Source organism: Actinocorallia aurea, from assembly GCF_054783995.1.
Map to the genome: position 1 here is coordinate 113,346 of NZ_BAAGPQ010000023.1, position 55,709 is coordinate 169,054.

At 71.6% G+C, this 55,709-nt stretch carries 52 protein-coding genes (1 of these 52 only partly in view); 21 read left to right on the plus strand and 31 right to left on the minus strand.

What is annotated here, in order from left to right:
• Positions 1–60: 60 nt before the first annotated feature.
• The 4 genes from ACYVOM_RS26785 to ACYVOM_RS26800 all read left to right on the plus strand — a co-directional run bounded on the left by ACYVOM_RS26785 (position 61) and on the right by ACYVOM_RS26800 (position 2,696).
• A complete protein-coding gene (locus ACYVOM_RS26785; RefSeq protein WP_460306275.1) occupies positions 61–279 on the plus strand; it encodes a hypothetical protein in 219 nt (72 codons plus the stop codon).
• Positions 273–425 (plus strand): hypothetical protein, encoded by a 153-nt coding sequence (locus tag ACYVOM_RS26790; protein WP_460306276.1) that lies wholly within the window; start codon positions 273–275, stop codon positions 423–425. Before ACYVOM_RS26785 ends, ACYVOM_RS26790 begins: the two co-directional genes overlap by 7 nt.
• Positions 426–528: 103 nt before the next feature.
• Entirely contained in the window at positions 529–1,302 is a 774-nt protein-coding gene (locus ACYVOM_RS26795) for an SDR family oxidoreductase (protein WP_460306277.1), read from the plus strand.
• A gap of 14 nt (positions 1,303–1,316) precedes the next feature.
• The gene (locus ACYVOM_RS26800) at positions 1,317–2,696 is read left to right on the plus strand and encodes a sugar porter family MFS transporter (protein ID WP_460306278.1); all 1,380 of its coding nucleotides are present in this window, start codon (positions 1,317–1,319) and stop codon (positions 2,694–2,696) included.
• Here the strand turns inward: ACYVOM_RS26800 and ACYVOM_RS26805 are convergent.
• From ACYVOM_RS26805 to ACYVOM_RS26820, 4 genes are all read right to left on the minus strand, one after another.
• Positions 2,693–3,253: a type 1 glutamine amidotransferase domain-containing protein gene (locus ACYVOM_RS26805; RefSeq protein ID WP_460306279.1), complete on the minus strand. Its 561-nt coding sequence runs from the start codon at positions 3,251–3,253 to the stop codon at positions 2,693–2,695. The genes ACYVOM_RS26800 and ACYVOM_RS26805 overlap by 4 nt on opposite strands.
• A gap of 187 nt (positions 3,254–3,440) precedes the next feature.
• A complete protein-coding gene (locus ACYVOM_RS26810; RefSeq protein WP_460306280.1) occupies positions 3,441–4,430 on the minus strand; it encodes a malate dehydrogenase in 990 nt (329 codons plus the stop codon).
• A gap of 212 nt (positions 4,431–4,642) precedes the next feature.
• A complete protein-coding gene (locus ACYVOM_RS26815; protein ID WP_460306281.1) occupies positions 4,643–5,860 on the minus strand; it encodes an NADP-dependent isocitrate dehydrogenase in 1,218 nt (405 codons plus the stop codon).
• Positions 5,861–5,983: 123 nt separating this feature from the next.
• Complete coding sequence (locus ACYVOM_RS26820; protein ID WP_460306333.1) at positions 5,984–6,343, minus strand: DUF3017 domain-containing protein; 360 nt, start codon at positions 6,341–6,343, stop codon at positions 5,984–5,986.
• Positions 6,344–6,564: 221 nt separating this feature from the next.
• On the opposite strand from ACYVOM_RS26820, the gene ACYVOM_RS26825 reads away from it, so the two are divergent.
• Complete coding sequence (locus tag ACYVOM_RS26825; protein WP_460306282.1) at positions 6,565–7,155, plus strand: FHA domain-containing protein; 591 nt, start codon at positions 6,565–6,567, stop codon at positions 7,153–7,155.
• 113 nt (positions 7,156–7,268) lie between these two features.
• Here the strand turns inward: ACYVOM_RS26825 and ACYVOM_RS26830 are convergent, their stop codons facing one another.
• From ACYVOM_RS26830 to ACYVOM_RS26840, 3 genes are all read right to left on the minus strand, one after another.
• Positions 7,269–8,138, minus strand: coding sequence for a bifunctional methylenetetrahydrofolate dehydrogenase/methenyltetrahydrofolate cyclohydrolase (locus ACYVOM_RS26830; RefSeq protein WP_460306283.1), 870 nt, complete (start codon positions 8,136–8,138; stop codon positions 7,269–7,271).
• A 70-nt stretch (positions 8,139–8,208) separates the two neighbouring features.
• Complete coding sequence (locus ACYVOM_RS26835) at positions 8,209–9,285, minus strand: DNA glycosylase AlkZ-like family protein (RefSeq protein WP_460306284.1); 1,077 nt, start codon at positions 9,283–9,285, stop codon at positions 8,209–8,211.
• 67 nt (positions 9,286–9,352) lie between these two features.
• Positions 9,353–9,511: a hypothetical protein gene (locus ACYVOM_RS26840; RefSeq protein WP_460306285.1), complete on the minus strand. Its 159-nt coding sequence runs from the start codon at positions 9,509–9,511 to the stop codon at positions 9,353–9,355.
• 315 nt (positions 9,512–9,826) lie between these two features.
• On the opposite strand from ACYVOM_RS26840, the gene ACYVOM_RS26845 reads away from it, so the two are divergent.
• Positions 9,827–10,684 carry a sulfurtransferase gene (locus tag ACYVOM_RS26845; protein WP_460306286.1) on the plus strand — a complete coding sequence of 286 codons (858 nt, stop codon included), beginning with the start codon at positions 9,827–9,829 and terminating at the stop codon, positions 10,682–10,684.
• Positions 10,685–10,814: 130 nt separating this feature from the next.
• On the opposite strand, the gene ACYVOM_RS26850 is transcribed toward ACYVOM_RS26845, so the two are convergent.
• From ACYVOM_RS26850 to purN, 5 genes are all read right to left on the minus strand, one after another.
• The gene (locus ACYVOM_RS26850; RefSeq protein ID WP_460306287.1) at positions 10,815–11,054 is read right to left on the minus strand and encodes a hypothetical protein; all 240 of its coding nucleotides are present in this window, start codon (positions 11,052–11,054) and stop codon (positions 10,815–10,817) included.
• Between the two features lie 90 nt (positions 11,055–11,144).
• Complete coding sequence (locus ACYVOM_RS26855) at positions 11,145–11,366, minus strand: hypothetical protein (protein WP_460306288.1); 222 nt, start codon at positions 11,364–11,366, stop codon at positions 11,145–11,147.
• Positions 11,366–11,824 (minus strand): helix-turn-helix domain-containing protein, encoded by a 459-nt coding sequence (locus tag ACYVOM_RS26860; protein ID WP_460306289.1) that lies wholly within the window; start codon positions 11,822–11,824, stop codon positions 11,366–11,368. Before ACYVOM_RS26860 ends, ACYVOM_RS26855 begins: the two co-directional genes overlap by 1 nt.
• Positions 11,825–12,021: 197 nt before the next feature.
• The gene (gene purH, locus ACYVOM_RS26865; protein WP_460306290.1) at positions 12,022–13,581 is read right to left on the minus strand and encodes a bifunctional phosphoribosylaminoimidazolecarboxamide formyltransferase/IMP cyclohydrolase; all 1,560 of its coding nucleotides are present in this window, start codon (positions 13,579–13,581) and stop codon (positions 12,022–12,024) included.
• Complete coding sequence (purN, locus tag ACYVOM_RS26870; RefSeq protein WP_460306291.1) at positions 13,578–14,249, minus strand: phosphoribosylglycinamide formyltransferase; 672 nt, start codon at positions 14,247–14,249, stop codon at positions 13,578–13,580. Before purN ends, purH begins: the two co-directional genes overlap by 4 nt.
• 145 nt (positions 14,250–14,394) lie before the next feature.
• On the opposite strand from purN, the gene ACYVOM_RS26875 reads away from it, so the two are divergent.
• Positions 14,395–14,811 carry a hypothetical protein gene (locus ACYVOM_RS26875; RefSeq protein WP_460306292.1) on the plus strand — a complete coding sequence of 139 codons (417 nt, stop codon included), beginning with the start codon at positions 14,395–14,397 and terminating at the stop codon, positions 14,809–14,811.
• A 26-nt stretch (positions 14,812–14,837) separates the two neighbouring features.
• On the opposite strand, the gene ACYVOM_RS26880 is transcribed toward ACYVOM_RS26875, so the two are convergent.
• From ACYVOM_RS26880 to sucC, 3 genes are all read right to left on the minus strand, one after another.
• Positions 14,838–16,433: a cell division protein PerM gene (locus ACYVOM_RS26880; RefSeq protein WP_460306293.1), complete on the minus strand. Its 1,596-nt coding sequence runs from the start codon at positions 16,431–16,433 to the stop codon at positions 14,838–14,840.
• A gap of 139 nt (positions 16,434–16,572) precedes the next feature.
• Positions 16,573–17,460, minus strand: a complete 888-nt coding sequence (gene sucD, locus ACYVOM_RS26885) for a succinate--CoA ligase subunit alpha (protein ID WP_460306294.1) — start codon at positions 17,458–17,460, stop codon at positions 16,573–16,575.
• On the minus strand, positions 17,460–18,644 hold the full coding sequence (sucC, locus tag ACYVOM_RS26890; protein ID WP_460306295.1) for an ADP-forming succinate--CoA ligase subunit beta: 1,185 nt from the start codon (positions 18,642–18,644) through the stop codon (positions 17,460–17,462). Before sucC ends, sucD begins: the two co-directional genes overlap by 1 nt.
• Positions 18,645–18,903: 259 nt before the next feature.
• Here sucC and ACYVOM_RS26895 point away from each other — a divergent pair, with 259 nt between their 5' ends.
• Positions 18,904–20,268: a glycoside hydrolase family 15 protein gene (locus tag ACYVOM_RS26895; RefSeq protein WP_460306296.1), complete on the plus strand. Its 1,365-nt coding sequence runs from the start codon at positions 18,904–18,906 to the stop codon at positions 20,266–20,268.
• A gap of 20 nt (positions 20,269–20,288) precedes the next feature.
• Here ACYVOM_RS26895 and ACYVOM_RS26900 read toward each other — a convergent pair whose 3' ends face one another.
• Together ACYVOM_RS26900 and ACYVOM_RS26905 are read right to left on the minus strand one after the other, a co-directional pair.
• Positions 20,289–22,037 carry a tetratricopeptide repeat protein gene (locus ACYVOM_RS26900; protein WP_460306297.1) on the minus strand — a complete coding sequence of 583 codons (1,749 nt, stop codon included), beginning with the start codon at positions 22,035–22,037 and terminating at the stop codon, positions 20,289–20,291.
• A gap of 431 nt (positions 22,038–22,468) precedes the next feature.
• Positions 22,469–22,915, minus strand: a complete 447-nt coding sequence (locus tag ACYVOM_RS26905) for an SRPBCC family protein (protein ID WP_460306298.1) — start codon at positions 22,913–22,915, stop codon at positions 22,469–22,471.
• A 73-nt stretch (positions 22,916–22,988) separates the two neighbouring features.
• On the opposite strand from ACYVOM_RS26905, the gene pcrA reads away from it, so the two are divergent.
• Positions 22,989–25,232 carry a DNA helicase PcrA gene (gene pcrA / locus ACYVOM_RS26910; RefSeq protein ID WP_460306299.1) on the plus strand — a complete coding sequence of 748 codons (2,244 nt, stop codon included), beginning with the start codon at positions 22,989–22,991 and terminating at the stop codon, positions 25,230–25,232.
• On the opposite strand, the gene ACYVOM_RS26915 is transcribed toward pcrA, so the two are convergent.
• A complete protein-coding gene (locus tag ACYVOM_RS26915; RefSeq protein WP_460306300.1) occupies positions 25,229–26,590 on the minus strand; it encodes an LCP family protein in 1,362 nt (453 codons plus the stop codon). The genes pcrA and ACYVOM_RS26915 overlap by 4 nt on opposite strands.
• Before the next feature lie 265 nt (positions 26,591–26,855).
• Here ACYVOM_RS26915 and ACYVOM_RS26920 point away from each other — a divergent pair, with 265 nt between their 5' ends.
• Both ACYVOM_RS26920 and ACYVOM_RS26925 read left to right on the plus strand, forming a co-directional pair.
• On the plus strand, positions 26,856–27,398 hold the full coding sequence (locus tag ACYVOM_RS26920; protein WP_460306301.1) for an RNA polymerase sigma factor: 543 nt from the start codon (positions 26,856–26,858) through the stop codon (positions 27,396–27,398).
• A 5-nt stretch (positions 27,399–27,403) separates the two neighbouring features.
• The gene (locus ACYVOM_RS26925) at positions 27,404–28,273 is read left to right on the plus strand and encodes a hypothetical protein (RefSeq protein WP_460306302.1); all 870 of its coding nucleotides are present in this window, start codon (positions 27,404–27,406) and stop codon (positions 28,271–28,273) included.
• 3 nt (positions 28,274–28,276) lie between these two features.
• On the opposite strand, the gene ACYVOM_RS26930 is transcribed toward ACYVOM_RS26925, so the two are convergent.
• Together ACYVOM_RS26930 and ACYVOM_RS26935 are read right to left on the minus strand one after the other, a co-directional pair.
• A complete protein-coding gene (locus ACYVOM_RS26930; RefSeq protein ID WP_460306303.1) occupies positions 28,277–28,906 on the minus strand; it encodes a LuxR C-terminal-related transcriptional regulator in 630 nt (209 codons plus the stop codon).
• A complete protein-coding gene (locus ACYVOM_RS26935; RefSeq protein ID WP_460306304.1) occupies positions 28,903–30,042 on the minus strand; it encodes a PspC domain-containing protein in 1,140 nt (379 codons plus the stop codon). Before ACYVOM_RS26935 ends, ACYVOM_RS26930 begins: the two co-directional genes overlap by 4 nt.
• A 242-nt stretch (positions 30,043–30,284) precedes the next feature.
• Between ACYVOM_RS26935 and ACYVOM_RS26940 the strand changes: the two genes are divergently transcribed.
• Positions 30,285–31,562 carry a PspC domain-containing protein gene (locus ACYVOM_RS26940; protein WP_460306305.1) on the plus strand — a complete coding sequence of 426 codons (1,278 nt, stop codon included), beginning with the start codon at positions 30,285–30,287 and terminating at the stop codon, positions 31,560–31,562.
• Positions 31,552–31,746: a hypothetical protein gene (locus ACYVOM_RS26945; RefSeq protein ID WP_460306306.1), complete on the plus strand. Its 195-nt coding sequence runs from the start codon at positions 31,552–31,554 to the stop codon at positions 31,744–31,746. The genes ACYVOM_RS26940 and ACYVOM_RS26945 overlap by 11 nt, the downstream gene beginning before the upstream one ends.
• On the opposite strand, the gene ACYVOM_RS26950 is transcribed toward ACYVOM_RS26945, so the two are convergent.
• Positions 31,737–32,153 (minus strand): cupin domain-containing protein, encoded by a 417-nt coding sequence (locus tag ACYVOM_RS26950; protein ID WP_460306307.1) that lies wholly within the window; start codon positions 32,151–32,153, stop codon positions 31,737–31,739. The genes ACYVOM_RS26945 and ACYVOM_RS26950 overlap by 10 nt on opposite strands.
• Before the next feature lie 224 nt (positions 32,154–32,377).
• On the opposite strand from ACYVOM_RS26950, the gene ACYVOM_RS26955 reads away from it, so the two are divergent.
• A complete protein-coding gene (locus ACYVOM_RS26955; RefSeq protein ID WP_460306308.1) occupies positions 32,378–33,199 on the plus strand; it encodes an SRPBCC domain-containing protein in 822 nt (273 codons plus the stop codon).
• On the opposite strand, the gene ACYVOM_RS26960 is transcribed toward ACYVOM_RS26955, so the two are convergent.
• The 4 genes from ACYVOM_RS26960 to ACYVOM_RS26975 form a co-directional block, all read right to left on the minus strand.
• The gene (locus tag ACYVOM_RS26960) at positions 33,200–36,556 is read right to left on the minus strand and encodes a bifunctional glycosyltransferase/CDP-glycerol:glycerophosphate glycerophosphotransferase (RefSeq protein WP_460306309.1); all 3,357 of its coding nucleotides are present in this window, start codon (positions 36,554–36,556) and stop codon (positions 33,200–33,202) included.
• Positions 36,553–39,702, minus strand: coding sequence for a bifunctional glycosyltransferase/CDP-glycerol:glycerophosphate glycerophosphotransferase (locus ACYVOM_RS26965; protein ID WP_460306310.1), 3,150 nt, complete (start codon positions 39,700–39,702; stop codon positions 36,553–36,555). The genes ACYVOM_RS26960 and ACYVOM_RS26965 overlap by 4 nt, the downstream gene beginning before the upstream one ends.
• 1 nt (position 39,703) lies before the next feature.
• Positions 39,704–41,284 carry a CDP-glycerol glycerophosphotransferase family protein gene (locus tag ACYVOM_RS26970; RefSeq protein WP_460306311.1) on the minus strand — a complete coding sequence of 527 codons (1,581 nt, stop codon included), beginning with the start codon at positions 41,282–41,284 and terminating at the stop codon, positions 39,704–39,706.
• A gap of 178 nt (positions 41,285–41,462) precedes the next feature.
• Complete coding sequence (locus tag ACYVOM_RS26975; protein ID WP_460306312.1) at positions 41,463–42,356, minus strand: LysR substrate-binding domain-containing protein; 894 nt, start codon at positions 42,354–42,356, stop codon at positions 41,463–41,465.
• Between the two features lie 127 nt (positions 42,357–42,483).
• On the opposite strand from ACYVOM_RS26975, the gene ACYVOM_RS26980 reads away from it, so the two are divergent.
• Together ACYVOM_RS26980 and ACYVOM_RS26985 are read left to right on the plus strand one after the other, a co-directional pair.
• Complete coding sequence (locus tag ACYVOM_RS26980; RefSeq protein ID WP_460306313.1) at positions 42,484–43,038, plus strand: peroxiredoxin; 555 nt, start codon at positions 42,484–42,486, stop codon at positions 43,036–43,038.
• A 2-nt stretch (positions 43,039–43,040) separates the two neighbouring features.
• A complete protein-coding gene (locus ACYVOM_RS26985) occupies positions 43,041–43,577 on the plus strand; it encodes a carboxymuconolactone decarboxylase family protein (protein WP_460306314.1) in 537 nt (178 codons plus the stop codon).
• Positions 43,578–43,679: 102 nt separating this feature from the next.
• Here ACYVOM_RS26985 and ACYVOM_RS26990 read toward each other — a convergent pair whose 3' ends face one another.
• Complete coding sequence (locus ACYVOM_RS26990; protein WP_460306315.1) at positions 43,680–44,207, minus strand: hypothetical protein; 528 nt, start codon at positions 44,205–44,207, stop codon at positions 43,680–43,682.
• On the opposite strand from ACYVOM_RS26990, the gene ACYVOM_RS26995 reads away from it, so the two are divergent.
• Positions 44,206–44,472 (plus strand): hypothetical protein, encoded by a 267-nt coding sequence (locus ACYVOM_RS26995; protein WP_460306316.1) that lies wholly within the window; start codon positions 44,206–44,208, stop codon positions 44,470–44,472. The two genes, ACYVOM_RS26990 and ACYVOM_RS26995, sit on opposite strands and share 2 nt — an antisense overlap.
• A 63-nt stretch (positions 44,473–44,535) precedes the next feature.
• Positions 44,536–45,222, plus strand: coding sequence for a DedA family protein (locus tag ACYVOM_RS27000; RefSeq protein ID WP_460306317.1), 687 nt, complete (start codon positions 44,536–44,538; stop codon positions 45,220–45,222).
• A 93-nt stretch (positions 45,223–45,315) separates the two neighbouring features.
• Here ACYVOM_RS27000 and ACYVOM_RS27005 read toward each other — a convergent pair whose 3' ends face one another.
• Positions 45,316–46,314 (minus strand): zinc metalloprotease, encoded by a 999-nt coding sequence (locus tag ACYVOM_RS27005; RefSeq protein ID WP_460306318.1) that lies wholly within the window; start codon positions 46,312–46,314, stop codon positions 45,316–45,318.
• 205 nt (positions 46,315–46,519) lie between these two features.
• Here ACYVOM_RS27005 and guaA point away from each other — a divergent pair, with 205 nt between their 5' ends.
• A complete protein-coding gene (guaA, locus tag ACYVOM_RS27010; protein WP_460306319.1) occupies positions 46,520–48,079 on the plus strand; it encodes a glutamine-hydrolyzing GMP synthase in 1,560 nt (519 codons plus the stop codon).
• On the opposite strand, the gene ACYVOM_RS27015 is transcribed toward guaA, so the two are convergent.
• Positions 48,063–48,656, minus strand: coding sequence for a TetR/AcrR family transcriptional regulator (locus ACYVOM_RS27015; protein ID WP_460306320.1), 594 nt, complete (start codon positions 48,654–48,656; stop codon positions 48,063–48,065). The two genes, guaA and ACYVOM_RS27015, sit on opposite strands and share 17 nt — an antisense overlap.
• A 184-nt stretch (positions 48,657–48,840) precedes the next feature.
• Between ACYVOM_RS27015 and ACYVOM_RS27020 the strand changes: the two genes are divergently transcribed.
• A complete protein-coding gene (locus tag ACYVOM_RS27020) occupies positions 48,841–50,403 on the plus strand; it encodes a succinic semialdehyde dehydrogenase (RefSeq protein WP_460306321.1) in 1,563 nt (520 codons plus the stop codon).
• A 13-nt stretch (positions 50,404–50,416) separates the two neighbouring features.
• The gene (locus ACYVOM_RS27025) at positions 50,417–52,147 is read left to right on the plus strand and encodes a GMC oxidoreductase (protein WP_460306322.1); all 1,731 of its coding nucleotides are present in this window, start codon (positions 50,417–50,419) and stop codon (positions 52,145–52,147) included.
• On the opposite strand, the gene glpD is transcribed toward ACYVOM_RS27025, so the two are convergent.
• The 3 genes from glpD to guaB all read right to left on the minus strand — a co-directional run.
• A complete protein-coding gene (gene glpD, locus ACYVOM_RS27030; protein WP_460306323.1) occupies positions 52,144–53,868 on the minus strand; it encodes a glycerol-3-phosphate dehydrogenase in 1,725 nt (574 codons plus the stop codon). The two genes, ACYVOM_RS27025 and glpD, sit on opposite strands and share 4 nt — an antisense overlap.
• Before the next feature lie 255 nt (positions 53,869–54,123).
• The gene (locus tag ACYVOM_RS27035) at positions 54,124–55,242 is read right to left on the minus strand and encodes a GuaB3 family IMP dehydrogenase-related protein (protein WP_460306324.1); all 1,119 of its coding nucleotides are present in this window, start codon (positions 55,240–55,242) and stop codon (positions 54,124–54,126) included.
• A gap of 60 nt (positions 55,243–55,302) precedes the next feature.
• Positions 55,303–55,709, minus strand: the final stretch of a protein-coding gene (gene guaB / locus ACYVOM_RS27040; RefSeq protein ID WP_460306325.1) for an IMP dehydrogenase. Its footprint extends 1,108 nt past the window's final position; the window shows 407 of its 1,515 coding nt (coding positions 1,109–1,515); its start codon lies beyond the right edge, outside the window; the stop codon is at positions 55,303–55,305.

Sequence of the window (55,709 nt, forward strand, 5' to 3'; positions counted from 1 at the left end):
AGTAACCCCGCTGTGTCAGCCTCGTCACCGCAATCGCCCGCAAAGCGCAAAGGACCAGGCATGGCACCCGATCTCACGGCTCTCCGCGAAAGCCACCCCGAATGGCTGATCCGGCCCACCGCCGGAGGCAGGCTCTTCATGGCGACCCGCAGGAACCGCCTCCACCTCACCGCCGAGGAACTCGGCGCGGGCCTCGCCATGACGCTCATCGAGGACACCTTCGAGGCGTTCGCCGAAGCCCTCACCGCCCAGGCCCGCATCGAGGCCCCCCAATGCTGACCGCCCTCTTCGACTCCCTCACCGCCACCCCTTGGGCGCTCGCCGGCACCACCGCGCTCACCACCACCGCTCTGGGCGTCCTCGCCGCCCTCGGCACCATCGTCTACGAGGACCTCCAGCCCAAAGGCCGCCACCACCGGACCTGACCCCGAGGTCCGCGCCGCTTGATCGTTTGCCGGGGATTGGGCGGGGTGCGCGTTTTCCCGGCCCGGGCCCCGGTGACGAGTTCGGAGAGCGGAAGGGGGACGGGTGCGGGGGAATCGGGGGGTGCTCGACGGGCGGGCCGGGCTCATCACGGGGGCGGCGCGGGGGATCGGGCGGGCGATGGCGCTGGCGTTCGCGGCCGAAGGGGGGCGCGTGGTCGTCGGGGACGTCGACGACGTCGAGGGGCGCCGGACGGTGTCGCTCATCCAGGAGGCGGGCGGGACCGCGGTGTTCGTGGCCGCGGACGCCTCGGTCGACGAGGATCTGAAGCTGCTGGTCGCGTCCGTCGTCGACCACTACGGGCGGCTCGACTGGGCGGTGAACAACGCGGGGCTCGGGTCGCCGGCCCAACCCGGCGGCGCGGGCGGGCCCGCGGAGTGGGCGAAGGTCATGGGCGTCGGGCTCGAAGGGGTCAGGTTCGCGCTCGCGCACGAGGCCGAGCAGATGCGCAAGCAGGGCGGCGGGGGCGCGATCGTCAACACGGCGGCCTCGCCAAGGCTCAACGTGCTGGGCGGCCTCTCCCCGTGGGTCGCCGCCAAGTCCGGCGTACTCGGCCTCACCGACGCTGCCGCCCTCCACTACGCGCGCGACGGCATCCGCGTCAACGCGCTCAGCCCCGGCCGCACCCTCACCGCCGCCGTCGAACGCCAGATGGCCGAAGACCCCGAAGGCACCCGCGCGCTCATCTCCCGCATCCCCATGGGCCGCCTCGCCACCCCCGAGGAACAGGCCCAGGCCGCCCTCTGGCTCTGCTCCCCCCTGTCGTCCTACGTCACCGGCATCTCCCTCAACGTCGACGGCGGCGCCTCCATCGCCTGACAAGGAGCCGACCGATGCCCGACCTCCGACTGCGCCGCGTCACCGCGTACGCTGCCGCCGCCGCCATGGGCGGCTTCCTCTTCGGCTACGACAGCGCGGTCATCAACGGCGCCATCGACGGCATCCAGAACAGGTTCCCCTCGAACCCTGGCGTCACCGGCTTCGTCGTCGCCGCCGACCTGCCCGGAGCCGCCGTCGGCGCCGCGATCGGCGGCCAGATCGCCGACCGGATCGGCAGGCTCGGCGCCCAGCGGGTCGCGGGCGTCCTGTTCGCGGTCACCGCGGTCGGGTCGGCGCTGCCGCTCACCGTGTGGGACCTCGCGCTCTGGCGGATGGCCGGCGGCGTCGCCATCGGCATGGCGTCGGTCATCGCGCCCACCTACATCGCCGAAGTGTCGCCCGCGGCCTACCGGGGCCGCCTGGCCTCCTTCCAGCAGCTCGCGATCGTGCTCGGGATCGTGGTGTCCCAGCTCATCAACTACCTGCTCGCCGAGCTCGGCGGCGGCTCCGCAGGACGGCTCGGCCCGCTCCAGACCTGGCAGTGGATGTTCGCGGTCAACCTGCTTCCCGCGGGCGTCTACCTGCTGCTCAGCGCCGTCATCCCCGAATCCCCCCGCTATCTCGTGCGGGCCGGGCGCGACGACGAGGCCCGCCGGGTCCTGGCGAAGATCGAGGGCGGGGACACCGCCGCCCACGTCGCCGAGATCAGGGACGCGCTCGGCAGTGAGAGCAGACCGCGCCTTTCAGACCTGCGCGGACCGCGGCTCCTGCTCCCCGTCGTCTGGACGGGCATCGGGCTGAGCGCGTTCCAGCAGCTCTGCGGGATCAACGTGATCTTCTACTACTCCTCGACGCTCTGGCAGTCCGTCGGCGTCGAGGAGAGCAGTTCCCTGCTGCTCAGCCTCTTCACGTCGGTCATCAACCTCATCGGCACGTTCGTCGCCATCTCCCTGGTCGACCGCCTCGGCCGACGGCCCCTGCTGCTGACGGGATCGGCGGGCATGGCCGTCGCGCTCGCGGTGACCGCCTTCTCCTTCGCCCACGCCTCGGACGGCGTCCTCCCCTTCGGCTGGGGCCTCACCGCCCTCGTCGGGGCAAGCGTCTTCGTGCTCTTCTTCGCGCTGTCCTGGGGCGCGATCGTGTGGGTGCTGCTCGGCGAGATGTTCCCGCTGCGCATCCGGGCCGCCGCGATGGGCGTCGCGACCGCCGTCCAGTGGCTGGCGAACTGGCTCGTCACCCTGACGTTCCCCTCGCTCAGCGCGTGGAGCCTCCCGACGACGTACCTCCTGTACGCGGCCTTCGCCGCGCTCTCGTTCGCCTTCGTCCACCGCCGGGTCGCCGAGACCAAGGGCCGCACCTTGGAGTCCATCTCCGCGGACGCCCGAGCGCGCTAGGCCGGGGTCAGCTCGCGTTCGACGGCTTCGAGGAAGGCGTCGAGGTCGTCCGGGGTGCGGGAGGTGATCAGGGTGTAGCCGGTGGTGTCGGTGACCTCCTCGGCGTCCTGCCAGGTGGCGCCCGCGTTGCGGAGGTCGGTCTGGAGCGACGCGTACGACGTGAGCTTCTTGCCGCGGACGACGTCGGCCTCCGCGAGGGTCCAGGGGGCGTGGCAGATGGCGGCGACGGGCCGGCCGGATGACGTGAAGTCCTTGATGATCTGCAGCGCGTCGTCGTCGGTCCTCAGGTGGTCGGCGTTGAGTGCGCCTCCGGGGATCAGGAGGAGGTCGTACCCGGCCGCGTCGACCTCGGCGAGGGTCTCGGTGGGGTCCACGACCTCGCCGGGCTTCTCGTCGCCCACAAGGGTCCGGATCGGCTCCCGGGACGGGGCCGCGATCTCCACTTCCGCGCCGTCCTCGCGCAGCCGCTCCACCGGCACGGTCAGCTCGTCCTGCTCGACCCCGTAGTTGGTGACGATCGCGAGCACCTTCGTGCCGTCCAGCTTTCCGCCTGCCATCGGTCTCTCCTCGTCTCGCGTGTCCTCATCTGTCGTGCCATCTGTCGTGCCATCTGTCGTGCCTACGTGCCTCCCCTGCCCCAGAGCCAAAGCGACAAACAACTACAAATCACCGCAACAAACCCCACTGAACGGCAAAAAGCCCCGGAGCGCGGACGCTCCAGGGCTTCTCGGGTGACGCGCGGGCTCAGATGAGGCCGAGCTCCTTGACCGCGTCGCGCTCCTCGACGAGTTCGGCGACCGAGGCGTCGATGCGGGCGCGGGAGAACTCGTTGACGTCCAGGCCCTGGACGATCTTCCACTCGCCGTTCACCGAGGTGACCGGGAAGGAGGAGATGATGCCCTCGGCGACGCCGTAGGAGCCGTCCGACGGGATCGCGGCCGACGTCCAGTCGCCCTCGGGGGTGCCGTTGACCCAGTCGAAGACGTGGTCGATGGCGGCGTTGGCGGCGGAGGCCGCCGAGGACGCGCCACGGGCCTCGATGATCGCCGCGCCGCGCTTGGCGACGGTCGGGATGAAGTCGTCGGCCAGCCACTTCTCGTCGTTCACGAGTTCGGCGGCGTTCTTGCCCGCGACCTCGGCGTGGAAGATGTCCGGGTACTGGGTGGCGGAGTGGTTGCCCCAGATCGTCAGCTTCTTGATCTCGCTGACCGCGACGCCGGTCTTGGCCGCCAGCTGGGAGATCGCCCGGTTGTGGTCGAGGCGGGTCATCGCGGTGAACCGCTCCTTCGGCACGTCCGGGGCCGAGGCGGAGGCGATGAGGGCGTTGGTGTTCGCCGGGTTGCCGACGACCAGGACGCGGATGTCGTCGGCCGCGCCGTCGTTGATCGCCTTGCCCTGCGGGCCGAAGATGCCGCCGTTGGCCGCGAGGAGGTCGCCGCGCTCCATGCCCTTGGTGCGGGGGCGCGCGCCGACGAGCAGGGCCACGTTGGCGCCCGCGAAGCCGTCGGTCGGGTTGTCGAAGATGTCGATCCCGGCCAGGAGCGGGAACGCGCAGTCGTCCAGCTCCATCGCGGTGCCCTCGGCGGCCTTGACGGCCTGCGGGATCTCCAGCAGGCGCAGCTTGACCGGCACGTCCGCGCCGAGGAGCTGGCCGGAGGCAATGCGGAACAGCAGCGCGTAGCCGATCTGGCCTGCGGCGCCGGTCACCGTCACGTTGACAGGGGTGCGAGTCATGTCGCGATCACTCCAAGATGGGCGGGATCTCTCGGTATCGAGATACTGCGACTGCCAGGCTATCGCGCCGCTTCATGCCAAAAGCCGCGCACCCCCGGTGAGGTGCGCGGCTCTCGACGGGCCGCGGGCTCCTGTCCGGCAACGGTCCGGACAGGGGCCGCAAGGCGGGGCGGAGCCGTCCTCCCGTGCCGAGGACGGTCCTGTGAGCCGCCCTACAGGGCGATCTTCTTCTGGAGGTTGACGTCCAGGGCGTGCAGGAACTCCTCCGTGGTCAGCCACGGGGTGTCGCCGCCGACGAGGAGCGCGAGGTCCTTGGTCATCTGGCCGGCCTCGACGGTCTCGATGCAGACCTGCTCGAGCTTGTTGGCGAAGTCGGTGACCGCGGGGGTGCCGTCCAGCTTGCCGCGGTGGGCCAGGCCCCGGGTCCACGCGAAGATCGAGGCGATCGGGTTCGTGGAGGTCGGCTTGCCCTGCTGGTGCTGGCGGAAGTGCCGGGTGACGGTGCCGTGCGCGGCCTCGGCCTCGACGGTCTTGCCGTCGGGGGTCATCAGGACCGAGGTCATCAGGCCGAGCGAGCCGAAGCCCTGCGCGACGATGTCGGACTGGACGTCGCCGTCGTAGTTCTTGGTCGCCCAGACGAAGCCGCCCTCCCACTTGAGCGCGGCGGCGACCATGTCGTCGATCAGCCGGTGCTCGTAGGTGAGGCCCGCCGCGTCGAACTCGGCCTTGAACTCAGTCTCGAAGATCTCCTGGAACAGGTCCTTGAAGCGGCCGTCGTAGGCCTTCAGGATCGTGTTCTTGGTCGACATGTAGAGCGGGAACTTGCGGTCCAGCGCGTAGCGCATGGTCGCGCGGGCGAAGTCCCGGATCGAGTCGTCGAAGTTGTACATGCCCATGGCGACGCCGCCGCCCGGGAACTTCGCGACCTCGAGCTCCATCGGCTGGGAGCCGTCCTCGGGCACGTAGGAGATCGTCACGGTGCCGGGGCCGGGGACGACGAAGTCGGTGGCCCGGTACTGGTCGCCGTGGGCGTGGCGGCCGATGATGATCGGCTGGGTCCAGCCGGGGACGAGCCGCGGGATCGTCTGCATGACGATCGGCTCGCGGAACACGACACCGCCGAGAATGTTGCGGATCGTTCCATTGGGGGAACGCCACATCTTCTTCAGGCCGAACTCCTCGACCCGCGCCTCATCCGGGGTGATGGTGGCGCACTTGACGCCGACGCCGTACTGCTTGATGGCGTTGGCGGCGTCGATGGTGACCTGGTCGTCCGTGGCGTCGCGGTGCTCGATGCCGAGGTCGTAGTACTTCAGGTCGACGTCGAGGTAAGGCAGGATCAGGCTGTCCTTGATGAACTGCCAGATGATCCGGGTCATCTCGTCGCCGTCGAGTTCGACGACGGGACCCTCTACTTTGATCTTGGGCATGGCTGGTGGCTTCCCTTTCCTCGCCCCTGCGGTCCCTTGTAAGGCTCACTGGGGAGGGTATCCGAGGGCGTTCACAGGTCTAGACCGTCGCCCCCGGTTTACGTTGCTTGACAAAACCCTCACTCATCCACCACGTGGCGCGAGGAAGGCGAGGATAGCCAGGCCTGCCCCGAGAACGGCCATGGTGACCACGTCCGTCCATTTCTTACGTGTGACGAGAAACCCGAGCCGGGACTCGGGGAGGGTGGCGCGCAGACCCGCGCCGAGCAGCATCGACGCGGCCATCACATAGGCGCCGATGCGGAAGTTCTGCCAGGCGGTGAGCAGCCCGAGGAGGACGCCTCCGGCGACCACGGCGAAATACACCTGGGCCTTCAGCCCGGAGGCCTGCCGGGCGGATTCGCGGCGACGGCGCCGCCTTCCGCCCTCGGAGCCGGGCCCTGCCGGAGAAGGGGAGGAGGACCCCGAGCGCTCGCCTGTCATCACCCGCCGATTTTATGCCCTGCCATGGCAAACCCAGCTACGGCCAAAGGTCTACCCGCGGGTAGCTTGCATGACCTCCCACGCGACGGGTAACCCGCACGACAGGGGTCGCTAACTGAGTGGGAGGAACCACAGTGGAGGGGCCGTTCATACGCATCGAGGAGAGCGGCGCGGTAGTGCCGCTTCGCCCCGACGTCACGACGGTCGGCAGAGGAAGGGGGGTGGACATCCGGCTGGACGACCCGAGCGTGGCACGGCTGCACGCGGAGATCGTCCGAAGGGGACCTTACGTCTACGTGGTCGACATGGGCCTGTCGCGCACGGGAACGAGGGTCAACGGACGTCCCATCGCCCGAAGGGTCCTCGAAGACGGAGACGTGATCAGCTTCGGCACCGCCCGAGGCCGCCTGGGGGGCATCCCCCGCGAGGAGGTAGATCCGGAGACCGAACTGCGCCGGGCCGTCGCGCCCGAGCTCACCCGAAGGGAACTCGACGTGCTGACGGCGCTGTGCCGTCCCGCGCTGTCGGACGAGGCCTTCGTGGCCCCGGCCGCGGCGAAGGACATCGCGCTGGAACTCGTCGTCACGGAGGCGGCGGTCAAGCAGCACCTGCTGCGGCTGTACCAGAAGTTCCGCATCCCCGAGGGCATCAACCGCCGTACCCGCCTCGCCAACGAGGTGATCGCCATGGGCCTGGTGCGCCCGCTGCCGACGGTCCAGATACCGCCGCAGCGGACGGCCCTGCCCGTCCCCCCGGAACCGCGTCGACAGGGCATCGCCGCGCGGACCCCCGTCACCCGCCGGGCCAGCTGAGGAGGCCCCGCGCGCGAGCGCGGGTCAGCTGACCGGAACCGGACGAAAGTGCCCAGCCGACAGCGGGGTCGGCTGGGCGACCTCAGGGTTCGATACGGAGATCAGCCCTCATCTCAGGCGGACGCCGCGTCCGCGGATGCTGTTTCTTCCGCCGACTCGACCACGTTCGCCAGCAGCATCGCGCGGGTCATCGGACCGACGCCGCCGGGGTTGGGCGCCACCCAGCCGGCCACCTCGGAGACGGCGAAGGACACGTCGCCCGCGAGCTTTCCGTCGACCCGGGACACGCCGACATCCAGGACGGCCGCGCCCGGCTTGACCATGTCCGCGGTGATCAGCCCGGGTACGCCCGCGGCGGCGACGATGATGTCGGCGCGGCGGGTGTGCCGGACGAGGTCGCGGGTGCCGGTGTGGCAGAGCGTCACCGTGGCGTTCTCGCTGCGCCGGGTCAGCAGCAGGCCGAGCGGCCGGCCGACGGTCAGGCCGCGGCCGATCACGACCACCTCGGCGCCGTCGATCGGCACGTCGAAGCGGCGCAGCAGCTCCACGATGCCCTTCGGCGTGCACGGCAGCGGCGCGTCCTTGAGCATGACCAGGCGGCCCAGGTTCATCGGGTGGAGGCCGTCGGCGTCCTTCGCCGGGTTGATCAGCTCCAGGACGCGCTGCTCGTCGAGTCCCTTGGGCAGCGGGAGCTGCACGATGTAGCCGGTGCACGCCGGGTCGGCGTTCAGCTCGGCGACCGCGGCCTCGACCTGCTCCTGGGTGGCGTCCGCGGGCAGGTCCCTGCGGATCGAGGTGATGCCCACCTCGTCGCAGTCGCGGTGCTTCATGTTCACGTACGCGTGGCTGCCCGGGTCGTCGCCGACCAGCACCGTGCCGAGGCCGACGGAGACCCCCTTGTCCTTGAGAACGGCGACCCGCTGCTTCAGGTCCGCCTTGATCTCGGCCGCGGTGGCCTTGCCGTCCAGAATCGTTGCGCTCATTGCTCTCCTCGCCTGCGTCACCCCATTGTCCCAGCGGGGCAGCGGTGCGCCGCCCTGGGGGCGGGCGGTGTCAGGCGAGGGCCGGTGGGCGGACGCTATCGGGGGTGCTGCCTCGCAGGTCGCCGAGTTCCTCGCGCAGGAAGCCGCTCGCGCGGTCGATGACGTCGTGGAGTTCGTCGTCCGGCGGGGTCCAGGTCGTCCAGACGATCTCGCCGCGGTCGTGGTCGAAGTCCCAGAAACCGATGAGCCTGCCCCGGTCGAAGATCGCCTGGGCGGGCAGGCCGCGGAGGCCGCCGTGCTCGGGGTCGAGGACGCCGCGCAGGTCGTGCCGCAGGTGGTGGAGGCCGTCCAGCGCGCTCACGACCGCGTAAGACGGGGTGCCCGGTCGGGAGAAGTCGCCGAACTCGTCGACGTCCTGCACGAGCAGGTCGCCGTCGACCTGGGCGTGCAGGTCGAGCGGGGCGACGGCGCCGTGGGCCGCCTCCTCGGAGAGGCCGGAGAACCATCGGAAGTTCGCCAGCGAGGCCACGCCGATCCACCGCCAGTACCGCTCGGCGAGGGCCGTGCGGGCCTCGGCCGACTCCGGGACGTGCGGCGGGCTCCAGCGGACGTAGCCGTGGCCGGGCCGGTCGAGCCGGCCGCTCATCGGGACCCGTCTGATCTCGCCGGACGACTCCAGCAGGGCCAGCGCCGCGCCGAGCACGGCCCGGCCCGCCTCCCCGGGTGGGAGCAGGCCGTGTAGGTCGAGCGCGGCGGCGTCGACGGGTTCGTCGGTCATCGCGTCGCCGACGAGGCCGATGATCCGGTCGAGGGTCTGGTGCGGGATGCCGCGGGCGTCGCAGGCGTCCACCTCGGCGCGGGCGGCGGGCGCGGCCATGCGCAGGCCCAGGCCGTAGTCGTCCTCGGGCAGCACGTAGGTGCGGCCGCGCGCGGTGCGGATCTCGCAGATGCGCCCGTCGGCGACCGCGGTGTCGGTGCCGGTCCGGCCGGTGCCGGAGCGGCTGAAGATCGTCAGGTAGGGGTTGAAGCCCCCTACCGACCTGGCCCAGCCCGTCCGGTTGAGCACGTCGGCGGGCCCGGCGCCGGAAAGGGACCCGTCGAGTCCCTGGCGGGCCGACCAGAAGGCCCTCAGCTTCTCTTCGTCCATAGGACGGATGTTCCCCGCACCACACGGGTACCCCCACCCGATTTGGACGCTTTTGTAGGGGTTTTGCCTACAGCTCGGTATCGCGGGCGCCGCGGCGCTCCAGAACCCAGTCCGTGGCCTTCCACCCGGCCTGCCCCGCGAGCATCGCGGCGAGCATCGCCGCCGCGAGCCCCACGTACTGCCGCCCGTCCGTCGCCCACGACGTGCTCTCCAGGACCAGGCCCATGACCATTCCCACCGGGTCGCCCCCAAGTTCACGCAGACGTCGAGATTTCACCAGAGGCTACCCATGGACAGGGGGTGCGCGACCACGTCTTGGCAAGAACGGCATCGGCGATGGCGCAAGAAAAGTGACTCTAGTGAATAAAAGTGACATAGATCTACAGGAGTGAGGAATCCTCCGCGGGTCGCGGCCCGTTGGTCCTTCGAGAGGGCACGTCCGGAACCGCAGTGCGGCACCGGTCGCCAGTTCCTCGACTAAACAGGTAGGTTTTATAGGTAAGCCCCGATCCCGGGGCCGTCCCGTCGGAAGGAAGCGCACATGTCCCATCCCCTGCTGGTCGACGCCGCCTGGCTGCACGAGCACCTCGAAGACCCAGCGATCCGGATCCTCGACGCCACCACGTTCCTCACCCAGCCCGAGGGCGACGGGTACTACGACGTCGAATCCGGCCGCCAGGCATACGAGAAGGCCCATGTCCCGGGCGCCGTCTTCGCCGACCTGCTCCACGACCTCGCCGACGAGACCGCCGCCACCACCTTCACCGCCCTGCCCAGTGCGGAGTTCGCCGCCAGGCTCGGCGCCCTCGGCGTCGGCCCCGGCACCCACGTCGTCATCTACGACCAGGGCCCCAACATCTGGGCGACCCGCCTGTGGTGGAACCTCCGCTACGAGGGCTTCGACTCGATCTCCGTCCTGAACGGCGGCCTCCCCGCCTGGATCCAGGCCGGCAACGAGGTGAGGAGCGGCACCGAGTCCTACGAGCCCGCGACCTTCGAGGCCGCCCGCCGCCCCGAGCTGTACGCCTCCAAGGAGGACGTCCTCGCCGCGATCGACGACCCCGGCACCGTCCTGGTCAACTCCCTCGACCGCCCCACCTTCACCGGCGCCCGCCAGACCTACGCCCGCCCCGGCCGCATCCCGTCGAGCACCAACGTCCCCTTCCCCGAACTCCTCGACGAGTCGGGCTTCAAGTCCCCCGAGTCCGTCCGCCCCCTCTTCGATTCGGCCGACGCCCTGGACACGTCGAAGAAGGTCATCACCTACTGCGGCAGCGGAATCGCCGCCACCGGCCTCGCCTTCCACCTCGCCCAACTGGGCCGCCCCGACATCGCCATCTACGACGGCTCCCTCACCGAATGGTCCGCCGACCCCACCCTCCCCCTGGTCACGGGCTGACAGAGGCTCACCCGAAGCCCCGGGCCCCCAAACCCGGGGCTTCGCCGTCCCCTGACACACGACCACTCCAACGACCGCTAGAGCCAAAGCGTCGGAGGCGGCTACGGGGCCCTCCGATAGGCGCCGGGCCTCACTCGCGAAGCGCTGCCGCCGACTCGACGAGCCCGGCACGTTCCAGCGCGTCAAGGACGTCCGCGAAGGTCTTCGGAGGTCTCTTCCGACTGGATCCCATCTCGTGGACGCACGATCGCACGGTGCTCCCGTCGAGATCCAGCTGATCGAGGATGAAGTCGTCGGGGCCTTTGGCTTCCATCCCGTAGGGAGAGAGGGCGTCAGCGGGGAAGTCCTTAAGGTTCGAGGTGACGATCACTTCCGCGCCGCATCTGATCGCCGCGGCGACGACGTGCCGATCTCCGGGATCAGGCAGCTTGACCCCATCGATGATGGCTGTCGTAGCCCTCTACCAGAGCACCGGAACCGCTGCGTTCATCAGTTCCCGCAAACGCGCCGGCTTGTCCGGGCCCATGCCCGGACGGTTCACGGCGAGATCGCGGGTCATCTCGTCGAGGATCTCGTTGGACCAGTGCGCCTGCACCAGGCCGGCTCTGGCCACACGGATGAGCAGGTCGCGTATCTCGTTACCGTGGAGCACGTTGGCGTCGTAGACCACCGCGAAGGCCATCAGTAGAGGTCCAGTTCCTCACTGAGGGCCACGAGGTCGTCTGCGGCTTGGCGGGCGTGGGCGTCGCTTTGCCGTTTGTAGGCCATCAGGTCCTCGAATCGGACCCGGCGGTGCCGTCCGACGAGCCGGTGCGGGATCTTGCCGCCGTCGAGCAGGCCGATGAGGTAGGGCCGGGACACATTGAGGATGTCGGCGGCCTGCCGGGTCGTCAGTTCGGCGTGGTTCGGGACGACGGTCACGCCCCGCCCTTCGGCGAGTTGCGTGAGCATGTAGGCGAACATCGTCACCGTGTCGCGTGGCAGCACGAGGGCCTCTTCACCGGCCAGCTCCACGTGCACCCGGACGTCCTCGTCACCGGGGTGCGCCGCCAGGAAATCCTTGATCCGTCGCAGCGCCCTCCCCGCGTCCCGCGACCTCACCTGGCCCGGCTCAAGGGACTTCGGTGTCTTCACCGTCATGGTGCACCTCCTCCTCCATAAGCAGCATGTGCACCAAACGCAGCAGATGCAACACCCCTGTTCGCGAAGTACCCGCAGGCCAGAGGCATGAATACCAGCGAAACGCCCGATAAAGGACGGGGTTGGGAGCTTCGGCGAAAAGGGGAACGCCCCGCGCGGCGGTGGGCCGGGCGGGGCGTTCGGAAGGAGTCGCGGGGTCAGTGGAAGAAGTGGCGGGTGCCGGTGAAGTAGAGGGTGAGGCCTGCCTTTTCGCAGGCGGCGATGACCTCTTCGTCGCGGATGGAGCCGCCGGGCTCGACGATGGCCTTGACGCCGGCGGCGATGAGGATCTCGGGACCGTCGGCGAAGGGGAAGAAGGCGTCGGAGGCGGCCACCGAGCCGGCGGCGCGGTCGGCGGCGCGCTGGACGGCCAGGCCGCAGGAGTCGACGCGGTTGACCTGACCCATGCCCACGCCCACGGAGGCGCCGTCCTTCGCCAGGAGGATGGCGTTGGACTTGACCGAGCGAATGGCCTTCCAGGCGAACTGGAGGTCGGCGAGCTGCTCCGCGGAGGCCGCCGGGCCCGCCTTGAGCTCCCAGTTGGCGGCGTCGTCGCCGCCCTCGGCGACGAGGTCGGCGGTCTGGACGAGGAGGCCGCCGCTGATCTGGCGGAGTTCGGGGCGGGGCTCGCCGGAGAGGTCCTCGGCGACGAGGAGGCGGATGTTCTTCTTCGTCTGGAGGATCTCCAGGGCCTCCGGCTCGAAGCCGGGGGCGACGACGACCTCGGTGAAGATCGGGGCGATCTGCTCGGCCAGCTCCCTGGTGACGACCCGGTTGGCCGCGATGACGCCGCCGTAGGCCGAGACGGGATCGCAGGCGTGGGCCTTGCGGTGGGCCTCGGCGATGTCGGCGCCGACGGCGATGCCGCACGGGTTGGCGTGCTTGATGATCGCGACGGCGGGCTCGGCGAAGTCGTAGGCGCTGCGGCGGGCCGCGTCGGTGTCCACGTAGTTGTTGTAGGACATCTCCTTGCCGTGCAGCTGCTCGGCGCCGGCGAGGCCGCCCGTGCCCGTCGTGTACAGCGCGGCCCGCTGGTGCGGGTTCTCGCCGTAGCGCAGGACCGCCTTGCGGACCGCGGTGGTGCCGGTGAAGTCGGCCCAGCCGGAGTCGGTGCCGGTCTCGTCGGGCGCGTACACGTTGGCGAACCAGGACGCGACGGCCACGTCGTAGGCGGCGGTGTGGGCGAAGGCCTGGGCGGCGAGCCGCTTGCGCTGGACGAGGTTGAAGCCGCCCTCGGCGACCGCGGCCAGCACGTCGCCGTAGGCCGACGGCGAGGTGACGACGGCGACCGACGGGTGGTTCTTGGCGGCGGCGCGCACCATGGACGGCCCGCCGATGTCGATCTGCTCGACGCACTCGTCCGGCGTCGCCCCGGACGCGACGGTCTGCGTGAACGGGTAGAGGTTCACGATCACGAGGTCGAACGGCTCGACGTCGAGTTCGGCGAGCTGCGCGACGTGCTCGGGCAGCCGCCGGTCGGCGAGGATCCCGGCGTGGACGCGCGGGTGGAGGGTCTTGACCCGGCCGTCGAGGCACTCGGGGAAGCCGGTGAGCTCCTCGACCTTGGTGACGGGCACCCCGGCCGCGGCGATCTTCCCGGCGGTGGAGCCGGTCGAGACGAGCTGGACGCCCGCCTCGTGCAGCCCGCGGGCCAGCTCTTCCAGTCCGGTCTTGTCGTAGACGCTGACCAGGGCCCGCTTGATGGCGATCCGGCTCACGGCTGGGATCCCCCCTCATTCTCCTCGGCGCCGCTTTCTCCGGTCGGACCGGGGGCGCACACACTGCACTTCATGGACACGTGGCGTTCGTCACGGTGGGTCCAGCCGTTGCGGGCGAGCCTGCCGATGACGTCGATGAACAGCCGCCGCTCGACCTGCTTGATCTTCTCGTGCAGCGATTCCTCGTCGTCGTGCCAGCCGACCTTGACCGCTTCCTGGGCGATGATCGGGCCGGTGTCGACGCCCGCGTCCACGAAGTGCACGGTGCAGCCGGTGACCTTGACGCCGTAGGCGAGCGCGTCGCGGACGGCGTGCGCCCCGGGGAAGGCCGGGAGCAGCGCCGGGTGGGTGTTCACGACGGTGAAGCGCTCCAGGAACCGGGGTCCGAGGATCTTCATGAATCCGGCGGAGACCACGAGGTCGGGCGCGTGCTCGGCGACGGCGGCGGTGAGCGCCTCGTCCCAGGCGGCGCGGGACGGGTGGTCCCCCACCCGAGCCACGAACGTGGGGAGTCCCGCCCGCTCTGCCCGGTCGAGTCCGGCGATACCGGGACGATCGGCGCCCACGGCAACGACCTGCGCCCCATAAGCTGGGTCCGCGCACGCGTCGAGCAGCGCTTGAAGATTCGTCCCCGCTCCGGAGACGAGAACGACGAGCCGGGCGGTCAACGGAACTCTCCTGACGGAAGATCGTTACAGGTCAGGGGACGGTTCCCCCGATCAGCGGCGGAGCAGTCCGCCGCGAAAACTCTATCTTCCGTCGGGAAGATCCCTTGCAGCGGCCGGGACGCCGCCACAACCCAGGAGGAATTCGGTGAACGAGCAGGGTCCCGCGACCCCGGAGACCACGAGCCGGGCCGGGCTGCGCCCGCTCTGGCTGGGCCTCGGCGCCCTGATCACCATGCTGTGGTTCCCGCCGATCTCGATCGTGCTGGGCATCGCGGCGGTCGTCGTGGCGGTCCGCGCGCGCCGCGCGGCACGGGGCGAGAAGACGCCGGGCCTGATCGCGGGTGTGGTCATGGGCCTGATCGCGACGGCGATGTCGGCGCTGTCGCTGCTCGGGACGGCACTGCTCTACGACGAGTTGCAGGGCCTGACGAAGTGCCAGGCGGTGGTCAACACCGAGACCGACAAGCAGCACTGCCGGGACGAGTGGCTGCCCAAGATCGAGGACAAGCTGAACCTGCCCAAGGGCTCGTTCGAGAAGTACGGGTACGACAAGTTCTTCTGACCGGCCCTGGCTGACGGTCCTGCCCGTCAGTCGCGGCGGCGCAGGATCGGCTCGGAGTCGACGAAGGCGAAGGGGTCGTCGCCGGGCGTCCGGCGCGGCCGCGGCTGCGGCACGGCGGGCTCCGACGCGGAGGCGGGCACGGCGGCCTCCGCGGCCTCGTGGTCGTAGACGTACTCGGGTTCGGCCTCGACTCTGCGCCGCTTCTGGCGCTTCGTCCGCTTGGCCCGCCCGGGCCGCTCCTCCCGGAACATCCACCAGTTGACGATCCAGGCCGCGCAGGCCGCCGCGAGGCCGACCTCCAGCGCGGTGAGCAGCCCGACCCGCCAGGCCGACGGCCCCATCGTGGCCATCCGCTCGTCGCCGAGCGGCCCGCCGGAAAGGGCCGCGAGCCCGGTGACGATGCCTCCGGTGATCACGCCCGACAGGAATCCCCACAGGGGCGCCGCCTCGTAGACGGTGCTGGGGAACGACCGCACGGTCAGCACCCCGCCGACGATCCCGGCGAGGAACGGGGCGAGCAGCGCGAACAGCGAGATCGCGGGGGCCGGTCCGGGTTCGGGGAGCGCGGCGAGGGGCGGGAAGGTCGGCAGCGCGCCGAGGAACACGCCGGTGGGCGACACGGTGGTCCCGGCGCCGACGGCGAAGCCGGGGCCGACCGCGAACGACACCCCCCAGATGATCGCGTTCGGCAGGTAGAGCAGTTCGACGAGCAGGAGCAGGGCGCCGCCGAGCCTTCCGGGGGCGAGCATCGCGTAGAGGTCGGCGGCTTCGCGGTGGTGGACGGCAAGGGAGGCGCCGACGAGGATCGCGCCCGCCGCGACGAGCACGGCGAGCGCCCCGAGGACGCCGGTGAGGACGGAGCGGGGCCGCTCGGGCAGCAGCCGCAGGAGCGCGCCGATGCCGGAGCGGACGCGGCCGCGCCCGGCGGAGATGGCCCGCGCGGCGCCGAGGCCGCCGGCGAGGATCGCGAGGGTGAACGCGGCGAGGAACGCCTGCCAGGGCGACGGCTTCAGGGCGGGCATCTGGGCGATGAGCGCGAGCGCGACGGCGAAGGTGGCGTAGGGCGCGGCGAGCAGCAGCGCGACCTGCAGGACGCCGACGCGCTGGCGGTACCGGGTCTCGGCGGCGCGGATGATCCAGCCGCCGCTGCGGTAGAGCAGGGCGGCGGGCAGGAGGGTGAGTCCGAGCGGGAGCAGCCCGACCCGGCCGACCTCGGCGTCGAATCCCGCGTGGTGGGCGACGAGCCAGAAGTTGACGGCGAGCCGGAAGACTCCGGGGAGCCCTTCGCCGAAGGGGACCTCGTGGGCGGAGGTGGCCCACCCGGCAAGGGTGACCGTGGTGAGGATCACCAGTCCGAGCGCGACGGACCAGGCCGCGGCGACCATCCCGGTGACGGCCAGCGGACGGGCCGGGGGCGCGCTGCCGCGCGGCGGCGCGGGCCGGGGAGGCCGGGGGCGCGCGGGCGGCCTGGCGGCGGATTCGGCGGCCTCGGCCGCCTCAGCGGGCTCTGCCTGCGGCTCGGGGGTCCGCTCCGCTTCGGGGAGTGCCTCCGGGAGGGGAGGCGCGGTCTCCCCGTCGCGGACGACGCGGAGCCTTCGTCCGGGCTGCTCGGCGTTGCTCATGGGTTCATGCTGGCAGTCCGGCCGGTCGCCCGCGCCGCGTCGGCCCGGCGTGTCGCACGACGTAACGCACAAAAGACGCGAACAGGCCGCCCCCACCGAGGTGGGGACGGCCTGGACAGAACCGGGTGAGCCGGAAGGGCTACAGGTTCTGCATGATCTCGCGCATCAGGCGGGCGGTCTCGCTCGGGGTCTTGCCGACGCGGACGCCGACCTTCTCCAGCGCGTCCTTCTTGGCCTGCGCGGTGCCCGCGGAGCCGGAGACGATGGCGCCGGCGTGGCCCATCGTCTTGCCCTCGGGGGCGGTGAAGCCCGCGACGTAGCCGACGACCGGCTTCGTGATGTGCTCGCCGATGTAGGCCGCGGCCCGCTCCTCGGCGTCGCCGCCGATCTCGCCGATCATCACGATCGCGTCGGTCTCCGGGTCGTCCTGGAACGCCTGGAGCGCGTCGATGTGCGTGGTGCCGATGACGGGGTCGCCACCGATGCCGACGCAGGTCGAGAAGCCGAAGTCGCGCAGCTCGAACATCATCTGGTAGGTCAGCGTGCCCGACTTGGACACGAGACCGATCCGGCCCTTGGGCGTGATGTCCGCGGGAATGATGCCGGCGTTGGACGCGCCCGGCGAGGCGATGCCGGGGCAGTTCGGGCCGATGATCCGGGTCTTGTTGCCCTTCTGGACCGCGAGGGCCCAGAACTCGGCGCTGTCCTGGACCGGGACGCCCTCGGTGATCACCACGGCCAGCGGGATCTCGGCCTCGATGGCCTCGACGACCGCGTCCTTGGTGAACTTCGGCGGCACGAAGACGACGGACACGTCGGAGCCGGTGGCCTTGATGGCCTCCTCGACGGTGCCGAAGACCGGCAGGTCCTTGCCTTCGAGGGTCACCGTGGTGCCGGCCTTGCGCGCGTTCACGCCGCCGACCACGTTGGCGCCGGAGCGGAGCATGCGCGCGGCGTGCTTGGAGCCCTCGGAGCCGGTGATGCCCTGAACGATGATCTTGCTGTTCTCAGTCAGCCAGATGGCCATTACGCACCTACCGCAGCGAGTTCGGCGGCCCGGCGGGCCGCGTCGTCCATGGTCTCGACCTGCTCGACGCCCGAGAGCGCGGCGTCGTTGAGGATCTGGCGGCCGAGCTCGGCGTTGTTGCCGTCGAGGCGGACGACCAGCGGGCGGTCGACGGTCTCGCCGCGCGAGCCGAGCAGCTCGTAGGCGGCGACGATGCCGTTGGCGACCGCGTCACAGGCGGTGATGCCGCCGAAGACGTTGACGAAGATCGACTTCACGGCCGGGTCGGAGAGGATGATCTCCAGGCCGGCGGCCATGACCTCGGCGGAGGCGCCGCCGCCGATGTCGAGGAAGTTGGCGGGCTTCGGAGAGCCCGGGAACTCCTCACCGGCGTAGGCGACGACGTCGAGGGTCGACATGACCAGGCCCGCGCCGTTGCCGATGATGCCGACGTTGCCGTCGAGCTTGACGTAGTTGAGGTCCTTCTCCTTGGCCTTCGCCTCCAGCGGGTCGGCGGCGGCCTTGTCCTCCAGCTCGGCCTGGCGCGGCTGGCGGAAGGAGGCGTTCTCGTCGAGGGAGACCTTGCCGTCCAGCGCGCGGACCTGGTCGTCGGCGGTGAGGATCAGCGGGTTGACCTCGACCAGCGTGGCGTCTTCCTTGGTGAAGACGGTCCACAGCTTGGCGATGATGTCGGCGGCGCCGTCGAGGGCGACCTCCGGCAGGCGGCCGGCCTCCGCGATCTCGCGGGCCTTGGCCGCGTCGACGCCTTCGAGGGCGTCGATCTGGATCAGCGCGAGCTGGTCGTGGGGGACGTCTTCGATCTCGACGCCGCCTTCGACGGTGCAGATCGACAGGTAGGTCCGGTTGGCGCGGTCGAGCAGGAAGGAGAAGTAGAACTCCTGCGCGATGGCGCTGCCTTCCTCGACCAGGACCTTGTGGACCGTGTGGCCCTTGATGTCCATGCCGAGGATCTGGGTGGCGAGGGCTTCTGCCTCGTCCGGGGTGTCGGCGAGCTTGACGCCACCGGCCTTGCCACGACCACCGGTCTTGACCTGGGCCTTGATGACGACCTTCTTGCTGCCGGCCGCGAAGAGCTCGGTAGCGATCGCCTTGGCCTCTGCCGGGGTGTTGGCGACCTTGCCGGTGGGCACCGGTACGCCGTACTCGGCGAAGAGTTCCTTCGCCTGATGTTCGAACAGGTCCACGAGGACGTCCTTCTGAGGGATCGACGGGTGATGACCGCACGTGCGGTAATCACGGCGGTCCGCTCCGGCACGCAAGCCTAGCCAACGAGTTCCCCAGCACCTGCCAGCGGGGTTGCTTACCGTCGGGTAGTTGAGGGAATGCAACCTCTATCTGATGATTTGGTGGCCTCTGATCTACTAGCTGGAGATTTACCGGTGAATTCAGGGGGACTGGCCGATGTGGCGACGCCGGACGCGGCTCACTGTGGCACTCATCACTTTGGCAGCCGCGGCCACCTGCAGCGCCCGCGACCCCCTTTCTGGACCGCCCGGATACCAGAGCCCCGGACTCGTCGGAGGCGGCGGCTGGCCTTATGCGCAGGCCCCGGTCAGCCCCGCGGACGCCGAAGGCGCCGGGTACATCCTGAACAGCTCGGTCCTGCGCCTCGCCGACGGCCGCGCGATGCTCATCCCGCACGGCGAGACCCGCGCGGTGACCGTGCCGATCACCGATCCGCGCGTCGGCGCGGCGGTGAAGGGCGACCGCGACTGGCTGAGCTCTGGAACGGTCCCGGGCGAGGACCTGGAGCACCGCGACATGGCCTCGCGCGCCCTCCTCGACCTGCGGCTGCTGACGACCCCGACGGGCGCGTCCACCGCGTCCTGGTACGGCATGTGGAACTACGTGTGGCCGCGCGACGCCGCCTTCCACGCGGCGGCCTTCGCCGCGACCGGCCACCTGTCCGAGGCCCGCGCCGTGCTGGCGTTCCTGGCCCGGGTGCAGGGCGGCGACGGGAGCTGGGACACCCGCTACCAGGTGGACGGCAGCGCGGTCGACGACGGCCGCGCGCTCCAGCTCGACGAGATCGGCTGGGTGCTCTGGTCGACGTGGTTCACCTCACGCTTCGCCGGCGAGTCCACCGCGCCCTGGTCGATGGTCGCGTCCGCGGCGGACTGGATCGCCGACCACCTCGGCCCGGACGGGCTGCCGCCGGCCGGTTCGGACTACTTCGAGCGCAGGCCGTCGGTGGAAGAGGATCCGGACCGGCCGACGCTGGGCGTCTCGGCGCCGCTGCTCGCGGGCCTGCGGTCGGCGACGGCGCTGGCCGCCGAGTCCGGGCACCTCGACGAGGCGGCGAGGTGGGGCGAGGCGGCGACCGTCCTGGACGCCGCGATCCGGCGCGAATACGGCCCGCACGGCTATCCCCGCTCCCCCGTCGACGGAGGGAACATGGACGCCTCTGTGACGTTTCTCGCACCGCCGTACGCGCCTGCGGACCTGAACGTGGAGTTCGCCCTCGGCAGGGCCGTCGAAAGGCTCAGCCTGGACAACGGCGGGCTGCTGCCCGGGGAGAACTGGGCGGGTTCGACCACCACCGCCTGGACGCCGGAGGTCGCGATGTTCGCGCTCGCCGACGCCGCCTCCGGCCGCACCGTGCAGGCCGAGGCCTGGCTGGACTGGCTGGCCGGGCACCGCACGCCCCTGGGCGTCCTGCCCGAGAAGGTCGACGACGAGCTCCGGCCGGCCTCGGTGGCGCCGCTCGGCTGGACCGCGTCCCTGGTCGTCCTCGCGCTGCGCGCCCTGACCGAACCGCTGCCGGTACCGCCTGTGCCCGGCGCGGCCGTCGTGGACGAGGCGGGCTGAGCCGCCCCGTCCGTCGGCGCTCAGAGGGGGACGCCCGCGGCGAGCGCCTCGGTGATCTCGGCGTCGTCCGGGGCCAGGGCGTGGGCGCGCGCCAGGTCCGCGGCGGCCTCGTCGGCGCGGCCCGCGGCGCGCAGCGCGAGCGCCCGGTTGAACAGCAGGCCCGGGTCCTCGGCGAGCCCGACGGCCCGGCCGAGGTCGGCGATCGCCGCCTCGACCTCGCCGCGCGCGTAGGCGAGCATGCCGCGCCCGGCCCAGGCGACGGCCAGCGACGGGTCGGCGCGCACCGCCCGGTCGAACGCCGCGCGCGCCCTGACGGGGTCGCCCGCGGCCTGCTCGATCTGGCCGAGCGCGCACAACAGGTAGGGGTTGCCCGGGTCCGCCGCGAGGCCCCGGTCCACGTCGGCGCGCGCCCTGGCGAACTCCTCGACGGCGGTCAGCAGGCCCGCCCGGTTGACCAGCGCGTCGATGAAGTCGGGGTCGAGTTCGAGCGCGTAGTCGAGGTCGGCGAGCGCCCCGGCCAGGTCGCCGCGCGCGTAGGCGATCTCGGCGCAGTTGAAGTAGGCCTCGGCGAAGGGCGGCCCGACGCGGGCGGCGGTCCGGTAGTCGGCGAGCGCCTCGTCGGTGCGGCCCAGCCCGGCGAGGACGTTGCCGCGGTCGATGTAGTAGTCGGGGTAACCGGGGTCGGCGGCGATGACGAAGTCGAGGTCGGCCAGCGCGCTCTCCGGGTCGCCGGCGCTCAGGTGCAACTGGGCCCGGTTGGCGCGCAGCACGAGCCGGTGGATGCGCTGGGCGCCCTCGGGCAGGTCGGTGTCGGCGAGTTCGATGGCGGCCCCCACGAGGTCCATCGCCTCGTCGGCGAGACCGCGCCGCGACTGGATGAGCGCCTTGCCGTTCATGTCGAAGCCGAGCTTGACCGCGCGGTCGGCCTTGTCGGGCAGCAGCCCGCACAGCGCGATGCCGACGTTCACCCAGCCGAGCGCCGCGTCCAGGTCGCGCATGGCGGGGTCGTGGTGCCGGGTGAGCAGCATGGCGCTGGTGTAGGCCATGGTCGACTGCCGGCCGGGGTCGGTGGTGGCGGCGCGGGTGGCGCCGAGCATCTCCTCGGCCTCCTCCTCGCGCTCCAGCGCCCCGAGGCCCACGGCGACGGCGTGCGCGATCGCCCACCAGTCGTCGCCGTCCACCTCGGCGTCGGCCAGGCCGCGCCGTCCGATCTCGACGACCGCGTGATGGCAGCCGCGTTCCTGGCACCACTCGACTGCCGCGCGGACCGCCGCGGTCCCGCCCTCGGCGCCTCCCCAGAAGGGGGCCCGGCGCTCCGGTTCGGGGCCGGGCAGGTCGCAGACGACGACGGTGAGGTCAGGCACCCTCCGGACGAGCACGTCGACGATCTCGCGGTCGGCCGGGTCGGCCTCGGCGTACCCCGTGACGAGGAAGGTCGCGGGCCCGGTGAGGGAGTCGCGGACGAACTCGGCGAAGCCGTTGGCGACGCGCAGGGTCCGCTGCGGCGCGGGGATGAGGATGCGCTCCGCCCGCGGAACGGTGTCGGAGAGCGTGGTCCGGCTCAGGGGGACGGGCAGGTCCGGGGCGATCGCGCGCAGTTCGACGTCGTGCGCGGCGATCACGTCGGCCGGGGCCTGCGGGAAGAGCGCGCGGGCGAGGCCGGACGCCGCGGCGTAGGGGCCGCTGGCCCGGCGGTCGGCCTCGGCGGCAGCCAGCAGAGGCGGCAGGTCTTTCGGCGGGACTGGCTTGTCGACCGTCAGGAGGGGCACAGCTGTCTCCGGGTCTGGGGGAGGCTCCGGTTTGCGGGGGTCCGATTCGCGGGTGCGAGGAGGGGTTGGACCGGTCCCTCGCGCGGGACCGGTCCGACCGGTTCACGCGTGTTTGGCGCTCGCCTTCCCCCGCAACGAAACAGTGCCCTTCTTGTGTACGACGACCTGCTTCACGACCATCCCTCTCTGGATTCGAATACGGCGGAACCCCGTCGGTGTGGAACGCCCGCGCCGACTGCTCGGTCAGGCTTCCGCCCTGGTTAAGCCATAGATCAACAGAGAAGCACTATTGCGGCATTCGTCGCAGTTCCCTAAGTTATGACCGCTTTCGGACATCTGTTACTAATCTGACGAAAATTAATGACAGAGACCCCCTCGAATGAGGGGGTCTCCAGGGTCCACGAACAGGGCAGGAAGTCCCGAACCGGCGTCTACGTGTGCGCGGGGCAGCCCGGTTCGCAGCGCGCGGTGTGCCGCACGAGAAGCGTCGCGAGGACCCGCGCCGCGAAGGTGAGGACGGCCCGGACGACGGGCCCGGTGCCGGGGATGTGCGGGGAGCCCTGCCCGTTCCACTCCACAAGGGTGCCGCCGCCCTTGGGGGTGAGCCGCACGTCCGCCCGGTACCCCTTGATCGGCCGGGGGAAGAGCATGACGTAGGCGTAGTGCGCGTCCTGGTCGTAGGCGACGCACTGCTCCCGAACGGGGAAGATCGCGCGGACCGCGCCCACCCCGTCGGGCTCCGGGGCGCCGTCGACGGCCCGGCGCGCCTTCGTGGGCAGCCGCATCCACACCGGCCACGCCTCCGCGATGGCCAGATGCCGGAACACACGGTCGGGGGCCGCCGTCGTCAGTGCGGCGAACGTCGCTTTCTGGAGCATGCGCCGACTGTAAGACTCCGCTTACAACACCGGCAAGAGACCCCCACACCGACACTCGGCCATACACTCAAAGATGATGTCGACTGCAACCTCGAACCCTCTCGTTGACGGGCTGAACCCGCAGCAGCGTGCCGCCGTGGTCCATGCCGGCGGCCCCCTGCTCATCGTCGCGGGCGCCGGATCCGGCAAGACCAGGGTCCTCACGCACCGGATCGCCTACCTGCTGGCCGAACGGGACGTGCACCCCGGCCAGATCCTCGCGATCACGTTCACCAACAAGGCCGCCGGGGAGATGAAGGAGCGCATCGACTCCCTGGTCGGCCCCCGCTCGCGCGCCATGTGGGTGATGACCTTCCACTCCGCCTGCGTGCGCATCCTGCGCCGGGAGGCCTCCCGCCTGGGCTTCCCCAGCTCGTTCTCCATCTACGACCAGGCCGACTCCCAGCGGCTGATGGCCCTGGTCTGCCGCGAGCTGGACCTCGACCCCAAGCGCTACCCGCCCAAGTCGTTCTCCGCGCAGGTCTCCAACCTCAAGAACGAGCTCATCGACTACGAGACGTTCAAGGCGCGGGCGACCACCCACATGGACCAGACCCTGGCCCAGGCGTACGAGATGTACCAGGCCCGCCTCCACCAGGCCGGCGCCATGGACTTCGACGACCTGATCATGACCACGGTCAGCCTGCTGGAGATCTTCCCCGACGTCGCCGAGCACTACCGGCGGCGGTTCCGGCACATCCTCGTCGACGAGTACCAGGACACCAACCACGCCCAGTACGAGCTGGTCCGCAAGCTCGCCGCGCCCGTCGAGGGGCTCGGCCCGGCCGAGCTGTGCGTGGTCGGCGACGCCGACCAGTCGATCTACGCCTTCCGCGGCGCGACGATCCGCAACATCCTGGAGTTCGAGCGCGACTACCCCGACGCGACCACGATCCTCCTGGAGCAGAACTACCGCTCCACCCAGACGATCCTGTCGGCCGCCAACGCCGTGATCGAGCGCAACGGCGACCGCAAGCCCAAACGGCTGTGGTCCGACCAGGGCGAAGGCGAGAAGATCACCGGCTACTCGGCCTCCAACGAGCACGACGAGGCGGCGTTCGTCGCCGCCGAGATCGACAGGCTCGGCGACACCGAGGGCGTGAAGCCCGGCGATGTCGCGGTCTTCTACCGGACCAACGCGCAGTCCCGCGTCTTCGAAGAGGTCTTCATCCGCGTCGGCCTGCCCTACAAGGTCGTCGGCGGCGTGCGGTTCTACGAGCGCAAGGAGATCCGGGACCTCCTGGCCTACCTGCGGGTGCTGGCCAACCCCGAGGACACCGTCTCGCTGCGCCGCATCCTCAACGTGCCCAAGCGCGGCATCGGCGACCGCGCCGAGGCGACCGTCGAGGTGCACGCGGCCCGCTCGCGGATCTCGTTCTGGCAGGCGCTGCGCGAGGCCAAGGCGGTCCCCGGTCTGGCCACCCGCTCCCTCAACGCGATCAACGAGTTCGTCGCGCTGCTGGAGGACCTGCGGACGATGGTCGACGGGCACGGGCCCGCCGAGATCGTCCAGGCCGTGCTGGACAAGACCGGCTACCTCGCCGAGCTGAGGGCGTCCAAGGACCCGCAGGACGAGACCCGCGTCGAGAACCTGCAGGAACTGGAGAACGTCGCGCGCGAGTTCGAGGACCTGCTCGAAGCGGGCGACGACACGCGCGAGGAGGGCGACGCCGAGCCGCCGAACCCGCTGACCGCGTTCCTGGAGCGGGTGGCGCTCGTCGCCGACTCCGACCAGATCCCCGACGACGGCGAGGGCGTGGTCACCCTGATGACCCTGCACACCGCCAAGGGCCTGGAGTTCCCCGTCGTGTTCCTCACCGGCATGGAGGACGGCGTGTTCCCGCACCTGCGGGCGCTCGGCAACCCCAAGGAGCTGGAGGAGGAGCGCCGTCTCGCCTACGTCGGCATCACCCGGGCGCGCGAGCGGCTGCACGTGTCCCGGGCGCAGATGCGGTCGTCGTGGGGCGCGCCCCAGTCGAACCCGGTCTCCCGGTTCCTCAAGGAGATCCCGCCGAACCTGATCGTCGAGAAGGCCGCCGAGCCCCTCGCGGCCCCGGCGCTGTCGGCGGCGGCCGCGCGGCCGGGCGCGCGCTCGCCCGGCAACCGGGCGGTGCCGAACCTCGCCGTGGGCGACCGCGTCACGCACGACAAGTACGGGCTCGGCACCGTCATCGCGGTGGACGGCGTCGGCGACAAGGCCTCGGCGTCCGTCGACTTCGGCGGCGGCGACGGCGTCAAGCACCTCGTGCTGCGCTGGGCCCCGGTCGAGAAGCTCTAACCGCAGGTCGCCGCGAGGGAGTCCGGCTCGGCCGTCTCCTTCGCGGTGGGCTCGGTCTCCGGCTCGGCCGGGTCGGTCGGCGCGTTCGTCGCGGCGGCCGGGCTGACGGCCGCGGTCGGCTTGTTCGAGGGCTTGGCGGCCAGGGCCTCGGTGACCTTCGCGCGGATCAGCTCCCAGTCCGGGTAGGCGGTGCTGATCAGCGGCGGCACGAACTGGACGCTCTTGACGTCCTTGCCGCGGATCTTCTTCGACAGCCGGATCAGGCCGGGCAGCGCGTTGGACGGCAGGTCGGTGGACACCGCCCGCTTGGCGGCGCCCGCGATGCCGTGGAAGCGGGTGAGCAGCGTGCCCGGGTCGGCCTGCTGGGACAGCGCGTAGAGCAGGCACTTCTGCCGGCCCATCCGGTTGTAGTCGTCGCTGTTGGTGCGGGTCCTGCCGAACCACAGGGCCTGCTCGCCGGTGAGGATCTGGTCGCCCGCCGGGATGCGGCCCTGGCTCTGCTTGCCGTAGATCAGCTCTTCGGTGACGTTGATGCGGACCCCGCCGACGGCGTCGACGAGCTGGGCGAACCCTGCCATGTCCACCATCACGTAGTAGTCCACCTGGAGCCCGAGGATCCCGCCGACGGTCTGCTTGAGCAGCTCCGGGCCGCGCTTGCCGTCCGCGACGCCCGGCACGATGTCCGGGTGGTCCTCGGCCCACTGGAAGACCTCGTTGAGCAGGCCGGGGCTCGCCCCTCCGTCGCCCTGGAAGCCTTCGGGGAAGGCCGCCTGGGAGACGGGCGTCGGCATCGGCACGTCCTCCAGGTTGCGCGGGAGGCTGAACAGCGTCGTGGTGCCCTTGCGGGTGTCGATGCTGGCGACCGTCATGCTGTCGGTCCGCACGCCGGGCCGGTCGGGCGCGGCGTCGGCGCCGATGAGCAGCAGGTTGATCCGCGGGACGTGGAACGGGTTCTTGTTGGTGCCCTTGGCGAAGACGTCGTCGACGAGGTCCTGGGAGACGCGGGTCAGCTCGACCGCGTAGGCCAGCGGCGCGGCCACGGCCAGGCACAGCACGACCACGAACGCGACGAGCACGGGTCGTCGGCCGGGCGAGACGAGCTGGTAGGAGCGCACGATCACCGCGGCCCACACGGCGCCGACCGCGACGAGGCCGACCCGCAGCACGTTCAGCCACTGCGGCTGCACGAACCACTCGGTCGCGCTGTCGCGCAGCGGTACCGCCAGCAGCACCACGCCGACGGCCAGGGCGACCTGGAGCGCCAGCAGCAGCGCACCCGCCACCCGCCGCCCGGTCACGAAGTGAGCGGTGCCCCACGCAAAGGCGGAGGCAAGGGTGATCCCGATCGCGCGTTTCATCCCCGCCAAGATACCTTCGCCATCCGTCACGCTCCCGAAGAGTGCCTCACGAGTAAAGACGTCTGACGGGGACGAAATGTTTACCTTTCGACCCGAGAGACCGATCTTGGATTCTGAGCGTGAACCCTCCACGCGGCTTCCGGAGAGACAGGGTGTGACAGTTCTCCGAACAACAGCCGGGTCCCGCGATCCAGCCCATCCGCCCCCTCCGGAGGCGGCCCCGCCCGTCCCCGGTTCGCCTTCGGCACGGACGGACGCCGAACTCGTGGTCGCCTCCGCGGAACGGCCCGAGCTCTTCTCCGGTCTCTTCGCCAGGCACGCCGACCCCCTCTACCGGCACGTTTCCCGACGTATCGGACCCGAGGCGGCCCAGGACGTCGTCGCCGAGACCTTCCTCACCGCGTTCCGCAAAAGGGGCCGGTACAACAGCGCCTATCCGGACGCCCGGCCGTGGCTCTACGGCATCGCGACCCGGCTCGTGGCCCGGCACCGGCGCGACGAGATGACCCGCTACCGGGCCCTGGCCCGAACCCAGGCCGAATCCGCCGCGCCGGCCGCCGACGACCGGGTGGTGACCGATCTCACAGCCACCGCCGCCCGGTCGGCGCTCGCCGCGGCCCTCGCGGGCCTCTCGGCGGGAGACCGGGACGTGCTCCTGCTCGTCGCGTGGGCCGACCTCACCTACGAGGAGACGGCCCGCGCCCTCGGCATCCCCGTCGGCACCGTCCGGTCGCGGCTGAACCGGGCCCGCCGCAAGACCCGCGCCGCGCTCGGCGCCAACCCCCTGACCAGCATGGACGAGGAGTGACCCCGATGGACGAGATGACGGAACTGCGCGACCTCGGCCGCGCCCTCGAACACGCCCCGCCGCCCCTCACCGCCCCCGAGTTCACCGGCGGCGTCCGCCGCCTCCCGTCGCTGCGCGGCTGGCCCGCCCTCGCCGTCGCCGCCGCCGCGACCGCCGCGATCATCACCGTCCCGGCCGTCGTCTGGTCCGGCGGCCCCGAGAGCTCGCCTGCGGCCTCCGCCCCGGCCCAGGCCGACTCCTCCGCGGAGCTTCGGAAGCAGGCGACGGACCCGGCCACCTGGGCCGTCGGCCTGTCGGAATCGGGGAAGTACCCCGCGATCACCTCGGCCCAGTCCGGTGTGGATTCCGAGGCGCCGCAGCAGTGGGACGTGATGATCGGCGTCTACACCAGCCCGGCAGCCGATTCGGACGGGTGCGAGATCCCCACCGACAAGGAGCCGGGCGAGAAGCCCTCCTGCGCCGAGATCACGACCAAGGCCGTCAGTCCGGACGCCGAGGAGACCTCCGTCACGAAGCTCCTCGACACGCTGACCTTCAAGGCGCAGGGCGCGGAGGCAGACGGCTCCACCGGGCCCGCGGCGCTCGGCACGGTCCAGGAGACCCTCACCCTCCGCTTGGGCGACGCCGGCCGGCGCGGAGAGTTCCTGGACGCCCTGGCGAAGTACCCGGGCGCCGAGCGCGACGAGAAGGCGACCGACCCGATCGGACGGCCCGCCGCGTCGATCACGATCCCCGGCACCGGTCAGAGCCACTGGGAGATCTTCTACGACGCGGCGACCGCCAAGTACCTGGGCGGCCGGTACACGGACGGCACGGGCAAGGAGCCCTTCGCCACGGTCATCCTCGACATGGCGTACGGCACGAAGGGAAGCTAGCCGTCAGACGAGGCGGCGGGCGGCGGCCCAGCGGCTCAGCTCGTGCCGGTTGGAGAGCTGGAGCTTGCGCAGCACGCTGCTGACGTGCGTCTCGACGGTCTTCACCGAGATGAACAGCTCCTTGGCGATCTCCTTGTAGGCGTAGCCGCGCGCGATGAGGCGCAGCACCTCCCGCTCGCGCGCGGTGAGCTGGTCGAGTTCGGGATCGGCCGCGGGGGCGTCGGTCGCGCTGAACGCGTCGAGGACGAAGCCGGCCAGGCGGGGGGAGAACACCGCGTCCCCCTCCGCCACCCGGCCGATCGCGTCGGTCAGCTCGGGTCCGGAGATCGTCTTGGTCACATAGCCGCGCGCGCCGCCACGCACGACCCCGATGACGTCCTCGGCCGCGTCCGAGACCGAGAGCGCGAGGAACCGGGTGGTCTTGGACGGCAGGACCCGGCGCAGCACCTCGACGCCGCCGCCGCCCGGCAGGTGGACGTCGAGGAGCACGACCTCGGGCTCGGTCGCCGCGATCACCGACACCGCCGAGTCGACGTCGGCGGCCTCACCGACGACCTCGATCTGCGGGCCCAGCTCGGCCCGCACCCCGGTCCGGAACATCTGGTGGTCGTCGACCAGCACCACACGCGTCACTTCTTCAGCTCCAACCTGATCTCGGTGCCCTCACCGGGGGCGCTGCGCACCCGGGCGGTACCGCCGTGCCGTTCCATCCGGCCGATGATCGAACCCCGCACCCCCATTCTGTCGGCAGGCACCGCGTCGAGGTCGAACCCCTTGCCCCGATCCCGGACGAAGATCTCCAGCTCGTCGCCGGAGACCTCGGCGTACACCGAGACGCTGGGGGCGCCGGAGTACTTGGCGGCGTTGACCATCGCCTCGCGGGCCGCCTGGATCATCGCGCCGATCCGGTCGTCGAGCGGGCAGTCGCCGACGCAGACGACCTCGATCGGGACGCCGTGCAGGTCCTCCACCTCGGCCGTCGTCTCCTGGACGGCCGCCGCGAAGTTGCGGGACGAGTCGGATTTCGGCTGGTAGAGCCAGGCGCGCAGGTCGCGCTCCTGTGACCTGGCGAGCCGCGCGACCTCCTTCGGGTCGTGCGCGTTGCGCTGGATGAGGGTGAGGGTGTGCAGCACCGAGTCGTGGATGTGCGCGGCGACCTCGGCCCGTTCCTGCGACCTGACGCGCTCGGCCCGCTCGGCGTCCAACTCCTGCCAGAGCTTCACCAGCCAGGGCGTGATGACGACGGTGACGCCGGTGAGGATGATCGCGGTCGCCAGCAGCACCTGCGGGATGTCCTGCGGGGAGACCCGCTGGGCGAAGAACCCGCCGATCCCCGCCGTCACCAGCAGCGCGCCCAGGAGGCTGCGCCACCACATGCCCTGCGGCAGCGACACGAAGCGCTCCCGCTGGTCGCGGCTCGACTGCTGCCAGAGGATCACCGCGCCGATCCCGACGACCAGCACCGGCCACAGCGCGATCTGGGCCAGCCCCGACACGCCCGTCAGCAGCGACAGACCGCCGCCGAGCAGCGCGTACGCGACGAGCTGCGCCGGATCGCGCCGCCGCCGCTCCTCGTCCCTCGCGGGCGCGAGGATCCAGAACGCGGCATAGGCCGCGATCCCGTAGACCCCGGCCGCGCCCAGCACGACGAAAGCCAGCCGCACGACGACGGGCTCCAGCCCGAACTGTCCGGCCAGCCCCGCGCACACGCCCGCGAGCAGCCTGCCGTCCCGGCGGCGCTCAAGCCGGACGATGCCTGTCGACCCCATGCCTTGATTTCACACCCAACCGGGCCCGCGCGCATCGGGGAACCACCCCTGATCCCTTCTCAGGGTCGCGTAAGGGTCCCCGAGAGACCGGCGCCAGGCCTCCTGACCCGGCCGAAGGCACGACGGTGCTCTTCGTGATCATGCTCTGCACCGGACGTTCCGGGGCGCCGCGCGCCGAATCAGGGTCGGCTCAGGGCTGTCCCGGATACCGGGACGGAACGGGGCGGGAGACCATGGGAGGCATGACGACGGACAGGCTGACCCGGGGGGCTGAGGGACGCCTCGTCGCGGGCGTGTGCGCCGGGCTCGGCCGGTACACGCGGATCGACCCCCTGGTGTTCCGGATCGGGTGGGGAGTGCTCGTCTTCCTCACCTGGACGGCGATCCCCCTGTACATCCTCGCGGCGGTGCTCATGGCCGAACCGGACGGCGGGCCGGGGGTCGTCGAGCGGAGCAGGCGGCGCGCCGTCGCCGGGTCGGCCGTCCTGTCCCTGCTGGGGATCGCGCTCGCGGGCGGGGTCGTCCTCGACGTCATCGTCAGCGGAACGACGGGCGGGCTCGACGCCGGCGTCCTCGGCTCGCTGATGATCCTGCTGCTCATCGGCATGATCGCGCAGACGCGGGGAGTGGACCTCGTCGAAGCGGCCCGGACCCTCCCCGACGGGCTGCGCGGCGAGCCCCTCTCCCCGCTCCCCGTCGCGGAGGCCCCTGCCGAAACGTCCGGCGGCACGGGCACGGGCATGGGCACGGGCAGCACCGGCACGTGGATCGACCTGGCGACGCTGCGGCCCGTCCCCGCCGATCCGGGCCTCATCGTCGACCTGGGCGCCGCGAGGCCGCGGACCGCGGACGTCAAGACCCGGAGCGCCAAGCCCGTGCGGCCCGCCGGCGCCACCTCGCCCTCCCCCCGCAAGCACACGGGCAAGTGGCTGACCGTGATCACTCTGGTCCTGGCCGCCACGGCGGCCGGCGCGGTCAACTCCTCCCCGCTCGGCCAGGACCATCTCCAGCAGCTCTCGCTGAGCGCCGCGCTCGCCGTCGTCGGGCTCGGCCTGGTGACCGGCACCTGGTTCGGCAGGCCGCGCGGGCTCGTCGGGGTCGGCGCGCTGCTGTCGGTGGCGCTGCTCACCAGCGCCGCGACCACCGAACTGCCCCCCGGAAGCCGGTTCGGCGACGTCGAGTGGCGGCCCGTCGACCCGAAGTCGACCCAGCCGTACCGGATCGTCGCCGGCAACGGCACCCTCGACCTCACCACGCTCGCGCTCGGCCCCGGCACCCGCTACCGGGTCGAGGCCAAGCTCGGCCTCGGCGGCATCCGGATCGTGCTGCCCGCCCACGCGCGGGTCGAACTGCACGCCGCGACGAACCTCGGCGACATCACCGTCGAGAAGAAGATCAACAGCGGGCCGCGGGCCAGGGTCGACCAGGTGCTCGACGGGTCGGGGCCGAACCCGCCCGTTCTGGAAGTGCACGTCAAGGGCATGGTCGGCGATGTGGAGGTGGTCCGCGGTGGCGCATAAGACCGATCCCGGCGCGTTCGTCGGCGGGATCTTCTTCCTGATCGTGGCCGCGCTGTTCGGCGGGGCCGCCCTCTCGTGGGTGGACCTCGCGCCGATGCGGTACCTGGTGCCGTCTCTGGTCGTCGGCTACGCGGTGGTGCTGCTGGTCCGCGGGCTCAGCCGGGGCCGCCGCGATCAGGCGTAGGCGTGCAGGGTGACGGCGTAGCCCTCACCCGGGTTGACGACCTCGTGCATCCGGTCGCCCGCCTGCACCCTGATCCGGTTGGCCCGCAGCGGCCGGGCCGTCGCGCCGTCGTCGCCGACGACGACCTCGGCCAGCTCGCCCGCGATCACCGCCATGATCTGGAGGTGGCCGTCGTGCCCGTGCGCGGGCAGCCGGAACCCGGGCGGCCACGTGATCAGGGTCAGCCCGCCGTCCAGGTCGACGCGGACGCGCTCGCCGGGCGTGAACGTCACCAGGTGCCACCAGGCGTCGGGGCGGGCCGCGGCCTGGCTGACCCGCCAGGCGAGCTGGCCGACGGTCGGCGCGGCATCGGGATGCACCGGCGCGGCGGAGGCCATGGTGATGTCAGGGAAAGTCTCGGTCTTCAACGAAGATCCTTCGGGTGGTCGACTGACGGGGCGGAGTACGCGGGTCAGCGACAACAACACGAGAAGGCGGAAGACATGACGGCAACTGTACCCGGCATCGCGCCCCGCGTCATGCGATCCGGCCCACACCCCGCCGTGGCGGGGGCGGCCCCTGTGGCAGCCGATGCCCGCGCGTCGTAGGGTTTCGCGGGCGAGTACGGTTCGTGCGCAAGCAGGGAGGCCCCATGGAGTTCGCCACCGAGTTCGCGCTCGCCGCCGACGCCGACACCGCCTGGCAGGCCCTCCTCGACGTCCGGCGTGTGGCCCCGCTGATGCCCGGCGTCGTCCTGGAGTCCACCTCCGACGCCGAGCACCACGGCAGGGCGAAGATCAAGTTCGGCGCGACGACGATCACCTACAAGGGCACGGCCCGCACCGCGGTCGTCGACGACCTCACCCGCACCGCCATCCTTGAGGCGTCCGCCCGCGAGGCCCGCGGCCCGGGCACCGCCGAGGCGGTCTTCCAGGCCACCGTCCTGCCCTCCCCGTCGGGCTGCCGCGTCCTGCTCCACATCCGCGCCTCCTTCACCGGCCGCGCCGCCTCCCTCCCCGACCCCGTCATCCGCGACGCCGCCACCAAACTCCTCACCCGCTTCGCCACCGCCCTCTCCGCCACCCTCACCACCCCCGCCCCCACCCCCGCCCCCGAGGCGACCGACGAGCCCTCCGGCGCCGCGACCGCGCCCTGCACAGTGCCTGAGGCCCCTGAGGCCGTCGAGGCTCTTGGGATACCTGAGGTTGATAAGGCTTCTGAGGCTGTAGAGGTTGAGCAGGCCCCTGTGGTCTCCGAAACCTTCGAGGTGGAGGTCGCTGAGCCCGTCGGCGCTGAGCCCGTCGGCGCTGAGCCCGTGGGCGCTGTGCACGGAACGGGGCTCGGGGGGGCGGGCGGGCCCGGCGCGGGCGGGGGGCGGACGGGCGGCGGGTTGCGGCGGGTGCTGCCCGTGGTGGCGATGGTGCTGGCGGTGCTCGTGGCGGTGCGGGTCGTGGCGCGGCGGCGGGCGGGCTGATCAGCCGTCGAGGAGGCGGTCGACGGCGGCGCGGGCCGCGGTGCCGTTCTCTGCGGCGGTGAAGCGGGCCGCGAAGGCGCGGAGCGCGTCGCCGTGGGCGGCGGCCACCTCGTCCAGCGCGCGCAGCGCGTCGACCAGCTCCGACGGGCCCTGCACGACGGGGCCGGGAACCGTCTCCTCGTAAGGCAGCAGGAAGCCCGGGCTCCTGCTCTGCGTGTTCAGGTCGTACGGGTGGAAGACCATGGGACGGCCGGTGATCGCGAAGTCGAACATGGCCGAGGAGTAGTCGGTCACCAGCACATCCGCGACCAGGAAGAGATCGGCCAGGTCCGGATACCAGGTGACGTCGCGGACGAACTCGTCGCCGCGCAGGCCGGTGCCGCCCGTCCCGGGGTGCGCCCGGACCAGCAGCACATGGTCCCTGCCGAGTCTGGCCCGCGCCTCTTCGAGGTCGAGCCGCAGGTCGAAGCGGGCGATCGAGCCCGAGGACTTCCCGCTCCGGCGCGCGGGCGCGTAGAGCACGACCCGGCGGCCCTCCGGCAGCCCCAGCAGCCCGCGGACGTGCGCGGCCCGCACCCCCGCGTCGGGCGCGAACAGCACGTCGTTGGCGGGCGAGCCGGCCTCCAGGATCTCCCCCGTGTGCCCGAGGCCCGCCCGCAGCAGCTCGGACGCCGCGGGCCCGGACGACATCAGTACGTCGGCCTCCGGTGCCGCGGGTCGGCGGCCGGTGTCGGCGGGACGGCACAGCGGCGTGCCGGGCCCGGTCCGCAGCCAGGTCCTGCCCTCCCCGGGCCGGTGCCAGGGCTGCGGCGCCGCGTCGGTGACGACGTACCGCGCGCGGGCGAGCAGCCGGTAGGCCTCCCGGGTCCCGGTCCCCACGGTCCTGGCGCCCTCGGGCGCGGTGAACCTGTGGTCGGAGCCGAGCCAGACGAGGTCGAGGCCGGTGCCGCGGCCGCGCAGCTCCTCGAACACCGCGCGCGGCCCGCCCGCGCAGGTCGTCCCGCGCCCGCTCAGGAACACCGCCGCGTCGAGCACCGGCTCCGTCAGGTACCTGGGGTAATCGACCTCGCGAAGGATCCGCTGGGCGTACGCGCCGCGTTCGTCGACGGCGAGGGCGCGGGAGGCGTGCAGCCGGAACCCTTCGCCGTAGGTGGGCCGGTAGACGCGCCCGCCGGTGCGCAGTTCCGGCGGCAGCACGGGCAGCAGCCGCCGTTCCAGCATGACGGGGCGCTCGGCGTCCGGGCCTCCGGCGAGCAGCTCCCAGGTGCCGCCCGCGAGCGGCGCGGGCCCGAACGGGCCGGGCATCGCGGACGGGTCGAGCGCGATCCGGAACATGTTCCCGCTCCAGCGCGCGGTGAGCCGGTGCCTGTCGTGTCCGCGGCGCAGGACGACCTCGGCGGGTTCGGCGGCGCCGGGCGAGCGCTCCCCGGTGAGCACCAGCGCGCCGTGCTCCCAGCGCAGGTCGGTGACGGTCAGCCCGGCGGGCCTGACGACGACGGCGGCGGCCCCGTACCGGGTCCTGGTGACGGCGAGTTCGGTGCCCCCGTCGGCCCAGCGGACCTCCGCGACGGACGGCTCGACGAGCGGCGTGATCTTCTGGTCGTCGGCGGCGATCCGCAGCTCCCACTGCCCGCCGCCCGACAACGCCTCGGTGCGCGAGGCGGTGAATTTGGCCAGCGGCACCTCGGCGGTGAAGATCTGCCCTTCGCGGCGCATCGGGAACGCGATCCGCCGCGTCCCCGACGTGGCGATGAGCGCCGCCTCGCCTTTCGCGGCGACCCAGCCCCGGATCGTCAGCAGCCCATCGGGCGCGACGGACAGGGAAGTCACGAGGGACCGTACGCGCCGCACCCGGACGAACAGCCCTTCGTCGTCGTACATGGCCTGCGCCCGGAACCCGACCCCTACGTTGAGGTACGGCGTCCAGGAGGCGCGTCCCGCGGCGGGCCGGTTGAGCGGCGCGGTCCGCTTGAGCCCGCCGGACGACAGCTCCAGCAGGATCCGCCAGTCGCCGCGCGGCAGCACCGGGATCTCCAGGACGAACCCGGACTCGTCGTGGCTGACGGCCGACTGCCGCGACTCCACGGTGGCCTCCGGCGCGAGCACCCTGCGCAGCGCGCACCGGTGCCGTTTGCCCGTCTTGCCGTCGACGGCCCAGGCCCGCATCCTGTCGTCGGGCTTTGTCTCGATCCTGTCGATATGGGCGTATCCCGCGATGTGCAGGACGTCGCCCTCCCACCAGACGTCCTTGACGCGCGTGGTGAGCTCCAGCTCGGACGTCACGTCGTAGACGTCGTCGGGGACCGCCACGCCGGTGTCGCGCAGGAAGGGGTAGTCGGCGAGCCAGCGCCGCCGCAGCCTCCCGTAGGGCCGGACGGGCGCGGAGCCGGCCTCGGACTCGAATCTGAGCACCTGGCCGAGTTCGGGGAGCAGCCCGCGGCCGAGCAGGTGGTTGCGCAGCCGCGCGAAGGCGGGCAGGTCGCGTCCGGCCGCCTCGTCGAGACCGCCGACGAACTCCCGGATGAGGGCGGCGGCCTGGGCGTCGCCGGACGCGTCGATCGCCCAGGCGAGTTTCGGGAGGTCGAACTCCAGGGTGAACCTGTCGAAGGCGGGCAGCGCGGCGGCGGCCTCCTCGGCGATCACGGCGCGCATCTCGCGCAGCACGGAGAGCCGGTCCCAGGCGTTGTCGGGCTCCCCGGACCGCTGGGTGATCGAGGCCTCGCCCGCGTCGCGGACCCGCCACAGGTAGACGGGCCCGCTCAGCACGTCGACGCTGCGGGCGCGGACGTGGGAGCGCAGCGCGACGGGGATGTCCTCGTACAGCCCGGAGGGGAAGACGAGCCCGGTGCGGTCCCAGAAGGCGCGGCGCCAGACCTTGTTCCACACGATCCGGTCGGCCACGAGGTCGGGGAAGCGGCTGATGTGGGTGGCGAGCCTGTCGTCGGCGAACGCCGCCCTGTGCAGTTCGGAGTGCCGGACGCCGCGTCTGCCGAACCTGCGCAGCCCGCCGGACGCGAGGTCGGAGCCCGTCCGGTCGAGGGAGCCGATGAGGCTGGTGTAGGCGTCGCGGTGAACGAGGTCGTCGCCGTCGACGAAGGCGAGGAGTTCGCCGCGCGCTTGGGAGACGCCGAAGTTGCGGGCCGGTCCGGGTCCCTGGTTCTCCTGATGGAGCAGGATGAACCGCCGGTCCCGCTCGGTGTAGGACTTGGCGATCAGCGCGCCGGCGTCGGTGGAACCGTCGTCGACCATGATCACTTCGAGATCGGTGAAGGTCTGGGCGGCCAGCGAGTCGAGACACGCGGGCAGGTAGCGCTCTACGTTGTAGATCGGGACGATGACGCTCAGCCGGGGACTCATCGGACCTTCCTCTTGCGCTTCTTGCGGGGCACACCGAAGACGCGGTCGTCGCGGGCCCGGTCGAAAACACGGCCGAGGACCCGCATCGAGGCGAGCCCGTCGTCCAGGGGGCAGAACCGGGCCGCGAACCCGGCGCTGGAGCCGGACGGCTCGCGCAGCGCCGCGGCGAGGTCGTCGAGGTCGTCGATCACGGGCCCGGGGCCCTCGACGACGACGTCGAAGTACTCGCGATGCCCGCCGGGCCGGTGGCAGTACACGGGGCGGCCGGTGACGGAGAAGTCGAACATCAGCGCGGACACCCCCGTGACGAGCACGTCGGCGGCCAGGCACAGGTCGGTCGGGTCGTGGTCGGCGGCGGCGAGGAACACCGTGTCGGACCCGACCCTCGCGCGAAGGGCCGCCACGTCGAGCGCGCGGTCGTGCAGCACCACTTGGGCTCCGGAAGGCAGACCCAGCCTTGCCCTCGCCGCCTTGGACGCCTCGGTGAGGTCGAGCGCCGCGAGCGCGTCGTTGCGCGGGTACCCCGACTCCACGATCGGCCCGTCGTACTCGAAGGCGCCGCGGAGGATCTGGGTGCTGTAGGCGTTCGGCGAGACCAAGTGGTCCCACTGCGCGACGTCGGCGGCGATCCGCTCCTGCCGGGCGGCCTCGGCGAAGCCGCGCGGCTCGCGCGGGTCGAACCCGACGCCGGCCAGGGGCGCCCCGTGCCAGGTCTGAAGGTAGACCTGGCCCTCCCGCTTGCGGAACCACTCGGGCAGCAGCCCGTCGCTGACCACCCACCGGGACGTCGCCAGGGCCGCGTAGTGCTCGGCGCTGTCCCGGACGACGCAGTCGGCCCCGTCGGGGACGGCGAAGGAGGCGTCCCGGGAGACCCACAGGAGGTCGAGGTCGGGGCGGCGCATCTGGAGCGCTTCGTAGATGGCGCGCGGGCTTCCGGAGCACCGGGTGCCCTCGCCCGCCTCGAACACCACCCGGTCGAACAGCGGCCGGGTGCGCAGGCGCGGGTAGTGCTGCTCGGCGAGCCTGCGCTGGTGGAAGCCGCCGCGCTCCTCGTCGCGCAGGCCGGGCCGGATCCGCAGCCGCAGGCCGTCCGCCGCGGTCGCGCGCAGGTCGTATTCGGCCCTGCCGCAGCGGCGGGGCCCCGGCAGCCGCCCGGAGGCAACCCGGTCGATCGTGGCGGGGGCGCCCTCGACGTCGACGACGTCCCACTCGCCGCCCCGGATCGGGACGAGTTCGGCGTAGCGGAAGGGCACGTCGCCGTCGGCGTCGCAGGGCAGGGCGCGCAGCTCGCCGGTGCCGGTGTGCCGCAGCCACAGTCCCGCGCCGAGGTCGCCGGACAGCAGGACTCCTGCCGCGCCCTCGGGCTCGGCGCGCAGGATCCGCGGCCCGGCGGGGCGGCGCGCGAGCGCGAGCAGGCCGTCGTCGTCGCGGTGCAGCACCAGGCCGCAGGACGCGACCGGCGGGAGGTCGCCCGCGGTCAGCGGGGCCGCGCCGAGCGTCAGAGGCAGAGCGCCGGCTTCGGCGGCGGCGCTCAAGGCGTCGAGGGGAAGGCGGGCGCGGAAGCCGTCCTCGCCGGTGAGCTCCAAAGGCACCTCGGCCGATCCGGCGCGCAGGGGGAAGTCCTCGTCGGGGGACCAGCCGGTGAGGACGAGTTCGCCGTCTTCGACCGCGCACCCGGTGACGAGCGCGCGCAGCGGCCTGACGCGCAGCGCGAAGGTCCCGGCGCACACCGGCTGCGCCCACAGCCCCGTCCCTACCCGGACGCCCGCCGGGTGGGCGCGGCGCTGGTCGGCGGCGCCGGCGACGAACGCGGTCCGCCGCACGCCGCGGTGCGCGAAGACCGCCTCAAGCCGCCACTCCCCCTCGCCGAGCCGGGACGCGTCGACGATCGCCACGAACCCGCCGCCCCGGTAGGCGGCCGAGGCCTGGGCGGACCTCGCGGTGAGGTCGGGCCGGTCCGCGCGCTGGAAGTCGACCGGCACGCGCCGCCTGCCCCCGCGCTCCACGAGGGTCAGCCGCAGGTCGCCGTCGCCGGTGCCGGGCAGGTCGAGCAGCTCCACGTAGGCGTGGCCGGTGATCCGCAGCAGGGAGCCGTGGACGTGCTCCACCTCGTCGACCCCGGTTTCGAAGGTCATCTCCCGGGACGCGCACAGCAGTTCCTGCGGGACCCGGTGGTCGAACAGCTGCGGGTAGTGGTGGTACCAGGTCCGCCAGAGGATGCCGCGCTGGATCACGCCCGCGCGGGTGCCCCACGCCTGCTCGTACCGGCTCACTTCGAGGAAATCCTCGAGCAGGCCCTCGGCCGTCAGGTGGCAGCGCATCCGGTGCACGACGGGGCCCTCGTGGAACAGGTCCCGCGAGACGGTGGCCAGGTAGGCGTGCGCCGCCGAGAACAGCTCCTCGCGGCCCTCCTCGACCTGCGCGATGGTGTGCAGCACGCCGGTCATCTCCGCGATGACGACGCCGCGGTCGAACTCGACGCGCTGCTTGGGCGCGTGCGCGGCGAGGTGGGCCGACGCCTCGGCCAGCGCCCCGACCAGCGCGATCGGGTCCACCTCGACGGGCGCGGGATGGGCGTGGACGAGGTCGGGGACCACGTCCGTCCGCCCGGCGACGACCTGCGCGGCCACCCCCAGGCGCAGCCCCGCCTCCGGCCCGTCGCGGAAGGACAGCCCATGGCGGTCCCAGAACGAGCGGCGGAAGACCTTCGCGCCGAGCGTCCGGTGGTGCAGCAGCAGAGGCTCGCCCTTCAGGCCCAGCTCCATACGGGGCCCCGTGAACAGCCCGTCCGGGTAGCGCACCCCTGCGGACCTGCCTATCGCCAGGTCGGAGCCGGTCCGCTCCAGGGAGGCGACGAGCGGGCCCGGGAAGAGGAAGTCGCCGGGTTCGGCGAAAGCCAGGTAGCAGCCTGTGGCGTGGCGTACGCCGACGTTGCGCGCGTCCTCCCCCGTCTCGCCCCTGACGAGAGCGAACCGCTCGTCCGTGGCCGCGTACTCCTTGGCCACCGTGTCCGCGCCGTCGAGGGAGCCCGCGTCGACCATCACCACGCGCAGCCCGGTCCCGTGCGTCCCGGCCAGCGCCTCCAGGGTGTCGGCGAGCCCGCCCGCGGCGGTGAACGCGACGACCACGCTCAGCACCGGAGGCATGTCACATCCCCTTGAAGACGTGCTCGATCACGCGGCCGGACGCGCCCCCGTCGTCGAACGGGCAGAACTCGGCGCGGAAGGCCTCGACGGCGTCGCCCGCCTCGATCCCGGCGCGCAGCGCGGCCACGACGTCCCCGGACGTGCGCAGGAGGGGGCCCGGGGACTTCTCCTCGAGGTCGAGGTAGAGGCCGCGGATCTCGTCGCGGTAGCGGTCGAGGTCGGGGGCGAACACCACGACGGGACGTCCGGTGCCCGCGAAGTCGACCATCGTCGAGGAGTAGTCGGTCACCAGGACGTCCGCGGCCAGCAGCAGGTCCGCGGCGTCGGGGTAGGCCGTCACGTCGCGCACGAAGCCGTCCGGGCGGGGCCAGCCCGCGCCCTTGACGGCGTTGCGGTGGGCGCGGACGAGCAGGACGTGGTCGCCGTCCAAGGCGCGGCGGGCGTCGGCGACGTCGAGGGCGAGGTCCTGCGGCATCCCGGAGAAGCGCAGGTCGTCGCGCCACGTGGGGGCGTACAGGACGACCTTCTTGTCTTCGGGAAGCCCTAGGCGGGCCCGTACGGCGGCGGCCTTGGCGTCCTTGTCCGGGCCGTGCAGCACGTCGTTGCGCGGGTAGCCGATCTCCAGGACCTCCCCTTCGTAGCCGTAGGCGCGGCGCAGGATCGGCGTCGCGTACTGGCTCGGGGAGACGAGGTAGTCCCACTGTGGCGTGTCCCCGCGGATGTGGGCGAAGGCCGCCTCCCGCCGGTCGGCCATCGCCTCGATGTCGAAGCCGAGGTGCTTGACCGGGGTGCCGTGCCAGGTCTGAAGGTAGGTCTGGCCCTCGCGCTTGCGGAACCACCGCGGCATCCGCACGTTCCCGACCACGTACCTGGCCCGGGCCATCACCTCGTAGTGGGCGCGGGAGCCCGCCAGCACGACCTCCGCGCCGGGCGGCGCGGCGAACTGGCCGTCGGCGCTGATCCAGACGAGGTCGAGGCCGAGGTCGCGGCGGAGCAACTCGTCGTGGATGGCCCGGGGGTTGCACGACGCGGCCCTGCCGCTCATCGAGTCGAAGACCACGAGGTCGACGAGCGGCAGCGCCCTGCGCCCCGCGTAGTGCCCGGACTGGAGGCGCTCCTGCGCGCGCGGGCCCCGCTCGTCGGGAGCGTGGTTCGGGGCGACCGACAGCACGAGCCGGGTGCCGCGCGCGATCGGCGTGAACACGTGGAGGCCGTCGACCCGCTTGTCCGGCACGCGCCTGCCCGTCCAGTGGGCGTCGCGCAGCTCCCATTCGCCGCTGGCCAGGGGGATCTCCTCGCCGAAGGACAGGATGCGCGTGCAAGGCACCCGCACGCCTTCGGCGGTCCCCGCGACGGTCACCTCGCGTCCGGTCCTGTGGTGCCGCAGGACGAGGCCCTGCGGCACGTGGGCGCCGGTCAGCAGGAGGTCGCCTTCGTCCGTCCAAGCGGCGCCCTCGATCCGGAACCCCGCGCGGCCCTGTTCCCTGAGCCGGACCAGGGCCCGCCGAACAGGGGCCGGCACATGCGAGGTCGACCAGCGCACAAGCTTCAGGACGGGCACAGGCACCTCACTCAACGACATGATCAACTCACCGAAAGTAACAACACGATGGCCGACCCGCCACCGTGAGCGACCGGGGCACAGGCGTGGCCATGACGCTCAGCATGGTCACATTGCGCACCCGGTGCTCACGTTGAGTGAGTAGATGGCGGTCCCTTGACGCAATCTTGAGGTTGCGCCCGCCTCTTGATCCGCCCGGTCAGGCGGCTATGTGGACTTTCCAATCCTTGTCCCGCACCGCGCGCCGCATCGTGGCGGCGAGCAGGCCGAACTCCTCGGCGCGCGGGGACGTCGCCCGGTGGATGAGCCCGATGCGCCGGAAGGGCGCGGGCGCGGCGAAGCGGTGCAGCGCCATGCCGGACCTTCCGGACTCCACGGACACCGCAGACTCGGGCAGCAGGGTCACCCCGAGCCCGCCGGACACGAGCTGGACCAGGGTGGAAAGGCTCGTGGCGTAGGTGGCCGCGGCGGCCTTCGCGCCGACCTCCCGGCACACCTCGAGCGCCTGGTCGCGCAGGCAGTGCCCTTCGTTGAGCAGCAGCACGTCGAGGTCGCCCAGCACGTCGCGCTCGACCGGCTCGGCCACTTCGAGGGCGCGCGGCGCGGCCAGGACGAAGTCCTCGCGGTAGAGCTCGTGCTCGACGATCCCGGGAACGGTCACGGGAAGGGCGAGCATTACCACGTCGAGGCGGCCGGCGAGCAGTTCTGTGACGCAGATCGCCGTCTGCTCTTCCCGCACGGAAAGCTCAATGTCGGGAAAATCACTATGGAGCGCGGGCAGGAGCGTCGGTAGCAAATAGGGAGCGACCGTAGGAATAACCCCAAGTCGCAATGGTCCGGCCAAAGGTCCCTTGTCGGCCGCGACCTCTTCTGCCATGCGGTCGAGTTCGGCGAGTACGATCGCCGCCCGGCGCGCCACGATCTCACCCGCGGGGGTCAGCAGCACCTTGCGTGTGGTGCGTTCCACAAGCCTGGTGGCCAGGGCGTCCTCGAGCGCGGCCACCGCTGCCGACAGGGCGGGCTGGCTCATACGGAGCGCCGCGGCAGCGTCACGGAAGTGGAGATGGTCCGCGACGGCCAGGAACGCCCTCAATTGGGCGATCGTCGGACGGCTGATAGCCAACTCCTATCAAGAACAGTCTGTTCTCTCGATTTCTCACATGACGATACCTGCGGGAAGCTGGAGGCCGTCACCGACCCCATTCCACCTTGGAGGGCCCATGCTCAGCATTGGCGACCAGTTCCCGGCCTACTCTCTGACGGCCTGCGTCTCCCTCGACGCGGACAACGCCTTCGAGACCATCACCGAGAAGTCCTACGAGGGCAAGTGGCGCGTGGTGTTCTTCTGGCCGAAGGACTTCACCTTCGTCTGTCCGACCGAGATCGCCGAGTTCGGCCGTCTCAACGAGGAGTTCGCCGACCGCGACGCCCAGATCCTCGGCGCGTCCGTCGACAACGAGTTCGTGCACTACAACTGGCGCAAGAACCACCCCGACCTGACCGACCTGCCCTTCCCGATGCTGTCGGACCTGAACCGCGAGCTCGCCTCCGAGCTGGGCATCCTCACCAAGGACGGCGTCGCGCAGCGCGCCACCTTCCTCGTGGACCCCGAGGGCGAGATCCAGTTCGTCATGGTGACCGCGGGCTCCGTCGGCCGGAACGTCAAGGAGGTCCTGCGGGTCCTCGACGCCCTCCAGTCGGACGAGCTGTGCCCCTGCAACTGGAACAAGGGCGAGAACACCCTTGACGCCGGCAAGCTGCTCGCGGGCGCCTGAGCATGGGCATCGACGACCTGAAGTCCGCCCTCCCGGCGTACGCCAAGGACATCAAGCTCAACCTGGGTTCGGTGACGACCACGTCCCAGCTGTCGGAGCAGCAGCTGTGGGGCACGGTCCTGTCCTGCGCCCTGGCCACCAAGAGCGCGCGCGTCATCGCCGCGGTCTCGGCCGAGGCGGGCGACTACCTCACCGCCGAGGCGTTCGAGGCGGCCAAGGGCGCCGCCGCGATCATGGCGATGAACAACATCTACTACCGGGCCACGCACCTCATCGGTGACGAGACCTACGCGACCCTCCCGGCGAAGCTGCGCATGAGCATCATCGCCAAGCCGGGCGTCGACAAGGTCGACTTCGAGCTGTGGTGCCTGGCGGTCTCGGCGATCAACGGCTGCGGCCGCTGCCTGGAGTCCCACGAGAAGGTGCTGCGCGACGGCGGCCTGTCCCGTGAGCTCATCCAGGAGGCGCTCCGCATCGCCGCCGTGGTGAACGCCACGGCCGCCGTGCTGGAGTCGGAGTCCGCCCTGACGGCGGTCTGACCGGTTCTCTGTCCGACCGGCCTTCGAAGGGCCCCGCCGCACGCGTGCGGCGGGGCCCTTCGCGCGTCCGGTGACGCGAAACGGCGGACGGCGCCGGGAGCCTCATCGATCCCGGTGCCGTCCGCCGTTCCGATGCTTCAGGGGACGAGCACGCATGCTCGCGCCCGCCGGGTACCCGCCGGGCACGACGACGGCCGCCGCGCCGAGCAGCCGGCAGGCCGCCGCCGAGGCGAGCCCGACGGGCCCCGCCCCCGCGACGTAGACGGTCGAGCCCGGCCCGACCCCTGCCGAGCGGGCGGCGTGGTAGCCCGTCGGCAGGATGTCGCCGATCATCGCGACGTCGAGCAGCCGCTCCCGCGCCTGGTCGGCGTCGGGGAAGACGTACAGGTTGAAGTCCGCGTAGGGCACGAGCGAGTACTCCGCCTGGAAGCCCGCCCAGCCGCCGAACGCCTCGCCCATCCCGTAGGTGGCGCCCGGACGCGCCGGGTTGGGGCCCTCGCAGTGCCCGGTGAGGCCCGCCCGGCTCGTGGCCGAGGACCATGCCGGGCGCCGCCCCCGGGTGGTGCAGGGTGTGCAGGTCGGAGCCGCACAGGTTCGGGAAGGCGCCGCGCGGGCGAGACTCCCGTACATGGAGACCATACGGGAGACCGCCGAGCGGATCACCGCGGACCTCGCCGCGCTCGGCGACCCCGACCTGTGGATCCGCCGCACCGCCCTGCTCGCGCACATCCCCCGTGCCAGGGCGGGCACCGCCGACCTCCCGCGCATCTCCGCCTACACCGGCGAAACCGCACGCCCGGCGCGCTTCGGCCACTATCGTGTGGGTCAAACCACGCGAAACGGACGAAGATCCTTACGTTGTCCTGAAGTCCCACTTCCCAGCATGGAAGGATGACCGGGGCGGCGGGCAGCCCGCCCGGTCCGTTACACGGTCCCCCGAACCCTAGGAGTCCCGCGCATGCACCTGTCGATCCTCGCCGCTCAGGCCGCCCAGACGGACGCCCCGGCGGACGGCATCGCGGGCTGGGCCACCGACCTCATCCAGACCCTGGGCGGTCCCGGCGCGGGCCTCCTCATCGCCCTGGAGAACCTCTTCCCGCCGCTGCCCAGCGAGGTGATCCTGCCGCTCACCGGGTTCACCGCGGGCCAGGGCAAGCTCTCCCTCGTCGGGGCCCTGTTCTGGACCACGCTCGGCGCGGTCGTCGGCGCGGCGGTGCTCTACTGGATCGGCCGGGTCATCGGCCGCGAGCGCATGTACTGGATCTGGGAGCGGATGCCGCTCGTCAAGGTCTCGGACCTGGAGAAGACCGAGGCCTGGTTCGCCAAGCACGGCACCAAGGCGGTCTTCTTCGGCAGGATGGTCCCGATCTTCCGGAGCCTGATCTCCGTCCCGGCGGGCGTCGAGAAGATGCCGATGCCGGTGTTCCTGCTGCTGACGGCCTGCGGCAGCCTCATCTGGAACTCGATCCTGGTCCTCGCGGGCTACTGGCTCGGCGACCAGTGGCACATCGTCGAGACCTACGTCGGCGTCCTGTCCAAGGTCGTCCTGGTGATCGCGGTCATCGCCGTCGCCGTCTACGTCGTCATCCGCTTCCGCGGCCGCCGCGGCAACGGCGCGCCCACCGCCAAGCACCGCGCCTCCTGACAGCGCGCCCCACAGACGCGAACGCCCGGGTCCCCTCAAGGGGGCCCGGGCGTTTCCGTCATCCGCGGCGGCTGGAAGCGGCCGCGGCGGACGCTAGTTCTTCTTCTTGGCGGCGCGGTACTTCGTCCACAGGGCGCGGACGCGGTCGTTCTGGCCCGCGGTGAACTCGGTCATGCAGCCGTCGTTGCCGTAGTCCATGTAGTTGTGGATCGGGTCGAGGCCCTCGGCCGGGCAGGTGTCCGGGATGGCGTCGTCAGCCGGGCAGCCGCCGGTGGGCACGCCCTGGTCGGGCGTGTCGGCCACGCGGTCGCCGGCCACGCAGCCGTCCTGGTCGGGGTAATTGCGGCCGAAGGTGTGGTAGAGGCCCATCCAGTGGCCGACCTCGTGCACCGCGGTGTCGCCGAGGTTGTAGCCCTCGAACGCGCCGCCCGGCAGCGACTTGAAGTGCACGACGGTGCCGTCGAGCTTCGGCGACTTCTTGGCCTCCCACGGGAACGTCGCCCAGCCGAGGAGCTGGTCGCCGAGGTCCGCGCTGTAGAGGTTCAGGGAGGCCTTGCCGCCCTTGTGCAGCTTCTTCTTCATGGCCTTCTGGTTCGCGTACGCGTTCTTGAACCAGGCCTTCTTGTTGGTGTAGTCGATCTTCTTCAGGAAGAAGTTGACCTTCAGGCTCTGACCGCCCTCGCCGCCCTTGTAGGCGTTGTCCAGGACGTCGATCTGCTTGTTGATCGTCTTCTTCGAGATCTTGCCCTGCTTCCCGTTGTGGATCACGTGGAAGTAGACGGGGATGTGGATCCACTTGGTCTCGGCGCGGCCGTTGGCCGACCGGGTCAGCAGGTTCTGCTTCGTCAGCTCGAACTGGATCGCGGCCTCGACCTTGGGGTCGACGTGGCTCTCCGGCTCCACGACCTTCGAGCCGTTGACGACTCGGGCGACGCTCGCGTCTTCGGTGTGGCCGAGGTCCGCCCCATAGCAGTCCGCGGCCGCGACGACGGGCGCGGGCGCGGCCAGCGCGGTGCTGGTCGCGAGCTGCGGGATGGAGGCGGTCGCCGCGACGGTCACGCCGAGTACGACGAGCTTCCCTACGCTCTTCACTTGGCTCCTCGGGGGGTCGAGATCGGGGGTTGGATCAGGGGGGATGCAAATCTACAAGACAGGCCCGACACAATGCCGTGATTACCGACATAGGTCGAACCCGACCAGTCCCGTCGCCCGCACCCTGCTCATCCGCCTTCGGCGTTCACCCAGCATGCGGGGCAACTAGACTGAGTTGACTCCTCACCAGCGCGAAAGGTTCTCCGTGTCCGTCACCGAACAGTCGTTCGACACTGTTCTCGTCGTCGACTTCGGCGCGCAGTACGCGCAGCTGATCGCCCGTCGCGTCCGCGAATGCCAGGTCTACAGCGAGATCGTCCCGTCGACCATGCCGGTCAGTGAGATGCTGGCGAAGCGGCCCAAGGCGATCATCCTGTCCGGCGGCCCGTCCTCGGTGTACGAACCTGGCGCGCCCGCCGCGCCGGAAGGCCTGTTCGAGGCCGGCGTGCCCGTCTTCGGCATCTGCTACGGCTTCCAGGTGATGGCCCAGACGCTGGGCGGCATCGTCGAGCGCACCGACGTGGCCGAGTACGGCCGCACCGACCTCGACGTCATCGAGGGCGGCGCCCTGCTCGCCGGGCTGCCCGCCGCGCAGAAGGTCTGGATGTCGCACGGGACCTACGCCTCCCAGGCGCCCGAGGGCTTCATCGTCACCGCCTCCACCGAGGTCACCCCGATCGCCGCGTTCGAGAACCCCGAGGCGGGCTTCTACGGCGTCCAGTTCCACCCCGAGGTCCTGCACACCGAGCACGGCCAGACCGTCATGCGGCGCTTCCTTGAACTCGCGGGCGTCCGGCCGAACTGGACGATGGTCAACATCGCCGAGGAGTCGATCGAGGCGATCCGCAAGCAGGTCGGCGACAGGCGCGCGATCTGCGGCCTGTCCGGCGGCGTCGACTCCGCGGTCGCCGCGGCCCTGGTGCAGCGCGCCATCGGCGACAAGCTCACCTGCGTCTACGTCGACCACGGCCTGATGCGCAAGGGCGAGTCCGAGCAGGTGGAGAAGGACTTCGTCGCCTCCACCGGCGTCGACCTGCGCGTCGTGGACGCCGAGGAGCGCTTCCTCACCGCGCTCGCGGGCGTCAGCGACCCCGAGGAGAAGCGCAAGATCATCGGACGCGAGTTCATCCGCGTCTTCGAGGCCGCGGCCCGGGAGATCTCCGCCGAGGGCGACGTGGAGTTCCTGGTCCAGGGCACGCTCTACCCGGACGTCGTGGAGTCCGGCGGCGGCACCGGCACCGCCAACATCAAGTCCCACCACAACGTCGGCGGCCTGCCCGACGATCTGCGGTTCGGCCTGATCGAGCCGCTGCGCGCCCTGTTCAAGGACGAGGTCCGGGCGCTGGGCGAGCAGCTCGGCCTGCCCGCCGAGATCGTCTGGCGCCAGCCGTTCCCCGGCCCCGGCCTGGGCATCCGGATCATCGGCGAGGTCACCCGCGAGCGGCTGGACCTCCTGCGCGAGGCCGACGCGATCGCCCGCGAGGAGCTGACCCGCGCCGGGCTCGACCGCGACGTGTGGCAGTTCCCGGTCGTGCTGCTGGCCGACGTCCGCTCGGTCGGCGTCCAGGGCGACGGCCGCACCTACGGGCACCCCGTGGTGCTCCGCCCGGTCAGCAGCGAGGACGCGATGACCGCCGACTGGTCGCGGCTGCCGTACGAGCTGCTGGAGCGGATCTCCACCCGGATCACCAACGAGGTCCGCGAGGTGAACCGGGTGGTGCTGGACGTCACCAGCAAGCCCCCGGGCACTATCGAGTGGGAGTAGGCCCGAGCACCAGCTCCATGCCGCTGCGGTAGACCTCGGCCGACACCCGGTCGGGGTCGAGCAGGTGCTGGAGCGCCAGGCCCATCTCCATGGCCATGGCCAGGGTCGCGCGGCGCGCGGCCTCCGCCTCGTGCTCTTCGCCGGGTCCGGTTCCGCCGGACCCGGCTTCGGCGTCTGCGGGGGCGATCCTGCGGGCGATCTCCCGGCGCTGCGACTCGGCCCACTCCGCCAGCCGCCAGCCGGCCGCGCAGTCGCGCATCCCGTAGAGCCAGAACTCCACGAGGAGCTGGGCGAGCAGGCGGTCCTCGTCGGAGGCGTCCAGCCACCTGCCGTGCAGCCGGGGCGCGCTGGTGACGCACTGGTCGAGGAGGGCGAGCACGAGTTCCGGCTTGCCCGAGAAGTTGGAGTAGACGGCCCCCTTGGTGAGGCCCGCGGTGTGGGCGACGTCGTCGAGGGCGGCCCCGTGGATGCCGCGTTCGGCGAACAGCCTCTGCGCCGCGTCGAGCAGTGCCTTGCGCGTCTGCTCCCGCCGGTCCGGCCGGCCCTTCCGCGCCTTCTGCCCCACCGCACCTGTCATCGCCGCTCCTCCCCAGAAGTCTCACCTTCGAGATACACCGGGAGACCTTGGTCGTTCCAGGCTTTACTGATGTGGAGCGATCCAAAGCGCCAGGAACATGTGATCTGACCACACATGACCGCTCGGGCATTGTTAGTTACTTGCGGGTATCCAAAGCTGGCCACACGGTCATATGCTGACGGCCATGGCAACCCAGACGGCTTCCCCGAGCCCCCTGTCCGACGCGGCCATCGCCAAGATCACCGCTCTGGTGACCTCGGACGGGGGCAGCACCGTCATCAACGCGCCCTTCACCGGCGACCCCCTCGCGGTGATCCCCACCTCGTCGGCCAAGGACGTGGAGACCGCCTACGCCAAGGCCCGCGCGGCCCAGCGCGCCTGGGCGGGCCTCAGCCCCGCCGAGCGGGCCAAGCCCGTGCTCCGCTTCGTCGACGCCTTCCTCGCCCGGCGCGACGAGATCCTCGACATCCTCCAGTGGGAGACCGGCAAGGCGCGGCGGCACGCCTTCGAGGAGTTCCTCGACGTCGCCCTCGGCTCCCTGTACTACGCGCGCAAGGCGCCGAAGCTGCTGGCCGCCAAGCGCCGCCAGGGCGCCTTCCCGCTCATGGTGAAGACCCGGGAGCTGCGCCAGCCCAAGGGCGTCGTCGGGATGATCACCCCCTGGAACTACCCGATCAGCATGGGCGTCGGCGACACCGTCCCTGCCCTGCTCGCGGGCAACGCCGTCGTGCACAAGCCGGACACCCAGACCGCGCTCAGCGTGCTGTGGTGCGTGAACCTGATGATCGAGTGCGGGCTGCCCAAGGACCTCTGGCAGGTCGTCGCGGGCGACCCCGCCGAGATCGGCGACCCGCTCATCGGCTCCGCCGACTACATCGCCTTCACCGGCTCCACCCGGGCCGGCCGCCAGATCGCGGAGAAGGCCGCGCCCCGGCTCATCGGCTACTCCCTGGAGCTCGGCGGCAAGAACCCGATGATCGTCCTGGAGGACGCCGACCTGCAGCGGGCCGCCCGCGGCGCCGTCCGGGCCTGCTTCTCCAACGCCGGGCAGCTCTGCATCTCCATCGAGCGGCTCCTGGTGCACGAGAAGGTCTTCGACGCCTTCCTCGCCGCGTTCAAGGCCGAGACCGAGGCCATGAAGCTCGGCTCCGCCCTCGACTTCGACGCCCAGATGGGCTCGCTCACGCACCGGCGGCAGCTCGACACCGTCTCCGCGCACGTCGCCCAGGCCGTCGAGGCCGGCGCGACCGTCGTCGCGGGCGGCAAGGCGCGGCCCGACCTCGGCCCGCTGTTCTACGAGCCGACGATCCTCACCGACGTCACCACCGAGATGGACCTCTGCGCGGGCGAGACCTTCGGGCCCGTCGTCGCCGTCTACCGGTTCGCGACCGAGGACGAGGCGGTCGCCCGCGCCAACGACACCTCCTACGGCCTGAACGCCTCGGTGTGGACCCGCGACCTCGCCCGGGGCCGCAGGGTCGGCGCGCGCCTCCAGGCCGGGACCGTCAACGTCAACGAGGGCTACGGGGCCGCCATGGCCTCCCACGACGCGCCGATGGGCGGCATGAAGCAGTCCGGCGTCGGCCGCCGCCACGGTTCGGAGGGCCTGCTCAAGTACACCGAGGCCCAGACCGTCGCCTCCCAGCAGTTCATGGAGCTCGACGCCCCCGCCGGCGTCCCCTACGCCAAGTACGCCGACCTCCTCACCGGCGCCATCAAGACCCTCAAGCGGTTCCACCTGAAGTAGAGAGGCCCCCCGCATGGACAACCGCTCATCCTCGGACTACGACGTTCTGGTGATCGGCTCGGGCTTCGGGGGGAGCGTCACCGCCCTGCGGCTCACCGAGAAGGGCTACCGCGTCGGCGTGGTCGAGGCGGGCCGCCGCTACGACACGCGCGGCGACGGCACCGGGGACAGGCCGCTGCCGAAGACGTCCTGGCGGCTCGGCTCCTACGTGTGGGCGCCGCCGCTCGGGCTCACCGGCATCCAGCGCATCCACCTCGTGCGCGGCACCAAGGGCAGCATGGTCACCGTGCTGGCCGGGGCCGGGGTCGGCGGCGGGTCGCTGAACTACGCCAACACCCTGTACGTCCCGCCCGCGCCGTTCTTCAACGACGCCCAGTGGGGCCACATCACCGACTGGCAGGACGAGCTCGCCCCGTTCTACGACCAGGCCCAGCGAATGCTCGGCGTGGTCCAGAACCCGGCGATGACGCCCGCCGACAAGGTGATGAAGAAGGTCGCCGACAAGATGGGCAAGGGCGACACCTTCCGGCTCACCCCCGTCGGCGTGTTCTTCGGCAAGCACGGCGGCTCCCGTGAGGCCGACCCGTACTTCGGCGGCGAAGGACCCGAGCGCGTCGGCTGCACCCAGTGCGGCGAGTGCATGTCCGGGTGCCGGCACGGCGCGAAGAACATGCTCACGGAGAACTACCTGTACCTCGCCGAGAAGGGCGGCGCCCGCATCATGCCGCTCTCCCGGGTGACGGACGTGCGCCCGGTCGAAGGCGGCTACGCCGTCGAGATCACGCGCACCGGCACCCCCTTGCGAAACCGGAAGACGCTGACGGCCCGGCAGGTCGTGTTCGCCGCGGGGACGTACGGCACCCAGAAGCTCCTGCACAGGCTCAAGGCGTCGTCCCTGCCGGAGATCTCCGACCGGCTCGGCGTCCTCACCCGCACCAACTCCGAGGCCATCCTCGGCGCGGAGCGCTACCAGCACGAAGGCGAGGACTTCTCCAAGGGCGTCGCCATCACCTCGTCCTTCCACCCGGACGAGCGGACCCACATCGAACCCGTCAGGTACGGGCACGGCTCGAACCTCATGGGCATGGTCAGGTCCCTGCTCATCGACGGCGGCGGCGCGCCCCGGTGGCTGAAGTTCCTCGGCGAGGTGGCCCGCAGGCCGTGGGACCTCGTCCGGCTGTTCAACCTGCGGCACTGGTCGGAGCGGACCGTCATCGCCCTGGTCATGCAGACCAGCGACAACTCCATCACCGTGAAGGGCCGCAGGGGCCTGTTCGGCTGGGGCGTGCGGGCCGAGCCCGGCCACGGCGAGCCGAACCCGACCTGGATCCCCGTCGGCCACGAGGCGGTGCGGCTGATGGCCGAGGAGACCGGCGGCCTGCCCGGCGGCAACTGGGGCGACCTGTTCGACATCCCGCTCACCGCCCACTTCATCGGCGGCTGCGTCATCGGCGACTCCCCCGAGACGGGCGTCATCGACCCCTACCACCGCGTCTACGGCCACCCCGGCCTGCACATCGTGGACGGCTCCACGATCTCGGCCAACCTGGGCGTCAACCCGTCGCTGACGATCACCGCGCAGGCCGAGCGGGCCATGTCGCTGTGGCCGAACAAGGGCGAGGCCGACATCCGGCCCGACCTCGCCGCCCCGTACAGGCGGCTCACGCCCATCGCGCCGAAGAACCCGCTGGTCCCTGCGAGCGCCCCGGCCGCCTACCGCCTGCCCATCGTGGGGATCTCCTAGCCCGCCGCGGTGGGCACGATCTCCGGCGCGCCCCGGAGCAGGGCGTCGGCCTCCTGGTCGTCCTCGGACGACTGGGAGGCCCGCTCCGCCTCGATGCCCGTCCGGTAGTACTCGATCTCCCGGCCGGACTGCTCGGGCGTCCAGCCGAGCACGGGCGCGACGAGCTCCGCGGTCTCTTCGGCCGCCCCGAGGCCCCGGTCCCAGGTCTCGAACGAGATCCGGGTGCGCCGCGACAGGATGTCGTTGAGGTGCCGGGCGCCCTCGTGCGAGGCGGCGTAGACGACCTCGGCGCGCAGGTAGTCGTCGGCCCCGGTGAGCGGCCTGCCGAGGTCGGGCCGGTCGGCGATCAGCGCGAGGAGGTCGTCGATGAGGGTGCCGTAGCGGCGCAGCAGGTGCTCGATCCGCGCCACGTGCAGCCCCGAGGTGGTCGCCAGCCGGTACCGGGAGTTCCACAGTGCCTGGAAGCCCGCCCCGCCCACGAGGGTGACCCTGTCCGTGCAGGAGGCCGCGATCCTGCCGTCGAGGCCGTGCACGACGGCGTCCACGGCGTCCTTGGCCATCACCCGGTAGGTCGTGTACTTGCCTCCCGCGATCATCACCAGGCCGGGGACGGGATGGGCGACGACATGCTCGCGCGACAGCTTCGACGTCTCGTCGGACTCGCCGGAAAGGAGCGGCCTGAGCCCCGCGTAGACGCCCTCGACGTCGTCATGGGTGAGCGGGACCGTCAGGAAGGCGTTGACGTGGTCGAGCAGGTAGTCGATGTCGGCCTTCGACGCCGCCGGGTGGGCCTTGTCGAGCGCCCACGTGGTGTCCGTCGTGCCGATGATCCAGTGCCGCCCCCACGGGATGACGAACAGCACCGACTTCTCCGTGCGCAGGATGATCCCCGACGCGCTGTGGATCCGGTCGCGCGGCACCACGAGGTGGATGCCCTTCGACGCCCGGACGTGGATCTGGCCGCGTCCGCCGACCAGATCCTGGATGTCGTCGGTCCACACCCCTGTGGCGTTCACCACCTGCTTGGCGCGGACCTCCAGCTTGTCGCCCGACTCCAGGTCCCGCACCCGCACCCCGGTGACCCGCTCGCCCTCCCGCAGGAACCCCACGCACTGGGTCCGGGAGGCGATCTGCGCGCCGTACCCCGCGGCCGTGCGCAGGACCATCATCACGTACCGGGCGTCGTCGACCTGAGCGTCCCAGTACTGGACGGCGCCGGTGAACGACGACCGCTTCAGCGAGGGTGCGACCCGCTGCGCCTGCCTGCGGCTCAGGTGCCGGTGCGCCGGGACGCCCCGGGTGGCGCCCATCGAGAAGGACAGCGCGTCGTACAGCGCCACCCCCGCCCCGACGTAGGCCCGCTCCCACACGTGGTGCGTCATCGGGAACAGGAACGGCACCGGGCGGACGAGGTGCGGCGCGATCCGCTGGAGCAGGAGGCCCCGCTCGGTGAGCGCCTCGCGCACGAGGTCGAAGTTGTACTGCTCCAGGTACCGCAGCCCGCCGTGGATCAGCTTGGAGGACCGCGACGACGTCCCGGAAGCGAAGTCCCGCGCCTCCACGAGCGCCACCTTGAGCCCGCGGGTGACCGCGTCGAGCGCCACGCCCGCGCCGACGATCCCGCCGCCGACCACCACGACGTCGAACTCCTCGGCCGCCATCCGGCCCAGGGCGTGCTCGCGCTCCCCGGGTCCCATCTTCGACGCGCCCAGACCGCCCATGACGACTCCCCCGCCCCTCGGCTTCGCGTTGTCCGTTCCCACGCTACGGGCCGCCGCAACCTCGCCGACAGCACCCGGCCCCAAGAATTACTCACCGGTAACAGACCACTCTGATCTGTTGTCACGCCTTCGTCGCTCCGGTGTTCGGGCGCTTAAGAACCTCAGGCCCGGCTCGGGCGCCTGGGGGCGCCCGAGCCGGGCCTGAGGGCGCCCGAACACAGGGTGAGAGGGGCTCTTGGCACGCGAGACGTGCCGTTACTGGGGGGTGACCACGACCTGGACCCGCTGGAAGTCCTTCACCTCGGTGTAGCCGGAGGTGGCCATCGCCCGCTTGAGCGCCCCGATGAGGTTCATCGAGCCGTCCGCGACGTGCGACGGGCCGAACAGGATCTGCTCCAGCGTCCCGATCGTGCCGAGGTCCAGGCGGGTGCCGCGCGGCACGTCGCTGTGGTGGGCCTCGCTGCCCCAGTGGTAGCCGCGGCCGGGCGCCTCGGTGGCGCGGGCGATCGGCGAGCCGACCATGACCGCGTCCGCGCCGCACGCGACGGCCTTGGCGATGTCGCCGGAGGAGCGCATGCCGCCGTCGGCGATGACGTGCACGTACCGGCCGCCGGACTCGTCGAGGTAGTCCTTGCGGGCCGCCGCGACGTCCGCGACCGCCGTGGCCATCGGCACCGCCACGCCCAGCACGCCGCGCGTGGTGTGCGCCGAACCGCCGCCGAAGCCGACGAGGACGCCCGCCGCGCCGGTGCGCATCAGGTGCAGCGCCGCCTGGTAGGTCGCGCAGCCGCCGACGATGACGGGCACGTCGAGCTCGTAGATGAACTGCTTGAGGTTCAGCGGCTCGGCCCTGCCGGACACGTGCTCGGCCGAGACCGTCGTGCCGCGGATGACGAAGAGGTCGACGCCCGCGTCCACCACGGCCTTCGACAGCTTCGCCGTGCGCTGCGGAGACAGCGACGCCGCCACGGTGACGCCCGCGTCACGGATCTCGGCGATCCGCTGCCCGATCAGCTCCTCCTTGATCGGCGCGCTGTAGACCTCCTGGAGCCGGCGGGTGGCCCGCGCCTCGTCCAGTGAGGCGATCTCCGCGAGCAGCGGGTCGGGGTTCTCATACCGGGTCCACAGACCCTCCAGGTCGAGCACGCCCACGCCGCCGAACCTGCCGATCGCGATCGCGGTCGCGGGGCTGACGACGGAGTCCATCGGCGCGACCAGCAGCGGGATCTCGAACCGGTAGGCGTCGATCTGCCAGGCGACGCCGACCTCCTCGGGGTCGCGCGTCCGACGGGACGGGACGATGCCGATCTCGTCGAAGCCGTAAGCCCGGCGCCCGCTCTTGCCGCGCCCGATCTCCACCTCAGCAGCCACCATCTAGCCCTTCATATTCTGGTTGCAACCCCTCAGAGGGCCATCAAGTCGAACCCGGTGAGTCTATCGACCCTGGTAGTTCGGGGCTTCGACGGTCATCTGGATGTCGTGCGGGTGACTCTCCTTGAGGCCCGCCGACGTGATCTGCATGAGCCGGCCGCCCTCCTGCAGCTCGCCGATCGTGCGGCTGCCGGTGTACCACATGGCCTGGTGCAGGCCGCCGACGAGCTGGTGGGAGACCGCGGAGAGCGGGCCGCGGTAGGGCACCTGGCCCTCGATGCCCTCGGGGATCAGCTTGTCCTCGGCGGACACGTCGCCCTGGGCGTAGCGGTCCTTGGAGTAGGACTTGCCGCGCTCCCGGTTGCGCATCGCGCCGAGCGAGCCCATGCCGCGGTACATCTTGTACTGCTTGCCGTGCACGAAGACCAGGTCGCCGGGGGACTCGTCGACGCCCGCGAGCAGCGAGCCGA

Excerpts from the sequence above, each read along its gene's own strand:
- ACYVOM_RS26980 (WP_460306313.1), top strand. The coding sequence starts at position 42,484 with ATGCTCAGCATTGGCGACCAGTTCCCGGCCTACTCTCTGACGGCCTGC.
- ACYVOM_RS26785 (WP_460306275.1), top strand. The coding sequence starts at position 61 with ATGGCACCCGATCTCACGGCTCTCCGCGAAAGCCACCCCGAATGGCTG.
- ACYVOM_RS26845 (WP_460306286.1), top strand. The coding sequence starts at position 9,827 with ATGTCCCATCCCCTGCTGGTCGACGCCGCCTGGCTGCACGAGCACCTC.
- ACYVOM_RS26960 (WP_460306309.1), bottom strand. The coding sequence starts at position 36,556 with ATGAGTCCCCGGCTGAGCGTCATCGTCCCGATCTACAACGTAGAGCGC.
- ACYVOM_RS26985 (WP_460306314.1), top strand. The coding sequence starts at position 43,041 with ATGGGCATCGACGACCTGAAGTCCGCCCTCCCGGCGTACGCCAAGGAC.
- ACYVOM_RS26955 (WP_460306308.1), top strand. The coding sequence starts at position 32,378 with ATGGAGTTCGCCACCGAGTTCGCGCTCGCCGCCGACGCCGACACCGCC.
- ACYVOM_RS26915 (WP_460306300.1), bottom strand. The coding sequence starts at position 26,590 with ATGAAACGCGCGATCGGGATCACCCTTGCCTCCGCCTTTGCGTGGGGC.
- ACYVOM_RS26970 (WP_460306311.1), bottom strand. The coding sequence starts at position 41,284 with ATGTCGTTGAGTGAGGTGCCTGTGCCCGTCCTGAAGCTTGTGCGCTGG.
- ACYVOM_RS26860 (WP_460306289.1), bottom strand. The coding sequence starts at position 11,824 with ATGACGGTGAAGACACCGAAGTCCCTTGAGCCGGGCCAGGTGAGGTCG.
- ACYVOM_RS27035 (WP_460306324.1), bottom strand. The coding sequence starts at position 55,242 with ATGGTGGCTGCTGAGGTGGAGATCGGGCGCGGCAAGAGCGGGCGCCGG.
- sucD (WP_460306294.1), bottom strand. The coding sequence starts at position 17,460 with ATGGCCATCTGGCTGACTGAGAACAGCAAGATCATCGTTCAGGGCATC.
- ACYVOM_RS26935 (WP_460306304.1), bottom strand. The coding sequence starts at position 30,042 with ATGGGGTCGACAGGCATCGTCCGGCTTGAGCGCCGCCGGGACGGCAGG.
- ACYVOM_RS26820 (WP_460306333.1), bottom strand. The coding sequence starts at position 6,343 with ATGACAGGCGAGCGCTCGGGGTCCTCCTCCCCTTCTCCGGCAGGGCCC.
- ACYVOM_RS26990 (WP_460306315.1), bottom strand. The coding sequence starts at position 44,207 with ATGTACGGGAGTCTCGCCCGCGCGGCGCCTTCCCGAACCTGTGCGGCT.
- ACYVOM_RS26855 (WP_460306288.1), bottom strand. The coding sequence starts at position 11,366 with ATGGCCTTCGCGGTGGTCTACGACGCCAACGTGCTCCACGGTAACGAG.
- ACYVOM_RS26995 (WP_460306316.1), top strand. The coding sequence starts at position 44,206 with ATGGAGACCATACGGGAGACCGCCGAGCGGATCACCGCGGACCTCGCC.
- ACYVOM_RS26815 (WP_460306281.1), bottom strand. The coding sequence starts at position 5,860 with ATGCCCAAGATCAAAGTAGAGGGTCCCGTCGTCGAACTCGACGGCGAC.
- ACYVOM_RS26905 (WP_460306298.1), bottom strand. The coding sequence starts at position 22,915 with ATGCTCCAGAAAGCGACGTTCGCCGCACTGACGACGGCGGCCCCCGAC.
- ACYVOM_RS26810 (WP_460306280.1), bottom strand. The coding sequence starts at position 4,430 with ATGACTCGCACCCCTGTCAACGTGACGGTGACCGGCGCCGCAGGCCAG.
- ACYVOM_RS26925 (WP_460306302.1), top strand. The coding sequence starts at position 27,404 with ATGGACGAGATGACGGAACTGCGCGACCTCGGCCGCGCCCTCGAACAC.
- ACYVOM_RS26880 (WP_460306293.1), bottom strand. The coding sequence starts at position 16,433 with ATGAGCAACGCCGAGCAGCCCGGACGAAGGCTCCGCGTCGTCCGCGAC.
- glpD (WP_460306323.1), bottom strand. The coding sequence starts at position 53,868 with ATGGGCGGTCTGGGCGCGTCGAAGATGGGACCCGGGGAGCGCGAGCAC.
- ACYVOM_RS27000 (WP_460306317.1), top strand. The coding sequence starts at position 44,536 with ATGCACCTGTCGATCCTCGCCGCTCAGGCCGCCCAGACGGACGCCCCG.
- ACYVOM_RS26835 (WP_460306284.1), bottom strand. The coding sequence starts at position 9,285 with ATGGACGAAGAGAAGCTGAGGGCCTTCTGGTCGGCCCGCCAGGGACTC.
- ACYVOM_RS26830 (WP_460306283.1), bottom strand. The coding sequence starts at position 8,138 with ATGAGCGCAACGATTCTGGACGGCAAGGCCACCGCGGCCGAGATCAAG.
- ACYVOM_RS26800 (WP_460306278.1), top strand. The coding sequence starts at position 1,317 with ATGCCCGACCTCCGACTGCGCCGCGTCACCGCGTACGCTGCCGCCGCC.
- ACYVOM_RS26805 (WP_460306279.1), bottom strand. The coding sequence starts at position 3,253 with ATGGCAGGCGGAAAGCTGGACGGCACGAAGGTGCTCGCGATCGTCACC.
- ACYVOM_RS26965 (WP_460306310.1), bottom strand. The coding sequence starts at position 39,702 with ATGCCTCCGGTGCTGAGCGTGGTCGTCGCGTTCACCGCCGCGGGCGGG.
- ACYVOM_RS27025 (WP_460306322.1), top strand. The coding sequence starts at position 50,417 with ATGGACAACCGCTCATCCTCGGACTACGACGTTCTGGTGATCGGCTCG.
- ACYVOM_RS26840 (WP_460306285.1), bottom strand. The coding sequence starts at position 9,511 with ATGGGCCTGGTCCTGGAGAGCACGTCGTGGGCGACGGACGGGCGGCAG.
- ACYVOM_RS27020 (WP_460306321.1), top strand. The coding sequence starts at position 48,841 with ATGGCAACCCAGACGGCTTCCCCGAGCCCCCTGTCCGACGCGGCCATC.
- pcrA (WP_460306299.1), top strand. The coding sequence starts at position 22,989 with ATGATGTCGACTGCAACCTCGAACCCTCTCGTTGACGGGCTGAACCCG.
- ACYVOM_RS26790 (WP_460306276.1), top strand. The coding sequence starts at position 273 with ATGCTGACCGCCCTCTTCGACTCCCTCACCGCCACCCCTTGGGCGCTC.
- ACYVOM_RS27015 (WP_460306320.1), bottom strand. The coding sequence starts at position 48,656 with ATGACAGGTGCGGTGGGGCAGAAGGCGCGGAAGGGCCGGCCGGACCGG.
- ACYVOM_RS26940 (WP_460306305.1), top strand. The coding sequence starts at position 30,285 with ATGACGACGGACAGGCTGACCCGGGGGGCTGAGGGACGCCTCGTCGCG.